Annotated in this window: 51 protein-coding genes (1 of these 51 running past the window's edge); 19 read left to right on the top strand and 32 right to left on the bottom strand. The window is 52.3% G+C overall.

Annotated features, from left to right (window positions below; genetic code table 11):
• Positions 1–868, bottom strand: the 5' portion of a protein-coding gene (gene gatB, locus ACO2Q8_RS27440; RefSeq protein WP_423348099.1) for an Asp-tRNA(Asn)/Glu-tRNA(Gln) amidotransferase subunit GatB. It extends 632 nt beyond the left edge of the window; only the first 868 of its 1,500 coding nucleotides appear in the window; it begins with the start codon at positions 866–868; its stop codon lies beyond the left edge, outside the window.
• Between the two features lie 366 nt (positions 869–1,234).
• On the opposite strand from gatB, the gene ACO2Q8_RS27435 reads away from it, so the two are divergent.
• Together ACO2Q8_RS27435 and ACO2Q8_RS27430 are read left to right on the top strand one after the other, a co-directional pair.
• A complete protein-coding gene (locus ACO2Q8_RS27435; protein ID WP_423348098.1) occupies positions 1,235–1,657 on the top strand; it encodes a hypothetical protein in 423 nt (140 codons plus the stop codon).
• A 119-nt stretch (positions 1,658–1,776) separates the two neighbouring features.
• Positions 1,777–2,304, top strand: coding sequence for a hypothetical protein (locus ACO2Q8_RS27430; protein ID WP_423348097.1), 528 nt, complete (start codon positions 1,777–1,779; stop codon positions 2,302–2,304).
• Positions 2,305–2,307: 3 nt separating this feature from the next.
• Here ACO2Q8_RS27430 and ACO2Q8_RS27425 read toward each other — a convergent pair whose 3' ends face one another.
• From ACO2Q8_RS27425 to ACO2Q8_RS27415, 3 genes are all read right to left on the bottom strand, one after another.
• Positions 2,308–3,144, bottom strand: coding sequence for a phytoene/squalene synthase family protein (locus tag ACO2Q8_RS27425; protein ID WP_423348096.1), 837 nt, complete (start codon positions 3,142–3,144; stop codon positions 2,308–2,310).
• 80 nt (positions 3,145–3,224) lie between these two features.
• On the bottom strand, positions 3,225–4,697 hold the full coding sequence (locus ACO2Q8_RS27420; RefSeq protein WP_423348095.1) for a phytoene desaturase family protein: 1,473 nt from the start codon (positions 4,695–4,697) through the stop codon (positions 3,225–3,227).
• 256 nt (positions 4,698–4,953) lie between these two features.
• Positions 4,954–5,466, bottom strand: coding sequence for an RNA polymerase sigma factor (locus tag ACO2Q8_RS27415; protein WP_379847084.1), 513 nt, complete (start codon positions 5,464–5,466; stop codon positions 4,954–4,956).
• A gap of 449 nt (positions 5,467–5,915) precedes the next feature.
• Between ACO2Q8_RS27415 and ACO2Q8_RS27410 the strand changes: the two genes are divergently transcribed.
• A complete protein-coding gene (locus ACO2Q8_RS27410; RefSeq protein WP_423348094.1) occupies positions 5,916–8,192 on the top strand; it encodes a TonB-dependent receptor in 2,277 nt (758 codons plus the stop codon).
• On the opposite strand, the gene ACO2Q8_RS27405 is transcribed toward ACO2Q8_RS27410, so the two are convergent.
• The gene (locus ACO2Q8_RS27405) at positions 8,189–9,019 is read right to left on the bottom strand and encodes an SDR family oxidoreductase (protein ID WP_423348093.1); all 831 of its coding nucleotides are present in this window, start codon (positions 9,017–9,019) and stop codon (positions 8,189–8,191) included. The genes ACO2Q8_RS27410 and ACO2Q8_RS27405 overlap by 4 nt on opposite strands.
• Complete coding sequence (locus tag ACO2Q8_RS27400; RefSeq protein ID WP_423348092.1) at positions 9,016–10,443, bottom strand: serine hydrolase; 1,428 nt, start codon at positions 10,441–10,443, stop codon at positions 9,016–9,018. Before ACO2Q8_RS27400 ends, ACO2Q8_RS27405 begins: the two co-directional genes overlap by 4 nt.
• A 298-nt stretch (positions 10,444–10,741) precedes the next feature.
• Between ACO2Q8_RS27400 and ACO2Q8_RS27395 the strand changes: the two genes are divergently transcribed.
• The 7 genes from ACO2Q8_RS27395 (at position 10,742) to ACO2Q8_RS27365 (ending at position 15,087) form a co-directional block, all read left to right on the top strand.
• Positions 10,742–11,488 carry a hypothetical protein gene (locus tag ACO2Q8_RS27395; protein ID WP_423348091.1) on the top strand — a complete coding sequence of 249 codons (747 nt, stop codon included), beginning with the start codon at positions 10,742–10,744 and terminating at the stop codon, positions 11,486–11,488.
• A 188-nt stretch (positions 11,489–11,676) separates the two neighbouring features.
• Positions 11,677–12,459: a hypothetical protein gene (locus ACO2Q8_RS27390; protein WP_423348090.1), complete on the top strand. Its 783-nt coding sequence runs from the start codon at positions 11,677–11,679 to the stop codon at positions 12,457–12,459.
• A 148-nt stretch (positions 12,460–12,607) separates the two neighbouring features.
• The gene (locus ACO2Q8_RS27385) at positions 12,608–12,772 is read left to right on the top strand and encodes a hypothetical protein (protein ID WP_423348089.1); all 165 of its coding nucleotides are present in this window, start codon (positions 12,608–12,610) and stop codon (positions 12,770–12,772) included.
• A complete protein-coding gene (locus tag ACO2Q8_RS27380) occupies positions 12,760–13,167 on the top strand; it encodes a LuxR C-terminal-related transcriptional regulator (protein ID WP_423348088.1) in 408 nt (135 codons plus the stop codon). Before ACO2Q8_RS27385 ends, ACO2Q8_RS27380 begins: the two co-directional genes overlap by 13 nt.
• Positions 13,167–13,571: a type II toxin-antitoxin system VapC family toxin gene (vapC, locus tag ACO2Q8_RS27375; RefSeq protein ID WP_423348087.1), complete on the top strand. Its 405-nt coding sequence runs from the start codon at positions 13,167–13,169 to the stop codon at positions 13,569–13,571. Before ACO2Q8_RS27380 ends, vapC begins: the two co-directional genes overlap by 1 nt.
• A 154-nt stretch (positions 13,572–13,725) precedes the next feature.
• Positions 13,726–14,373, top strand: a complete 648-nt coding sequence (locus ACO2Q8_RS27370) for a DinB family protein (protein WP_423348086.1) — start codon at positions 13,726–13,728, stop codon at positions 14,371–14,373.
• Positions 14,374–14,469: 96 nt separating this feature from the next.
• Entirely contained in the window at positions 14,470–15,087 is a 618-nt protein-coding gene (locus ACO2Q8_RS27365) for a DinB family protein (RefSeq protein WP_423348085.1), read from the top strand.
• 62 nt (positions 15,088–15,149) lie between these two features.
• Here the strand turns inward: ACO2Q8_RS27365 and ACO2Q8_RS27360 are convergent, their stop codons facing one another.
• From ACO2Q8_RS27360 to ACO2Q8_RS27310, 11 genes are all read right to left on the bottom strand, one after another.
• Positions 15,150–16,688 (bottom strand): OmpA family protein, encoded by a 1,539-nt coding sequence (locus ACO2Q8_RS27360; protein WP_423348136.1) that lies wholly within the window; start codon positions 16,686–16,688, stop codon positions 15,150–15,152.
• 455 nt (positions 16,689–17,143) lie between these two features.
• Positions 17,144–17,698: a TIGR00730 family Rossman fold protein gene (locus ACO2Q8_RS27355; RefSeq protein WP_423348084.1), complete on the bottom strand. Its 555-nt coding sequence runs from the start codon at positions 17,696–17,698 to the stop codon at positions 17,144–17,146.
• Positions 17,699–17,736: 38 nt separating this feature from the next.
• Positions 17,737–18,513, bottom strand: coding sequence for a hypothetical protein (locus tag ACO2Q8_RS27350; RefSeq protein ID WP_423348083.1), 777 nt, complete (start codon positions 18,511–18,513; stop codon positions 17,737–17,739).
• A gap of 114 nt (positions 18,514–18,627) precedes the next feature.
• The gene (locus ACO2Q8_RS27345; RefSeq protein WP_423348082.1) at positions 18,628–18,969 is read right to left on the bottom strand and encodes a phage holin family protein; all 342 of its coding nucleotides are present in this window, start codon (positions 18,967–18,969) and stop codon (positions 18,628–18,630) included.
• A 97-nt stretch (positions 18,970–19,066) separates the two neighbouring features.
• A complete protein-coding gene (hisIE, locus tag ACO2Q8_RS27340; protein WP_423348081.1) occupies positions 19,067–19,672 on the bottom strand; it encodes a bifunctional phosphoribosyl-AMP cyclohydrolase/phosphoribosyl-ATP diphosphatase HisIE in 606 nt (201 codons plus the stop codon).
• A 2-nt stretch (positions 19,673–19,674) separates the two neighbouring features.
• Positions 19,675–20,436 (bottom strand): imidazole glycerol phosphate synthase subunit HisF, encoded by a 762-nt coding sequence (gene hisF / locus ACO2Q8_RS27335; RefSeq protein WP_423348080.1) that lies wholly within the window; start codon positions 20,434–20,436, stop codon positions 19,675–19,677.
• A gap of 107 nt (positions 20,437–20,543) precedes the next feature.
• Entirely contained in the window at positions 20,544–21,263 is a 720-nt protein-coding gene (gene hisA, locus ACO2Q8_RS27330) for a 1-(5-phosphoribosyl)-5-[(5-phosphoribosylamino)methylideneamino]imidazole-4-carboxamide isomerase (protein ID WP_423348079.1), read from the bottom strand.
• A 78-nt stretch (positions 21,264–21,341) separates the two neighbouring features.
• A complete protein-coding gene (gene hisH, locus ACO2Q8_RS27325) occupies positions 21,342–21,929 on the bottom strand; it encodes an imidazole glycerol phosphate synthase subunit HisH (RefSeq protein ID WP_423348078.1) in 588 nt (195 codons plus the stop codon).
• Between the two features lie 76 nt (positions 21,930–22,005).
• A complete protein-coding gene (locus tag ACO2Q8_RS27320; RefSeq protein ID WP_423348077.1) occupies positions 22,006–22,620 on the bottom strand; it encodes a transposase in 615 nt (204 codons plus the stop codon).
• A 251-nt stretch (positions 22,621–22,871) separates the two neighbouring features.
• Entirely contained in the window at positions 22,872–23,537 is a 666-nt protein-coding gene (locus ACO2Q8_RS27315) for a hypothetical protein (RefSeq protein WP_423348076.1), read from the bottom strand.
• A gap of 127 nt (positions 23,538–23,664) precedes the next feature.
• Positions 23,665–24,591: a DUF72 domain-containing protein gene (locus ACO2Q8_RS27310; protein ID WP_423348075.1), complete on the bottom strand. Its 927-nt coding sequence runs from the start codon at positions 24,589–24,591 to the stop codon at positions 23,665–23,667.
• A gap of 202 nt (positions 24,592–24,793) precedes the next feature.
• On the opposite strand from ACO2Q8_RS27310, the gene ACO2Q8_RS27305 reads away from it, so the two are divergent.
• Positions 24,794–27,490, top strand: a complete 2,697-nt coding sequence (locus tag ACO2Q8_RS27305; RefSeq protein ID WP_423348074.1) for a valine--tRNA ligase — start codon at positions 24,794–24,796, stop codon at positions 27,488–27,490.
• 77 nt (positions 27,491–27,567) lie between these two features.
• On the opposite strand, the gene ACO2Q8_RS27300 is transcribed toward ACO2Q8_RS27305, so the two are convergent.
• Complete coding sequence (locus ACO2Q8_RS27300; protein ID WP_423348073.1) at positions 27,568–29,802, bottom strand: PQQ-binding-like beta-propeller repeat protein; 2,235 nt, start codon at positions 29,800–29,802, stop codon at positions 27,568–27,570.
• Between the two features lie 145 nt (positions 29,803–29,947).
• Positions 29,948–31,021 carry an OmpA family protein gene (locus ACO2Q8_RS27295; RefSeq protein WP_423348072.1) on the bottom strand — a complete coding sequence of 358 codons (1,074 nt, stop codon included), beginning with the start codon at positions 31,019–31,021 and terminating at the stop codon, positions 29,948–29,950.
• A 187-nt stretch (positions 31,022–31,208) separates the two neighbouring features.
• On the opposite strand from ACO2Q8_RS27295, the gene ACO2Q8_RS27290 reads away from it, so the two are divergent.
• Positions 31,209–31,736, top strand: coding sequence for a D-glycero-alpha-D-manno-heptose-1,7-bisphosphate 7-phosphatase (locus tag ACO2Q8_RS27290; RefSeq protein WP_423348071.1), 528 nt, complete (start codon positions 31,209–31,211; stop codon positions 31,734–31,736).
• On the opposite strand, the gene ACO2Q8_RS27285 is transcribed toward ACO2Q8_RS27290, so the two are convergent.
• Together ACO2Q8_RS27285 and ACO2Q8_RS27280 are read right to left on the bottom strand one after the other, a co-directional pair.
• Positions 31,733–31,864 (bottom strand): hypothetical protein, encoded by a 132-nt coding sequence (locus ACO2Q8_RS27285; RefSeq protein ID WP_423348070.1) that lies wholly within the window; start codon positions 31,862–31,864, stop codon positions 31,733–31,735. The genes ACO2Q8_RS27290 and ACO2Q8_RS27285 overlap by 4 nt on opposite strands.
• Positions 31,865–31,929: 65 nt before the next feature.
• Positions 31,930–33,420, bottom strand: a complete 1,491-nt coding sequence (locus tag ACO2Q8_RS27280; RefSeq protein WP_423348069.1) for an arginine decarboxylase — start codon at positions 33,418–33,420, stop codon at positions 31,930–31,932.
• Between the two features lie 331 nt (positions 33,421–33,751).
• On the opposite strand from ACO2Q8_RS27280, the gene ACO2Q8_RS27275 reads away from it, so the two are divergent.
• Complete coding sequence (locus tag ACO2Q8_RS27275; protein WP_423348068.1) at positions 33,752–35,107, top strand: UDP-N-acetylmuramate--L-alanine ligase; 1,356 nt, start codon at positions 33,752–33,754, stop codon at positions 35,105–35,107.
• An 85-nt stretch (positions 35,108–35,192) separates the two neighbouring features.
• Here ACO2Q8_RS27275 and ACO2Q8_RS27270 read toward each other — a convergent pair whose 3' ends face one another.
• On the bottom strand, positions 35,193–38,120 hold the full coding sequence (locus tag ACO2Q8_RS27270) for a PVC-type heme-binding CxxCH protein (protein WP_423348067.1): 2,928 nt from the start codon (positions 38,118–38,120) through the stop codon (positions 35,193–35,195).
• Positions 38,121–38,231: 111 nt separating this feature from the next.
• Complete coding sequence (locus ACO2Q8_RS27265; protein WP_423348066.1) at positions 38,232–39,110, bottom strand: sugar phosphate isomerase/epimerase family protein; 879 nt, start codon at positions 39,108–39,110, stop codon at positions 38,232–38,234.
• Between the two features lie 134 nt (positions 39,111–39,244).
• Here ACO2Q8_RS27265 and ACO2Q8_RS27260 point away from each other — a divergent pair, with 134 nt between their 5' ends.
• The 6 genes from ACO2Q8_RS27260 to ACO2Q8_RS27235 all read left to right on the top strand — a co-directional run bounded on the left by ACO2Q8_RS27260 (position 39,245) and on the right by ACO2Q8_RS27235 (position 45,432).
• A complete protein-coding gene (locus ACO2Q8_RS27260; RefSeq protein ID WP_423348065.1) occupies positions 39,245–39,790 on the top strand; it encodes an RNA polymerase sigma factor in 546 nt (181 codons plus the stop codon).
• Complete coding sequence (locus ACO2Q8_RS27255) at positions 39,787–41,463, top strand: hypothetical protein (RefSeq protein ID WP_423348064.1); 1,677 nt, start codon at positions 39,787–39,789, stop codon at positions 41,461–41,463. Before ACO2Q8_RS27260 ends, ACO2Q8_RS27255 begins: the two co-directional genes overlap by 4 nt.
• Positions 41,464–41,628: 165 nt before the next feature.
• Positions 41,629–42,882, top strand: a complete 1,254-nt coding sequence (locus ACO2Q8_RS27250) for a serpin family protein (RefSeq protein WP_423348063.1) — start codon at positions 41,629–41,631, stop codon at positions 42,880–42,882.
• On the top strand, positions 42,879–43,325 hold the full coding sequence (locus ACO2Q8_RS27245; protein ID WP_423348062.1) for an META domain-containing protein: 447 nt from the start codon (positions 42,879–42,881) through the stop codon (positions 43,323–43,325). Before ACO2Q8_RS27250 ends, ACO2Q8_RS27245 begins: the two co-directional genes overlap by 4 nt.
• A 196-nt stretch (positions 43,326–43,521) precedes the next feature.
• A complete protein-coding gene (locus ACO2Q8_RS27240) occupies positions 43,522–44,826 on the top strand; it encodes an LVIVD repeat-containing protein (RefSeq protein WP_423348061.1) in 1,305 nt (434 codons plus the stop codon).
• A 15-nt stretch (positions 44,827–44,841) separates the two neighbouring features.
• Positions 44,842–45,432 carry a hypothetical protein gene (locus ACO2Q8_RS27235; protein WP_423348060.1) on the top strand — a complete coding sequence of 197 codons (591 nt, stop codon included), beginning with the start codon at positions 44,842–44,844 and terminating at the stop codon, positions 45,430–45,432.
• A 57-nt stretch (positions 45,433–45,489) separates the two neighbouring features.
• On the opposite strand, the gene typA is transcribed toward ACO2Q8_RS27235, so the two are convergent.
• The 9 genes from typA to ACO2Q8_RS27190 all read right to left on the bottom strand — a co-directional run bounded on the left by typA (position 45,490) and on the right by ACO2Q8_RS27190 (position 57,278).
• Positions 45,490–47,304, bottom strand: coding sequence for a translational GTPase TypA (gene typA, locus ACO2Q8_RS27230; protein ID WP_423348059.1), 1,815 nt, complete (start codon positions 47,302–47,304; stop codon positions 45,490–45,492).
• 215 nt (positions 47,305–47,519) lie between these two features.
• Positions 47,520–47,729 carry a hypothetical protein gene (locus ACO2Q8_RS27225; RefSeq protein ID WP_423348058.1) on the bottom strand — a complete coding sequence of 70 codons (210 nt, stop codon included), beginning with the start codon at positions 47,727–47,729 and terminating at the stop codon, positions 47,520–47,522.
• A 124-nt stretch (positions 47,730–47,853) separates the two neighbouring features.
• Positions 47,854–48,159, bottom strand: a complete 306-nt coding sequence (locus tag ACO2Q8_RS27220) for a hypothetical protein (protein WP_423348057.1) — start codon at positions 48,157–48,159, stop codon at positions 47,854–47,856.
• Positions 48,160–48,271: 112 nt separating this feature from the next.
• The gene (locus ACO2Q8_RS27215; protein WP_423348056.1) at positions 48,272–49,120 is read right to left on the bottom strand and encodes a dienelactone hydrolase family protein; all 849 of its coding nucleotides are present in this window, start codon (positions 49,118–49,120) and stop codon (positions 48,272–48,274) included.
• A gap of 124 nt (positions 49,121–49,244) precedes the next feature.
• Positions 49,245–50,522 (bottom strand): metallophosphoesterase, encoded by a 1,278-nt coding sequence (locus ACO2Q8_RS27210; protein WP_423348055.1) that lies wholly within the window; start codon positions 50,520–50,522, stop codon positions 49,245–49,247.
• Positions 50,523–50,590: 68 nt separating this feature from the next.
• The gene (locus ACO2Q8_RS27205; protein WP_423348054.1) at positions 50,591–54,016 is read right to left on the bottom strand and encodes an efflux RND transporter permease subunit; all 3,426 of its coding nucleotides are present in this window, start codon (positions 54,014–54,016) and stop codon (positions 50,591–50,593) included.
• A gap of 75 nt (positions 54,017–54,091) precedes the next feature.
• The gene (locus tag ACO2Q8_RS27200) at positions 54,092–55,225 is read right to left on the bottom strand and encodes an efflux RND transporter periplasmic adaptor subunit (protein WP_423348053.1); all 1,134 of its coding nucleotides are present in this window, start codon (positions 55,223–55,225) and stop codon (positions 54,092–54,094) included.
• 51 nt (positions 55,226–55,276) lie between these two features.
• Positions 55,277–56,671 (bottom strand): TolC family protein, encoded by a 1,395-nt coding sequence (locus tag ACO2Q8_RS27195; protein WP_423348052.1) that lies wholly within the window; start codon positions 56,669–56,671, stop codon positions 55,277–55,279.
• Positions 56,646–57,278: a TetR/AcrR family transcriptional regulator gene (locus ACO2Q8_RS27190; protein ID WP_423348051.1), complete on the bottom strand. Its 633-nt coding sequence runs from the start codon at positions 57,276–57,278 to the stop codon at positions 56,646–56,648. The genes ACO2Q8_RS27195 and ACO2Q8_RS27190 overlap by 26 nt, the downstream gene beginning before the upstream one ends.
• Positions 57,279–57,671 lie beyond the last annotated feature (393 nt).

Below are 57,671 nucleotides of genomic sequence, written 5' to 3'. Positions count from 1 at the left end.
ATCGGTAGTCATTCATGGTTTCCTTCATCCGCATCCCGTGCGTCAGGCCGGTGTTGGCGTCAAACATCCGCGTCTCCTGCACAATCGTGCCGCCTTTTTCAACCAGTTCAACCTGCCGCCGGACTTCGCTTTCGATGGCCCGCTGCACGTTCCGGATGGAGTTCATGTTCTTGATTTCCACCTTTGTACCAAACTCCTTCGCGCCCCATAGCCGCACCGAAATGTTGACATCGCAACGCAGCGAGCCTTCTTCCATGTTGCCGTCGCAGATGTCGAGATACCGCACCAATCGCCGTACTTCGGTCAGGTAGGCCGCGGCTTCTTCGGCGCTCTGAATCACCGGATCGGTCACCATTTCGATCAGGGGTGTCCCGGCGCGGTTGTAGTCAAGCAGCGTGTTCCAGTCGCTGTCGTGAATGGATTTTCCGGCATCTTCCTCTAAATGAATATGATGAAGTTGAACCGACCTTTCGACCACCTGCCCGTTGACATCCTTGAATTTCACCGGCACTTCGCCCCCGACGCAAATCGGCGTTTTGTCCTGCGAAAGCTGATACCCCTTCGGCAGATCGGGGTAGAAGTAGTTTTTACGGGCAAAAACCGTGTATTGCGTGATGGCCGACCGGCACGCCAGCCCCATCCGAACGGCTAGTTCAATGGCCCGGCGGTTGAGCTTTGGCAAGGTACCCGGATGACCGAGCGTAATTACGCCGACATTTGTATTCGGCTCACTACCAAACTGATTGGAGTCAGCCGCAAAGATTTTCGTCGCTGTCAGCAGTTGACAGTGAACTTCCAGCCCAATCACCACCTCGTATTTTGCGAGCACCGCTGCCGGTACCGTTTTGTCAGCCGTTTCCGAAATCATGAATCTGTGTAAATGAAGGTAAAAACGGGAACTCAGTATACGGTTTTCCATTTACGGTTTTCGCGTCAGCCAATGAAAACTGAAAACCGTAAACGGTATACCGAATACCGTAAACCGATAAACCGCAAAGATACGGCTAAAATCTCATTTCACTATTCAGGGGACTACTTGTAAAAAACCGCTTTTTATTGCACAATTCCGGCATAGACGATAATAATAAAAACAACTTTCTGATAGCCGAGTCAATGGTAATCATTTGTATATAAATAGATTATAAATTTAGTAACGAAATAAAATGCTAGCCTAAACAACAGGATGCCAATTATTAAATTGCATTTTGTTGATTTGTTAAAACAAAATACAACCATGAAAAGGAAAATTTACAATTCGGTACATTTGAAAACGGGTCTGGTGACCTTCGGGCTGGCCGGACTCCTGGGAATGAATCCGGCGCAGGCGCAAAAACCGGAAAAACCGGCCGAAGGCGGCAAAGAAGCGCCGGGGCTTCAACTCTCCTTTTATGAAATCGGTAACCTGAAATTCCGGCTGGAAGTGACCAAGCCGTTGCTATCCCTGCAAGATCCCATTGATGTATTCATCGTCAGCGACGACCGCCAAATTCTGTATGCCCGTACGTACTCTCCGCGCGACCTGCGCATCACCACCTTCGACTTATCGACCTTTCAGGACGGCACCTACGGTTTTGAAGTTCGTTCGGGGAATACCCGAATTGCCCAGCGATTTGATATCAGGACTCAATTAAAGCGGGTTATTCTGGACCGGAATTAACGAACAGCCCCTTTGTAAAACGGTCGGATGCAGTGCGTTCGGCCGTTTTTTGTGTTTAGATTTTTTGTAAATTCCGGGGTTGATGCTGAAACGTGTATCTGGCTAACTGTGACTTAACAATGGCAAACGCTGCTCTCGAATTTGAGATTCGGGCCAACAAAGAACACGAAGAATATTACCTCCGAGAGCCTGATGGCACCTTGCTTGGCGTGCTGGATTATAAAAACTGGTATTCTTCGGATGCCCGGTTTGTATTGGGCGACTGGCAACTTCAGGGCAGTTCGGATAATTTCTGGAGCACATCCTATTCCGTAAAAGACCTGGAAACCGGCGAGGTCGTCGCCGGAATTACTTTCAACTGGAAGTGGGAAGCGATTATTACTGTCTCTTTTCCGGGCCAGGACTCGACGGTTTTTATTCTGAAAGCTACCGGTTTCTGGAATTACCGGTTTACGTTGCTGCATCAGGACCAACCAATTTTAACGATTAGTCCCGATTTTCGAATGAGGAAAATGTCGTACGAATACGACGTGCAGGGAAGGCCCTTTTTTGATTCCGACTTATACACGCATCTTCTGACACTCATCAGTGTCTACATCGCCAACCTGCAAATGACCATGATGGCTACCGTGGTAGCAGCCAGTTGACCGTTACACCTCGCTCCAGCGAAACCGCACGTAGGTCTGGGCCAGCAGCGCCATTTTTTTAAAATCCGGAACCCGAATCCGCTCTTCCTGAATCCGTGAAGCCGGTACCTGCTTGATCTTCTCAAATAAGGTCAGGTAATACGTGTACGCCAAATGAACCCCCATTCGTGCCCCACGCGGCAACCGAATGATGCCTTCGTAGGCTGCGTCAAAGTCCCGCTGAATATCCGCTTCAATTAACCGCTTGGCTTCTTTGGTGAACACCCGGAAGTCCACGCCCGGAAAGTACACCCGGCCCCGGTCTACATAATCGCTCTTCAAATCCCGCAGGAAGTTGACCTTTTGAAAAGCCGCCCCCAGCTTGCGGGCGGGTTCCTCCAGCCGTTCAAACATGGCCCGGTCGCCCTCGCAAAAAACCCGCAGGCACATCAGACCCACCACTTCGGCCGAACCATAGATGTACTCTTCATACCCATTCTGGTTGTAGGCCTGCTGGTAGAGATCCATCTCCATGCTGTGCAAAAAGGCGTCGATGAGCCGACGCTCGATGCCGTACTGTTTGACCACGGCCTGAAAGGCGTGCAGAATCGGATTAAGGCTGATGCCGTCGCGCAGGGCTTCGTCGGTATCGTTTTTAAACTTATCGAGCAAATACTTCTGGTCGAAGTCGTAGAAGGTATCAACAATCTCGTCGGCGTAGCGGACAAAACCGTAGATGCTGTAGATGGGGTCGTGAAACCGGCGGTCCAGTGTTTTGATGCCCAGGGTAAACGAAGTGCTGTAGTGCTCAGTGACCAGTTTGCTGCACTCGACGGCGGTACGGTTGAATAACGCGATCATATGGGGTAGTTGATAGACTGGTCCGTCCCTTTCGGGCCGAATCAGCTAAGATGGATGGATGGTTTCACTGTTTGTATTCGTTATGCGAACTCCTTCGCCACTTCATCCGCTACGACCAGTCCTGAGATCAGCGAAGGCGGCACCCCCGGGCCGGGAACTGTCAATTGGCCCGTGTAGAACAAGTTGTTGACCCTTTTGTTCTTTAAACCGGGTTTTAAAATAGCCGTCTGCCGCAGCGTATTGGCCAGACCATAGGCATTGCCCCGAAAGGCGTGGTAATCAGCCACAAAATTGCTGTGGGCGTAACTTTGCTTATAAATAATATGGTCCCGGATGCTTTCGCCCACGTAAGCTTCCAGCCTTTCCATAACGATCTGGAAATACCGTTCGCGGGTTTCTTCCGGGTCGTTCAAATCCGGCGCAACGGGAATAAGAATGAACAGGTTTTCCATGCCTGCCGGGGCCACACTCGGGTCAGTTTTCGACGGAGCCGAGACATAAAACAGCGGACGGCTGGGCCACTGGGGTTCTTCATAAATCTCCCGCGCATGTTGCCGGAAATCTTCGTCGAAAAACAGGTTGTGGTGCTGTAACCGGGGCACGCGTTTGTTGACCCCCAGGTAAAACAGCAGTGACGAAGGCGCCATCACCCGGCTGTTCCAGTAGGCATCGTCATAATTCCGGTATTGGGGAACCAGCAGTTTGCTGTCGACATGCTGGTAATCGGCCCCGGCCACCACGACATCGGCCTCGAAGGTTCCCTGGTAGGTTTCAACCTTGTTGGCACTACCATTTGTTACACCAATTTGTTTAACCGGATGATTCAATAAAATTTTCACGCCTTTCTCTTCAGCCAGCTTCACCATCGCTTTCACGATCTCGTGCATGCCGCCCATGGGGTACCACGTCCCCATCGAAATTTCGGCGTAATTCATCAAACTGTACATCGCCGGGGTATTTTCGGGCGTGGCACCGAGGAACAGAATCGGGAATTCCATTAGTTGCAACAGCCGCTCATTGCTGAAATACTTGCGGACATGGCTGGCAAACGACTGAAACACATCCAGCCGAACCACATCCCGCAGCAGTTTCACGCTCATGAACTCCGACACCCGCCGACTCGGTTTCCAGACAAACTGGTTGATACCGACATTGTACTTGTAAGCCGCCTGCTCCAGGAAATCGAGCAACCGACGGCTGGCGCCGGGCTCCATTTCTTCAAAAACCGCCTGCAAATTCGTCAAACCCGCCGGAAGACTGACCGCATCGTTAGCGCCAAAAATGACCGCATACGAAGGGTCCAGTCGCACAAGGTCATAATAATCAGACGGTTTTTTGCCGAATCGACCAAAATAAGTTTCAAACACATCCGGCATCCAGTACCAGCTTGGCCCCATGTCAAACGTAAAACCGCTCGCTTTAAACACCCGCGCCCGGCCGCCCGGTTGGCTATTTTTCTCTAAAATGGTTACCTGAAATCCTTTATCGGCCAGACTGGTAGCCACCGACAAGCCGGCAAAACCGGCTCCAATAACAATGACATGCTTAGACATAGGAATGACGGTAGTACAGACCGCCTTACTGCGTGATGGGTGTTGTAATAAACACAAAAAAGACGGATTCGAAAATCCGTCTTTTGCTTTAACCAAAAAAGTTAGACGGAAACCGTCTAACTTTTCGGAACCTTCCTCTTTTTTAACCAAAAACTACTCAATCAATGTCTTTTGAGACCATAGAAGCGAGACAAGAGAGTTAAAGACCACTTCGTAATGTTTCTTTATTCTCTTGTCAAACCTCTATTGTCTGTAATTATGCCTGATAAGCATACACTTTCAAGCGATCTTTCAACTCTTTACGGGCGATGTGGATCCGGTTTTTCACCGTACCGATGGGGATATCCAACCGGGCTGCAATTTCGTGGTATTTAAAACCCCGGAAGTGCATCATAAACGGCGTCCGGTACGTATCGTCCAGCGAGTTAACGGCCCGGTTGATATCATCCTGCGCAAACGACGAGTAAGCCAGATTATCGGTGCTGCTCTCCGTCGAGTTAATGTAGTGCAGATTGTCCGTCGTATCGATGAACGTATTTTTCCGCACCATGCGCTGGTAATTGGTAATGAAGGTATTTTTCATGATGGTATACAACCACGCTTTCAGGTTGGTACCATCAGTGTATTTATCGCGATTGGTAAACGCTTTCAACAACGTGTCCTGTAACAAGTCATTTGCGTCTTCAACATCTTTCGTCAACCGCAGGGCAAATGGCTTCAGCGACTTTGAAACTTTGCCGATGTTGTAGGTAAATTCAAGTGCTGTCATGATCTATAAGTCGTTTTTCGTTGAACCTTGTCTGGTTACCTATTAGACAACAATGCAACCAAACCAGAAAAAATTTTAATTAGCTCTTCAAAAAGCCAATTAAACACCTGACAAACAAATACTTGCAATTCGTAGACTGAGCCAACGGGACAACTGTGCCAACGGATGTCAAGGAACAAGTTGTGGTTTTTTTTCTACACTCTGGGGAACCACACACCCACTTTGTTTAACGTTTGTCAAAATTAGTTAAACAAAATTAACTTCCAATAGTCCATAAAACTTAATTTCAATGCTCTTGTTCCATGGGAAGCCATAAAATATCCGGACTTTGAAGTGCAACCACGTTGCATAATAATGTATTTTTGTCTTCCTGTTTATTTTGTAATACCCTGAAAGTGAACATAAGTCGTCTCTTATACGGATTTAGTACATTTTTTTGCCTGTTTGGAATGGGGAACATCTACCCCACTCTGGCCCAGGAACACTGTGATTGCTTCATCAAAGGGGTGGTGCTGGATAAAGACAGCCGCCAACCGATTCCGGGCGCGGCCGTTTTTGTGCGGGAATTGCAGAAAGGAACTACCACCGATGCGCAGGGCCAATACCGCATCGATCAACTCTGCCAGGGCCAATACACCCTGGTGAGCCGTATTCTGGGCTACCGGGAAATTTCGGTGCCGGTAACGCTGGTTCATACCTCCGAACAAAATGTGCTGCTGACCGAAGACGACATTCATTTGCAGGATGTAAATGTGACCGCCCAACGGGCCACCGCCCTGAACAGCCAGACGGTTTCGCAAATCGAAAGCAAGGCCCTCGACCAGACGCGCGGCCAGTCACTGGGCGAAGCACTTCGGACCGTGACGGGCATCACGACGCTCCAAACCGGCTCGTCGATTGCCAAACCGGTTATCCACGGCATGCACAGCAACCGCGTGCTGATCCTGAACAATGGCATCCGGCAGGAAGGCCAGCAATGGGGCTCCGAACACGCGCCCGAAATCGACCCGTTCGTGGCCAATCGCATTACCGTCATTAAAGGCGCTGCGGGCGTACGGTTTGGTTCCGATGCCATCGGCGGAGTCATTCTGGTTGAACCTGCACCCCTGCCGACAAATAAAACATTTGCTGGCGAACTGAACCTGGTCGGTTTCAGCAACGGTCGGCAAGGGGTGGCTTCACTCCTGACGGAAGGCGGTTTTGGCAAAGGCTTCGGCTGGCGGGCACAGGGAACGCTCAAGCGGGGCGGCAACATCCGGACGCCCAATTATTTCCTCGACAATACCGGCATTGCGGAACAAAACTTCTCGACGGCGCTTGGTTACCGCACCAACCGTTTTCGCTCCGAACTCTACTACAGCCGGTTTTCGACCAAACTGGGCATTTTTTCCGGTTCACACATCGGCAACCTGAGCGATTTGCAGGCGGTACTGGAAAACGGTGAGCCCTTTGTCAAATCCGGCTTTTCGTACGCCATCAACCGACCATACCAGCGGGTTACACACGATCTGCTGAAATGGCGGACCGACTGGAAACCGGCGGCCGGGGGTGAGTGGAGCCTGACGCTGGCCCGGCAATTTGACGACCGGATGGAATACGATCTGCACCGCCCGCTCAACGATTCGCTGGCCGCGTTGAACCGCCCCGAACTCCGCTTCCGGCTGACGACTTACACCGGCGATCTGGTGTTTGACCACAAACCCGTTGCCGACAAACTGACCGGCACGCTGGGCATCAGCGGTTTTTACCAGTTTAACATCATGAACGGCCGTCCGCTGATTCCGAACTTCCGGACGTACAACGCCGGTATTTTCTGGCTCGAAAAGCTGAAACTGAGCCGTTGGGAGTACGAATTCGGGCTGCGCTACGATTACCGCCACATGCAGGTGTTCCGCTACGAGCGGCAGGTGCTGGAAAAACCGCTATTTGTGTTTCAGAATTTTTCGGGAACCCTCGGGGCAACGTACTCTTTTGCCGATCAGTGGACCACGCGCATCAACGCCGGAACGTCCTGGCGCGCCCCCAACGTCAGCGAACTGTTCAGCGATGGCGTTCACCACGGGGCTGCGGCTTACGAACGCGGGGACCGGACGCTGCAACCCGAAGTGGCCTATAACCTGAGCCTGAGTTCGGAGTATGCCGGAAAAACCGTGCAGGCCGAAGTCGGTTTTTTCTACAACACCATCCGCGACTACATTTACCTGAAACCGCAGGCCGAACCCATCCTGACCGTCCGGGGCGCTTTTCCCTCGTTTCAATACACTCAAACCAATGCCCGTTACGCCGGTCTCGACGCCAGCATATCGGCTGTTTTGCGGCCTAACCTGAGCGGAACCTCCAAATTATCACTGCTCCACGTACAGGATTTAATTCAAAATCAGCCTATTGTGATGACTCCGCCGAACCGCTGGGAAAACAACCTGCGCTACGAACCCGGCAAGTGGGGCCAGTTGCAGGATGTGTTTGTCGGCCTTGGCAATCTGTGGGTAGCCCGGCAAAACCGGGTGCCGCCCAACAGTGATTTTACACCGCCCCCGCCCGCGTATTCACTCTGGAATCTGACGGCCGGTTTTTCGGTTCCGGTTTCCGACAAACACCGGGTGGATGTGGGCCTGACGGTTTCCAATCTGTTCAACACGGTTTACCGCGATTACCTGAACCGCTTCCGGTATTACGCCGACGACCCGGGCCGGAATGCGTCGGTGCGGCTGAAATGGACGTTTTAGGGCGTGTAATAAAACTCCAAGGGGTCGGAGTACTGGAACGAGAAACCAAGCGTCGCGATCAGTTTTTCCGGACTAATGATCTTGAACGCAGCCGGTTCCGGCGACTCGGCAAAGGTGGGCGTTTCGTAGCCGAAATCATCGCAGTTTTTGCGATAAATCGCTTCCCGCGTAGGATGTTCGGGCGACACGACATTGAACGTCTGGCCCGGCTGCGGATTTTTGAGCAGTGTTTGGATCACCCGAACGGCGTCATCGCGGTGAATGTAGTTGACCGGCACGGCGCCCGTGGTCAGGCCCTGCTTTCCGGCCACGTAGCGCCCCGGAATTCGGTTATACCCCAGCAACCCGCCAAACCGCAGCACCGTTGCGTTGCCCAGTCCCAGGATCATCTGCTCGGCTTCCACAAACGCCGGAGCCGCCGACTGGTCGGGCGTCACGACATCTTCTTCTGCCAAAACCCGGTTTAAATCCGGATAAACGGAGGTCGAGCTGACATAGACCAGATACGGGATTGCCCGACCGGTTTTTCGCAGGGCCTCGCTCAGCGCCCGAATTTGCTCCGGATGAAAGGCATCGCCCTGTTTTCCGGCTTTCGGCGGAATGTCCACGATCAGTGCATCCGTTGTCAGGAAATCCGCCAGCTCATCGCCTTCCGGTTCTGGGTTGAAACGCAGTTCGTAGGGCTTGATGCCGCGTTTCCAGAAAACGGGCAGTTTTTCCGGCGAGGTTGTGCTGCCTTTGACCGTGTAGCCATCGGTCAGCAATTGCTCGGCCAGCGGGTAGCCCAGCCAGCCACATCCTAAAATACTGACGGTTTCGATCGTCATTTCGTCGTTCCTTCGGCAAGGTTTTGAAATCCGGCAATCAGGGTGTCGATGGGCGTCTGGCTATTGGCCAGGATAATGACAGCCGCCTGACGTACCGGGTTAAAGGCCACGTACGTCACAAAGCCGCCCGTTCCGCCCTGGTGGGTAAACCACGGCTGGGCCGAATCGGTTCGCCAGTGCCAGCCCAGGCCCACCGTCGTCTGGCCGTTAACAAAAGTGGGCTGCTGCGTGGTTTTCATCAATTCCAGCATCTTTTTCGGTCCTTTGCCCAGTTCGGCTTTCAGGTACGGCACCAGATCTGTGACCGACGACCGGATGCCCCCCGCGCCCGTCAGCGCCTGAAACTCCCAGGAGGACGTCGGGTTGCCTTGCCCGTTGTGGCCCTGCGCGAACCGGTTGCGATCCTCATCCCTGAGCGTAATGACGGTATGCGCCATACCGAGCGGTTTGGCAATGCGTTCCCGGATCAGGTCTTCGTACGACTTTTTGTTGACGGTTTCCAGAATCGTACCCAGCAATCCGACGGCTAGGTTGGAGTACTCGTATTCTTTGCCCGGCTGGCGCGACAAGATAGCCGTTTTCAGGTACGTATAGAGCAATTTCCGGTCGTAATGTTTGTAGGGATTGGTCATATCCGTAGCGGTCAACAACAGATTGGCCGGTAGCCGGGGCAAACCGGACGTATGGTTAGACAATGTTTTCAGCGTCACCGGAACACCGTCTTTCTGCAACGGCGGAATCGAATCGGGCAGGTATTTACTGACCGGATCGTCGAGCTTGACCAACCCGCGCTGCACGGCGTCGGCCAGCAACGTCGCCGTGAGGGTTTTGCTGATCGAGCCAATTTCAAAAAGCGTATTGGCATCCGGGACATGCCTACTGCCTTTAGCGGTTTCGCCGTAGCCGTAGGTGAACAGGCTGTCGTTGCGCCAGATGCCGATGCTCAGACCAACCGTATTCGCTTTTTTAACGTAGGCCTGTGCCACGGCATCGGCCTTTTTGTCGAAAGCCGTCCGGAGCGGATTGCTCGTCAGAACCGCGCCGGTTTTTTCGGAAATATCGGCTTCGAAAGGCCGGAACAAAAAGGTATGGATTTTGCCTGTCTTATCCTGACTGATAAAAAAATCGAGCGTTCCTTTTTCAAACACGGCTTTGTAGCGGGCCACGCCGTCCCGGAAGCTTCGGCGGTCGGCGGATTGCCAGCGCCCCAGTTGCGTTTGCAACCCCTGCGAAACTTGCGTAAACTGAGTGGCCGAGATCTGTGCGCGGAAGGCCTCGTCCACCAGGGCGTAGAGCGAGTCAGGTTGCTGGTTATTAAAGTAGCGTTTGGCGCGTTCGGTCAGTGAATCTAGCCGGGCCGTTTCCGGATTTTGAGCCAGGGCGGGTGTAACGGCCAGCAGCAGCAGGCAGATGAGGAATTTCATGAGGAAGGATTTGATCCTGTCAAAAATAACCTTTCTGCTTTAGGAATGCCATTTTCCGGCCAGTAGCGTCATTTTTGTGCTATACAAACTTTTTAAAATTTTATTTATACAAAAAACAACCATTCTTTCAACACCAAACAATGTGGCAACATTTCAGAAAAATACCGAACAAAACTCTAGAAAATTGGCTTTAAATTTGCTTTTTATTTCTGAAATTGTAAATTCACAAACTACTAAGAAAACTGAAACCTTAGAGCTGTCTTAGCATATTTATAATTACCGTAACTAGCTGGAAATCATGAGCGAGGAAGTGGAGCCAATACCGAATATCTATAATTATTGCGATTCCTGGTGCGAACGCTGCCCGTTTACGAAACGGTGCCAAAATTTTGCCCTCCAATATCCGAATGGGCTGAAACAGTCGACGATGAGTGCCGAAACGCTCGTCAACCGGTTGCTGGAAACCCTTGAACTGACAAAATCCTACATTGATAAAGCCCGTCAACAACGCCTTTTACCCGAAGCAAAAATGGTGCAACAGGAAGCCCAGGCCGTCGGCATACAACCCGAAACCGCATCGCCCAATCCGCTCGCGGCTCTGTGCGACGAGTACCTGAAGCAAACCGCTACCTGGCTCAAACAGGAGAAAGATTTACTGGAGCAGGCGGGTCACCAGCAGGCCTTTGAAACCAACCTGGGCATCCGAAGCGAGGAAGAAGCCGTTGCCCTGCTCAATAAGCTGAAGGATGCCTGGGAAATCATCAAGTGGTACCGGACACTGATTCCGGTCAAAGTGATTTCGGCCCTGCAAATGAACCGTGGCATGGACCACAACCTGACGTTGCGGACCTATTTCAACGGAAAAGCCAAGCTGGTCTTGGTCAGCATCGACCACTCGCTGCTGGCCTGGCACACGTTGCTGGAAAATTATCCCGAAAAAACCGACGACGTGCTCGACATGCTCGTCCTGCTCGACCGCATTCGGAAGCAAATGGATGCCACCTTCCCGGACGCCCGGCAATTCCGACGACCGGGACTGGACTAAAAAAAAGGGAATTTTAAATGCAAAATGATGAACGCTGAATGTAAAAGTGGCTTGGCGCATTTGGAACACTTTTACATTTAGTATTCATCATTTTATAGTTGAAATTCTTTGTTTAATGTCGCATTTCTACAATCCTGGGGCTGGCCCGTCGCCTACTTTTGCATCGTCAACTATTCACTCCCACGACGATGAAAAAGATTTGTTTCCTATTTTTTGTGATTGCCTTCAGCGCCTTTGTGGCTGAAGAACCGGTGAGTAAACTCAACGGTGCCTACCGCCAGACGCGGTATAAATTCGGGGACATGAAGTCCTGGAAAAACCGGGATTCCGTGACGGTCATCAAGGTGTTCAAAGACGGTTATTGGTTTGCGGGCTGGTATGCCGACAAACGGCGTGGGCGTGCGTTTTTCGACGGCGTGGGCGGAGGCACGTATGAATTGAAAAACGGCAAGTACCTGGAAAAAATAGCGTATTATTCCTGGGATTCGACTGCCGTGGGTAAGACGCTGGCGATGGATTACAAAATCGACCAGAAGGCGTTTCAACAAACCGGTTTTCTGAATTCCGACAAGTACAAAAACTACGAAGTTAGCGAGGTGGATGAGCGGATCGTACCGAAAGAACCGCTCAAAAATCGCGATCTGGAAGGCGTCTGGCTGATGCAGGAAGGCACCTGGGGCAATACCCAGTTGGGAAAAGATGTGTATAAAGACATTAAAGTCGTGAAAATCTTCAGCTATCCGCTGGTGGTGTATGCGTATTACAACCCCAAAACCGGGCAATTCAATGGGGCCGGAGCCGGTCGGTATCAATACGATGGCAAAACCCTGACTGAAACCAACGAATTTTTCTCCTGGGATGTGAAGCAAACCGGCGTGAAAAACAACTTCAAGATCACGAAACAGGGCGACCGCTATACGCAGGAAGGTTGGAAAGGAACGTTGCGGGAGGTATTTGCCAAAGCGGAGTAAGTACCGGTTGCGCAAATACATACACAATGTGTTGGCAGTTCAGATCTTTCCATGCTTTGCAACTGCGAAAAACCCATCCGACGGTCAAAATCCTATTGCTAACGATGGCCGAAGACGCCAAAACGATTCGGGAAGCGGTGCGGGTTATATGCTCAAACGCGCGGGTCGCGATGAACTGGAAAAAGCCGTGACGACGGTGATGAAAGGCCAGCGGTATTTTAGCAGTGAAATACTGGAGCAACTGGCCCAGTTGGAGGAAACTGCTACCGGCAATCAGAATCCGCACTCACGGGCCGCAAAGTGGATGTGCTGAAGCTGATTGCCGACGAAAATCCCACGCACCAGATTGCTGAAAAATTGTTCATTAGCGTCCCGACCGTGGAAACCCACCGCCGACACCTGATGCATAAACTAGGTGTAAAGAGCGTCGTTGGGAAGGTTAAATTCGCGATAAAGCACGGATTGCCTCTTGACCTTGCACAAAAAAATTCGTTTTTTTGTGCAAATTATACCTGTATGGCAACTAATATTGACCTCGATGCCGCTAAGCTATCGCAAATTATGGCGATCAAACCTTTCAAAAGCAAAAAAGAAGCGGTGAATGAAGCCCTGACTAATTATTTAAACTATTTACTGACACAACAGGCCCTGACACTAAAAGGCTCCAAAATCTGGGAAGGCAGCCTGGACCAAATGCGTCGGGATTAATGGAACCGGCTATTTTCGATACCTCTGTTTGGGTCGATTTTATGAATGGCACCGAGAATCGGCAAGTTCAGCTTCTGGAAAACACCATCCGCCAACAGCCGGGCTTTGTCTTGTTAACGCCGACTATTTTGCAGGAAATCTTGCAGGGATTACGCTCTGAAGGAGACTTTAGACGTACGCAGGCTATTCTGAGCGGTTTTCCGCTATTAGCTCCCGATTGGCAAACCCTATCCGTTGAAGCGGCCCGCCTTTATTTTGAGTTGCGTAAAAAGGGTATTACAATTCGTAAGAGTACGGATTGCCTGATCGCGCAGGTTGCCTTACGAGCCGACGTTCTGCTGGTCCACAATGACACAGATTTTGATCAGATTAGTCGTCACACCTCCTTGCGAACCTTGCGCTAAGGTCTCTTCAGAAACACGATTCAACACCCGAATCGGCACGGTAATCCGGTTTTCAACGCCCAGTTTCCCCCGAAAGATGTCGTATTTGTACAATGGCACATGAAAACGGCGGCCTACTTTTGAGGTAACTTTTTCACAGACAACCTGTTACCTCATGAAAACCGCTTTTATGTTTGCTATTTGTTTGCTCTTTCCGATCGCATTGGTTCTGGCCCAGAAACCGGGCGAACGCTGGTCGGAAACGGATAAAAAAGAAATCATGACGATGCTTGAACAGACTCGTCAGGAATTATTGAATACCGTCAAACCGCTGACCGAAAAACAGTTTTTCTACCGGCTGGACGACAAAAGCTGGTCGGCCAACGACATCGTAGAACACCTCGGCCTAATCGAAGAAGGTTACGTCCGGGAATTCTGGTGGGCACTGGCCCAACCGACCATGCCTGCGTCTTACCGCGACTCCACCGCCGGGGCCGACCAGCGAATCCGGGACTATGCGACCTCGCCCACCAAAGGCGAAGCGCGCGGGACCAATCTGCCGTTGCACCGCTACGCTGACAAAGCCACCTGCGTCCGGATTTTCAATACGGCCCGCGACCAGTCAGTGGAGTTTTTTACCAAAAATGCCGGCGTGGACATGCGCGGTTTTTATGTTTTTCGGAAAGGCGGCAGCGGCAAACGCGAAATTCGGGATCTGCACCAGAATGCGTTGATGATGATTGCCCATACGATCCGGCACACCGACCAACTGAAGCGAACGCTGGCCGACGCCCGGTTTCCCAAACCGGACGTTATTAAATAAAAACCGCTTTTCGGCTATTCCACCATGTCGCAAACGTACAATCCCACCGTTTCGACGCACCGTAATTTTGAGACTTCAACTAAAACAATTCACACCATGAAACGTAGTATCATTTTCTTCTTTTTGCTGACCTCAGCCCCGGTTTGGGCGCAGCCGTCAGCCCGGCTCTGGACAGCCGCCGACCAGCAGTATACCGTTGAAAACCTGAAACGGACCCGCGATGAGCTGGTTCGCGAAACCGCCAACCTGACCGACGCCCAGTGGCATTTCCACGAAACGCCCGAACGCTGGTCGATTGCCGAAGTGGTGGAGCACCTGGCACTCTGGGAAATCATCTGGGCGCGCGAAATCAGCATTGGCACCCGGAATAAACCGCAGCCGGAGCTGAATCAGACGAGTCGGCCCGACAGTTATTATGCGAGTTTTATCATGGAAGACACTCCGCACAAATCATCGGAAATGTCGAAACCGCTGGGCTTGCTTCGGGGCAAAGACAATCTGACGTTTTTTCTCTGGCACCGAAATCTGGCGATTGCGTTTGCTGAAACCACAAAAGCCGACATGCGGGCGCAGTTTGAATTCACGGCGGCTGGCGATAACCCGCGCAACATGCACCAGGTCTACATCTACCAATGGGGCCACGTCGATCGGCACCTGCGGCAAATCCGGAAAGTGAAAGCCCATCCGAATTATCCAAAAGAGGGGAAGATGTAAAATTACTGTTACACAGGGTTTATCAGAGAAGTCTCTGATAAACCCTGTGTAACAACTCTCGCTTATTTCTTCTTAATCACAAATTCCACCCGTCGGTTCGTTTGGCGGCCTTCTTCGGTGTCGTTGCTGGCCACGGGCTTGCCTTCGCCGTAGCCTTTGCTGGCCACGCGGTCGGGTTCGATGCCCTTGCCGATAAAGTATTCACGAACGGCGTCGGCGCGGTCCTGCGAGAGCTTCAGGTTCAGTTCGTTGGAACCGGTGTTGTCGGTGTGTCCCCCCACTTCCACGCTCATTTTCGGATTTTCGTTGAAAGTCGTCACCATCCGGTCCAGTTCCGGAAACGATTCGTCGCGCAGGGTAGCTTTCCCGACATCGAAGAAAATGTTGTTCAGCCGTACCGCCCGGCCCACTTCAATCGGAATCAGGTTCAACTCCTTGCCCTTGATTTCCTGAAAACCTTTGGTTTCCCGCAAGTCAATGTTTCCACCTTCGGCAATGAAATTAGGCGCAATGGCGCGCATACTATATTGTTTGCCGTAGGGCAGCACAATTTTGTACTCGCCCGTGATGGGGTCAGAGGTGGCTTCTCCGGCTTCGGCACCGTCGGGTAAGGTCTGGTAAATGACGCGCGCTTCGATGGGTTTGCCAGTTTTTTGGTCGATCACTTTTCCGCTGACCAGCACGACCGGATCAGGGCGGGTTTCGGCCGGAACGGTTTTATCGTCCGGATTCGCATCGTCGAAGAGCTTGATCCGCACAATGTCGCCTTTGCCCAAAGTATTTTTAAAACTTGTCATGTAGGCATACTGCCCCGAAGCGGCCACGGAGTAATAGGCGTCGTAGCCATCGGTGTTGATCGAGGGCCCAAGATTGACCGGTTTTGACCAGTGTTTCCAGGTTTTATCGACCCGTTTGGCGACATAAATGTCGTTGCTGCCTGAGCCGCCTGGCCGATCGCTTGAGAAATAAAGCGTGGCCCCATCGGCAGCCAGAAATGGGGTAGTTTCGGTTCCATCGGTATTGACTTCCGGGCCGAGGTTCATCGGTTTGCTCCAGGTACCATCTTTTTGCCGAAAGCTGACGTAAATATCATCTTCCTTGCTGTTTTTTTTCTCGCTGAACGCCATCACCAGCACTTTGCCGTCGGCCGACAGGTAGCCGCAGTCGTATTGCCCTTTGCTGATGCGTTCGTAGCCGGGGATGTTCAGTTTCTGGGGGGGCGACCAGCCGCCAGCCATCCGTTTGCTGATCGAAAAACCGCGCGTTTCATAGGTACCGTTATTGTAAGCCCCCTTGATCAGCATCGTATTTCCATCGGGTGTAATGCTATATGCGCAGTTATACTCATCTTTGTTGAGCGGTGGCCCCATGCGTCGCGCAGGCCCCCATTTATCACCTGAACCCAATTCTGAATACCAGATGTCCTGACTTCCCTTGTTCCCGTGTGTATTCTGCGGGTGACTAATGCGGGCAAAATACAACGTTTTTCCGTCGGGCGAGATGACAGGATTCACTTCGTTGTATTCCGAATTTACCTGATTGCCCAGACTTTCCGCCTTCGATACCGGACTTTGCTGAGCCAGCGCCAGGGATCCCGTCATCCCTAAAATCACGGTTAAGGCGTATTTCCGAAGTTTCATTGGCTATGGTGTAGAGGTTACCAGGTTAAAAACGACGAAGGGGTTCGGATTCGTCTACCGAACCAGAAACTCAAATCAAATGCCAGATTAGACAAACGGCCCGCTTTTTGCTACCAATATTTTTTAAAGAAAAGGCTTGGACCTTTTTATTTAACAATTTTTTATCAATTTTATACCGTAATTATCGCTACGAAGATGGAACCGATCAGAAGACGGAGAAAAAAGCATACGGTATTTGGTACTGTATACTCCCAGCGCCAGTGGGCCAGTCTGGTTATTAATGTGATTTTGTGTGTGCTGGGTCTGGTTTTTGGCTATATCTACCTCGCTAAAGGCCTGACTATCGGATGGTTATTCATTGCGGCTTTCACGTTTTTTCTGTTCGCACAATTTTCCAGGCCAACCGATTATGATATCTAGAACGTCTGTGCCCAATACCCTTCTATTTTCATCAGCAACTCGTCAATCGAATCCGAAACAATAAGTAATTCCCGATTTTCGGCTTTCAGAAAACCGTCATCCACCATACGATCCAGTTGTTGAAGCATGAGATCGTAAAAACCGTTGACATTTAATACCCCGATCGGCCCGTCGTAGAGCTTCAATTGCCGCCACGCCAGAATTTCGAACAACTCGTCCATCGTTCCGTAGCCGCCGGGCAGCGCGATGACGCCCCTGGCAAACTGCACCATCTTGAACTTCCGTTCGTGCATGGTTTCGACGAAGTGCAGTTCCGTCAGAGTTTGGTGGGCCACTTCCAGAGCCGCCAAAAAGTTCGGAATGACGCCGGTCACCTGTCCCCCGTTTGTCAGAACGGCATCGGCGACGGTTCCCATCAGACCGAGGTTGCCGCCCCCGTAAATCAATCGGATGTTTTTTTTGGCAAATTTTTCGCCCAGCTCCCGGGCCACCTCTTTGTAGATCGGATTAGTCCCCGGACTGGAACCACAGTAAACGACAATACTTTTCATGCCGCAAAAATACGACAGTAAACCGGGATTTTGTGCGTCTATTTCGTCAGCGTGTTGCTGAGCGCCTGCCAGTCAATTTTCTGCACGATTTCATTGGCCACCTCAAACGGCGCTTTGATCGTGACCACCAGATTTTCGATCATCGTACCACCTTTTTTGTAGGAATAATGATACAGTTTATCGCCCCGGCTGGTTTTCTGGAGATTGTTTTTCCAGTTGCCGAGCAACACAACGGTTTCGGGCCGGGATTCAATACCGTTTTCGCCCGGTTTCAGCACGATTTGCAGGGCCAGCGGAGCGCCCTTGACCGAAACGGTTTTGTAGGAAGCCGCAAACCGGTTGCTCATCGGCTCCTCGACCCGGTAATTCCCGGCGTTCATCTCCACGTTAATATCCACGGTTGATTTCGCCAGATCGCTGGCGCGGTTCGGGTCGGCCTCGCGGTACACTGAATCCGTACTCATGACAAACGAGCGCTGCTGCTGCGTGATTGTATCGCCAATGGCTTTGGCGCTGTCGGCCCGGGCTTTCTGCCGACTTGCTGCCTCGGCCCGAATAAACGTCAGGTCGTAACGATCCCCGCAAATCCGGAAAATTTTGCCGTATTCGTCGCTGAGTTCCAGCTTGCCGAGCGAATGCCGTTCGTCGAACACCTGCCAGTCGCCCGAAGGCGGATTGTTTTTAAACTGGTTTTGTAACTCTTTGACCACTTTCTCGTAAGCTGCATTCTGGGCGGGCGTAGGCGGGTTGCATTGACTGTAAGCAGTGGTAATGCCAAGGCAGAGGGTGAGTATTGAAACGATAAAGGCTTTCATGGTGCGAGCGGTTTTGAGAAATAACGCGTTGTTTTGCAAAAGGTTAAAGAATTTTTCCTCGAAAGCAAAAAGTCAGACCTACGGGCCTGACCTTTAAACTATTGCAAGCTATTGTCAATCGACGATGGAGCCGATAATGCTGCTGACCACCGACACAATGATGCTGAATAGCAACGCACCAATGAAGTTATCGACCCGAAAACCGCCCACCAGCGAAGCTGCCAGATAGACCATCAACACGTTGATAACCAGATAAAACAGCCCTAACGTCAGAATCGTAATGGGAATGGTGAGTACAACCAAAATGGGTTTCAGAATGGCGTTCAGCAAACCGAGGACAATGGCAACGATAATGGCCGTACCAAAACCGTCTACATAAACGCCGAATGATTTAAGGACATAACTGGCGATCAGCACCCCAACGGCGCTGATCAGAATGCGTATGATAAGACCCATGTGCGTATAGTGTTTAACGTTTGACGACTCAAGTTGTATGAAAAAACACCCAACTCCAATCTTCAAACCGGAAACTTTTACGCAATGTTTTGCCATCCTATTTGGCGTGTCGCTGCTGCAAAACCGCAATGACTTCGTCCAGATCGATATTTTTCTGTTCGAGCAGGATCAAATAGTGGTACAACAGGTCGGCCGCTTCACCTTTGAACAGGTCGTCATTGCTGTCTTTGGCTTCGATCACGAGTTCGACGGCTTCCTCACCTACTTTCTGTGCAATCTTGTTAACGCCTTTTTTGAACAGCGCGGCCGTATAGGAGCTTTCCGAGGGATTCTGTTTTCGATCCCGAATGACGTTCTGCAAGTAATTCAGAAAAAGGCCTTTACCTCGGTTTACTTCATCAAAGCAAGTGTCGGCGCCCGTGTGGCAGGTCGGTCCAGCGGGTTGGGCTTTGATCAGCAGCGTGTCGCCATCGCAATCCACCAACATCTGTTTGACGTACAGGAAGTTGTTGGACGTTTCGCCTTTCGTCCAGAGCCGTTGTTTGCTCCGGCTGAAAAAGGTGACGACGCCCTCGGCCAGGGTTTTGTCGTAGGCTTCCCGGTTCATGTAGCCCAGCATCAGCACCTTGCCAGTTTCGGCATCTTGAACAACGACAGGCAGCAGGCCGTCGGTATTTTTCGAAAAATCTATTTCCGTATTCATTATCAATCCGTTAAACGAACTTCAATTCCTTTATTCCATAAATATCCTTTCAAAGCCGGGATTTCGATTTCCTTGAAATGAAAAATACTGGCCGCCAGACCAGCATCGGCTTTCCCGTCGGTGAAGACCTCCACAAAATGCTCCATCGACCCGGCTCCGCCCGAGGCAATCACCGGAATGTTGGCTGCGCCCGAAATCCGGGACGTCAGGTCCAACGCAAAACCGGCTTTGGTGCCATCGGTGTCCATCGACGTCAGCAGCAGTTCGCCCGCGCCCCGGTTTTCGACCTCTTTCGCCCAGGCGATCGTCCGGATTTCAGTCGGTTTTCGGCCACCGTGCGTGTGAACGATGTGCTCGCCATCTACAAACCGCGTATCGATGGCAACGACAATGCACTGACTGCCAAATTCCTGCGCCAACTCGTTGACCAAACCGGGGTTCCGAACCGCCGAGGAGTTGATCGACACCTTGTCGGCTCCGGCATTGAGCAGCGCCGACACATCGGCTTTGGACGAAATTCCCCCCCCGACCGTAAACGGAATGTTGACGACGTGCGCCACCCGCCGGACGAGGTCAATCAGCGTCTTGCGTTCGTCGACGGTGGCCGTAATGTCCAGAAAAATCAGCTCGTCGGCGCCCTGTTCTGCATACAAGCGCCCCAGTTCGACGGGATCCCCCGCGTCGCGCAGGTTGACAAAGTTCGTGCCCTTGACTGTCCGGCCGTCCTTGATGTCAAGGCAAGGGATGATGCGTTTGGTCAGCATATTTTATGGGTTGTTACACAGGGTTAATCAGAGGATATCAGAGGTGATCAGGGAAATCTCTGGTTAACTCTGATATCCTCTGATTAACCCTGTGTAACAACTAAGCTTTATCTTAAAAACTTCGTTAACTCCTTCAACGTCACACGGCCTTCGTAGATCGCTTTCCCCACGATGGCCCCAAACAGATTCATGTCGGCCAGCACTTCCAGGTCCTGCATCCCACTGACGCCCCCGCTGGCGACGATGTTCAAATCCGGAAACCGGTCCTGCAAATTCCGGTACAAGTCAAACGACGGTCCTTCCAGCAAACCGTCTTTGGCCACATCGGTGCTGATGACGTACTTAATGCCGGTTTCGACGTATTTTTCCACAAAATCGTAGACCCAAACCTGCGTGTCTTCCTCCCAGCCACTGACGGCAATTTTCTCGTTTTTGGCATCCGCGCCCAGAATAATCGCTTCCGGCCCGTACTGACTCAACCAACGCTCGAACACATCCGGTTCTTTGACGGCAATGCTGCCCCCCGTCACCTGTTTGGCCCCGCATTCGAACACAATCCGCAGGTCGTCGTCGGACTGAACGCCCCCGCCGAAGTCGATGTGCAGCCGGGTTTTCCCCGCAATCAACTCCAGCACTTTCCAGTTCACAACGCGTTTTTCTTTGGCGCCGTCGAGATCGACCAGGTGCAGGCGCGTCAACCCGGCGTCTTCAAATTGTTGGGCCACTTCGAGCGGGCGGGCGTTGTATTCTTTCTTCTGGCGGTAATCGCCCTGCGTCAGCCGGACGGCTTTGCCTTCAATCAGGTCAATAGCGGGTATGATGTGCATACGATGTACGCCGGAGCGCTGCTCCGGCGAGTTTTAAGCTGCAAACAAATATTCACCGGAGCAGCGCTCCGGCGTACATTATAGTTTCAAAAAATTCTCCAAGATCCGCTGCCCGACGTTGCCGCTAATTTCAGCGTGGAACTGGGCCGCGTAAAAATTATCCTTCTGCAACATGGCGCTGAACGGCCGGACGTAATCACAAACCGCCGTGGTTTCGGGGCATACGTCGGCACAATAGCTATGCACGAAATACACATACGCGTTATCCGGTAAGCCGTTGGTCAGCGGACCTTTTAATTCCGTCAGGCTGTTCCAGCCCATGTGCGGGACTTTAAAACCGGGTTGGACTGGAAACCGCCGGACATCGACGTCGAACACGCCTATGCAGGTGGTATCACCTTCTTCGGAATACCGGCAGAGCAGTTGCATGCCGACGCAGGTTCCCAACACCGGCTGTTTCAGCGACCGAATCACTTGATCCAACCCCCGTTCGCGCAAATACGCCATCGCCGTACTGGCTTCCCCAACGCCCGGAAAGATGACTTTGTCGGCCGATCGAATTTCGGCTTCATCATCAGTCAGCAGGTAACTGGCGCCGATGCGCTCCAACGCGTACATGACCGACTGCACATTTCCGGCGTTGTATTTAATAATGACGGTTTTCATATCGTACGCCGGAGCGCTGCTCCGGTGAAGGTTTATTTCTAATTTAAAAACTCACCGGAGCAGCGCTCCGGCGTACTTACCAATACGCTTCGTTGACATAGCTGTGCGGCCAGTCCTGCCAATTGGCAACCAAGCCCGCTTTTACCGGATTATTCAACGTGTATGCAATAATCCGTTTCAACTCGTCGCCATTCCGAACGATGTGGTCGTATGACTCCGGATGCCAGAAAGGCCCCTCCCGTTCTAAATAATCATTTGCCTTTCGCGCCGTATAGCTCTTAAACGCCTGAAGCATGCGGTATAAGAAGAAATCAGCTTTGGTATTCTCATACGTATGAATCACCAGATGGATATGATTCGACATCAGGCAAAAAGCAATCAGGTCGTATTCCTTGCCCGCCCGGTGGTGCAATGCTTCTTTCATAATCTCCGCAATCGCTGGCTCTGAAAGCCAGTAAGGCCCGTTATCCGGGCGGTCGAGGAACGAGTCAAACCGGGCAAAGTATCGTTTTTGCTGTTGATACAAGTCGCTTTCCGTGTCGTCCAAAGTCTGTAGCCGATTCCGGGCTACTTCCTGCTCTTCTTTGAGCAATTCAATTAAATGTTGGGGCATACTTCCATACAGCCGCATCGTGATGAAATAAGCAGCCTCCAGCGGCTGAAAATGCGGCAGTTTACGGTAGTATTCCATCCTGTACGCCGGAGCGCTGCTCCGGTGAGTTTTTAAATTAGAAACAAACATTCACCGGAGCAGCGCTCCGGCGTACAAAAAAGCCCGGCTCTGAAGCAGAACCGGGCTTGGTATCGGGAATTCGTTGTTTCGTTGTTCAACCCCAAAAACGCATCCGTTCTGCCGTGCTAACAGACAGAATGATGGTGATGACGGATAGTTTGAGCAAAAATCATGTCGCAAAGGTAAACGGGCAAACCGTATTTTCAAAATTACCTGCACCGGTCCAGCACCTCAGCGGCAAGCTTTCTGGCTAAGGCTTGATTTATTTTTAAATCAGCATCCACATTGGCCGTTACTTTAAATGTCGTGCGCCCTTTCAACACAACTAACTGATTACTGGTCAGGTCCCAGGCGGCCGCATCGCCGACTCCCGTTATTGGCTCAAACCCTTTTGAACCCATAACGGTCTTTCCCACCTGTTTACTTACCGCCTGTTCACCGCTGCTTACCCCCTTGTCCTTTAGCTTTTTGTCCAGTAGAGCCGCAGCCTGTTGTTTTTCGGCTTTCGTGGCCGTGCGGTAAAAATTGCGGAAATACTTCACCGGGTCCGGGTGGTATTTCGGGTTTATTTCATCAATCCAGGCCAGTCCGATCCGGTTATCGTCCGGAACATTCATTTCCCGCCCGGCGACAGTCATTTTGCGTATGCGGCCACTCTTCCAGCTATATTCATACGTGTCGTATTTGGGGTACTTGGACGATTTTTTGTAGTTCAGCGTGGCTTCTGACCAATCGGCTTTGTAGTGTTTTTGCAGAGTCGTCAGCGGAAGCAGTTCGTCCATCCGGTTCTGGTAACTGAGAAGACAACTTTGGCTGTGGGCATTGAATCGGGACAGACAGCCCATTAAAACCAGGATGGCAAATAGTTTTTTCATAGAGGATGCACAATTAAGAATCCTCTGAAAAATGCTACGATCGGCAATTTGTTAGCGCTCCAAGTTTGTCTGAGCGGTTTTTGGGTCTATCAGATGCGGTTTTGAGTGAATACCCGCCGGAGTTTTTTCAAAACAAACTCCCCTGGACCACTTCCGGGCGAATAGTCGGCTCCTGCAAATTCAACCCGCAGACGGCGTTGAGCCGCCGGACCCAATACCGGATTAGTTCGGGCGCGGTATCGTTTTCTTCCCCGCCATGAATGAACAGATAGGCGGTTTGCAACCCTTTTTCAAACCAGCCTTTGAGCCGCTCCACCCAGGCGTCGGTGCGCTCGTAATCGGTGCGGTGGCCTTCGTTGGCGACAAACCGCAGGACCAGCGTCGGGCTGGTCAGGCTCATGTGTAACACATCACGCCGACCGGCTACGTCGGTCATGACCAGATGGCGGTGGAGGGCGCACAGCCGTTCCAGCGTCTTTTCCCAAACCGCCGGTTTGCTGAACCAGTCGGGATGCCGGAACTCGACGGTCACTTCCAAGTCGTCGGGCAGGTTTTTCAGATAGGCTTCCAAAACCGGCCATTTGTCGGGGCCAAAATTCGGCGGCAGTTGTAAAAACGTTGTGCCCAGAAACTCTTCCAGGCTCAGTACGGCATTGACAAACTCCTCCGTTAAGGATTCGGCGGCTACCAGTGCCCGCTCGTGGCTAATGGCCTGCGGAAATTTCGGGCAATACACAAACCGGGGGCGAACCGGCGAGCCGACGGCTTCGGTTTTCCACTTGTCGATCATTCCCGTCGTCGGAATCTGGTAGTGCGTGCTGTTCAGTTCGATGGTGTTGAACTGACGGGTATAGTAATGCAAAAATTCGCGTTCCTTAGCCTGCGACGGATAAATCCGGCCCACGTACGTTTTGTTGGCCCAAAGCGGACCGCCAATGTACACCTCCGGCGAGGCCGTCGGCTCGACTTTCTCCCAAACCGTCTGGTTGAACGGGTGATCGGGTGGAAGCGTAAAATCGACCGTATCCACGTTGGGTAGTTTTCCAAAATCCATAGCCGTACGAATTGAGCTGTTTCTGTAAAACTACCAAATCCAGTGTTTCGTTTTTGCAGCCGTTCCGAATTGACTAATTTTGTGGAAGAATTTAAACTCTGATCACATCTGATGTTCTCTGATTAACTCTGTGTAACCACTTTAAAAACTATTACACAGGGTTGATCAGAGGAAATCAGGGTTTATCAGAGCAACGCCGTTTATGATTTCGAAGACGTATAATCCGAAAGATATCGAGGAAAAGTGGTACCAGTACTGGCTGGAAAACCGCTTTTTTCATTCCACGCCCGACGAGCGCGAACCATACACCATTGTCATTCCGCCCCCGAACGTCACGGGTGTGTTGCACATGGGCCATATGCTCAACAACACCATTCAGGATGTGCTGATTCGGAAAGCGCGGATGCAGGGTAAAAATGCCTGCTGGGTGCCGGGAACCGACCACGCGTCCATCGCGACGGAAGCGAAAGTGGTGGCGATGTTGAAGGAACAGGGCATTGATAAGCGGGACATTGGCCGGGAGAAATTCATTGAACACGCCTGGGAATGGACCCACAAATACGGCGGCATCATCCTGAAACAACTCCGGAAACTCGGCGCTTCCTGTGATTGGGACCGGACCCGGTTTACGATGGAACCGGTTTTGTACGATGCCGTCATCGACACCTTCGTCGATATGTACAACAAAGGCCAGATTTACCGGGGAGTCCGGATGGTCAACTGGGACCCGCAGGGCCGCACGGCGGTTTCGGACGAGGAAGTGATTACGAAGGAAGTCCAGCAGAAACTGGTCTATATCCGCTACGAAATTGCAGAGGGCATGGGGCATGGGGCAGAAGATAATGATCTCCTAAGCCCTCTGCCCTCTGCCCCAACCTACATCACGATTGCGACGGTTCGGCCGGAGACGATCATGGCGGATGCGGCCATTTGCGTCAATCCGAATGACGAACGGTATACGCATCTGCACGGCAAAAAAGCCCTGATTCCGCTGATTAACCGCGAAATCCCGATCATAACGGATGAGTACGTCACGATGGATTTCGGAACGGGTTGTTTGAAAGTAACGCCCGCCCACGATCCGAACGACTACGAACTGGGTATCAAACACCGCCTGCCGGTGATCGATATTCTGAACGACGACGGTACGCTGAACGACAAAGCGCAGATCTACGTCGGCCAGGATCGGTTTGCCGCCCGCAAAGGAATTATCAAAGAGCTGGAAGAAAAAGGCTATCTGGTCAAGGCCGAAGAGTACAAATCCAACGTCGGTTTTTCGGAACGGACCAACGCGGTGATCGAACCGAAACTGTCGCTGCAATGGTTTCTAAAGATGAAAGACCTTTCGAAACCGGCGCTGGAAAACGTCATGAACGACACGATCCAGTTGCATCCGCCGAAATTCAAGAACATGTACCGGTCCTGGATGGAAAACGTACACGACTGGTGCATCAGCCGCCAGCTCTGGTGGGGCCACCGGATTCCGGCGTTTTACATGAAAGACGGCACCATCATCGTTGCCAAAACGAAGAAAGAGGCACTGCGGATTGCCCGCGACAAATACCAGTTATTTGCGCTGAGCGAAACCGATCTGACGCAGGACGAGGACGTGCTGGACACCTGGTTTTCGTCCTGGCTCTGGCCGATGTCGGTGTTCATTCCATCAAACGATCCGAACGACCCGAAAGCCGCGCCGGGCGATCTGGACTATTATTACCCAACCAACGACCTGGTGACGGCCCCCGAAATTCTGTTTTTCTGGGTGGCCCGGATGATCATTGCCGGGTACGAATACAAAGGCCGCGAACCGTTCCAGAATGTTTATCTGACGGGAATTGTGCGCGACAAATTGGGCCGGAAAATGTCGAAATCGCTAGGCAACTCGCCCGATCCGCTCGACCTGATTGAGCAATTTGGGGCCGACGGCGTCCGGACGGGCATGCTGTTTAGCTCTCCGGCGGGCAACGATTTGCTGTACGACGAGAAGCTGGTGGAGCAAGGCCGTAATTTCTGCAACAAAATCTGGAACGCGTTCCGGCTGGTGAAAGGCTGGAAAGTGAGCGCGGATGTTGCCACGACCGAAAAACCGTTGGCGGTTTTATGGTTTGAGTCAAAGCTAAACCAGACGCTGACCGAGTTGGAAGACCACTTCAGCAAATACCGCATGTCGGACGCCCTGCATACGGTTTACAAGCTGATCTGGGACGACTTCTGTTCGCAATACCTCGAAATGATCAAACCGGGGTACGAACAGCAGGACCAGGTTCGGCCCATCGACAAAGTGACGTACGACGCCACGATTGATTTCTTCGAACGGCTGATGAAGCTGGCGCACCCATTCATGCCGTTCATTACGGAAGAAATCTGGCAGGAAATCAGTGCACGAAAACCGGGTGAAAGCATCTGCGTCTCGGATTATCCCGTCGCCGGAACCGTCGACAAGTCGTTGCTGGCGGATTTCGACACGCTGTTCGACATCATTTCGGCCGTTCGGAACCTCCGCAACAGCAAGCAAATCAGCCCAAAAACCGCCCTGCCGCTGGCGATCAAAACCGAGGACTCCGCCCGCTTCCGGCCGCTGGAACCCCTGATTCAGAAACTGGCCGTCGTTTCCGACGTCAGCTATGTAACTGAAAAAGCCGAGGGCGTTTCTTTTTTGATCAAAAGCACGGAGTTTTTCGTCAACATCGCCGGCGAAATCGACGTGGAGCAGGAACGGGCGAGCATTGAAAAAGAACTGGTTTATACGAAAGGCTTCCTGGAATCGGTGATGAAAAAGCTGTCGAACGAGAAGTTCGTCGCCAACGCCAAACCGGACGTGATCGAACGCGAACGCCAGAAACTGGCCGACGCCGAAGCGAAGATCCGGACGCTGGAAGAGAACCTGACGGCTCTCTAGTACCCACGGACTTTAGTCCGTGAGTTGCTAGTTACTCAACGAGGCAGCTAACACTCACGGACTAAAGTCCGTGGGTACTACAAAGCAAACGCAATATAGTTGCCGCCGATTTTCTGGCCCCGGCCCCCGCCAGCGGCAATGACGATGTATTGCCTGCCGTTCACTTCGTAGGTGATCGGCGTGGCAAAACCGCCCGCCGGAAGCTGGTATTCCCAGACGACTTTACCGGTTTTTTTATCAAACGCCCGGATTTTTTCGTCTTTCGTACCGGCGATGAACACCAGCCCACCCGCCGTTACGAGCGGCCCGCCGTAGCTGTCGGTGCCGGTCGTCGGAATGCCTTTTTTCGCCAGTTCGGGGTATTCGCCCAACGGCACCCGCCAGAGGTAGTCGCCGGTATTGAGGTCGATGGCGTTCAGCGTGCCCCAGGGCGGTTTAATGCCCGGATAGCCGTTCTGATCCGTAAACCGTTGCCACGTCTTCGGTACGTAAGCAGGCGTATACGGAAAACCGCCCTTCGATGCAGGCAACGTTCCCGCCGAAGCATTGGCGACTTTAGCCGAACCCGTCTCTTTGTTCAGCAGAAACCGCACAATGGCGTCGCGGTCTTTTTCCGGCAAATGCCCGAACGACGGCATTCGGCCACTCCCGGTTTTCAAAATCGTCTTGATCTCGTCGGCCGAGCGTTTTTTGCCAATGTCGACCAGAGCCGGTAATTCCGGCCCGCTGCCTTTCCGGTCCTGTCCGTGACAGGCCGCACAGTTGGCGATGTAAAGGGCGTTCCCGGCCGTCAGCGGAGCATCGGTCTTCGTCAGACTAGCCCGCTCCGTCATCACCAGTTCCCAGGGTTCCTCGTTTACGTTCTGGTAAAAAATACCGTCTGGATCGGCAGCATTACCGCCCCATTCGGCACCCCCACTGTAACCGACCAACAGCGTTCCCTGCGTGCTGGGCGGCAGGAATTTATGATTGCTTTGCAGTTTATCGAACCGCGCTTTCACGTACGCATTGGCTTCCGGTGACAAATTCGTCAGATCGGCTTCGGTAATGACCTGCCGGATCAACGGAGCCGGTTTGAGCGGATACTTCTGCGTCGGCCACGGATGCTCGCCCGGCAGCCCGCTGGTGGGCACCTTCCGTTCTTCCACCGGAAATAGCGACTGGCCCGTTTCCCGATCCAGTACATACACCAGGCCGTCTTTTGTGGCCTGTACAACCGCATCGACCGGTTTGCCGTTCCGTTTTAGCGTCATGAGGTTCGGCGGACAGGCTTGGTCGCGGTCCCAGAGGTCGTGGTGGATGGTTTGGTAATACCATTTCAGCTTGCCGGTTTCGGCCTGGAGCGCGATGATGCAATTGGCATACAGGTTTTTCCCCGCCCGATCACCGCCGTAAAAATCGGATGAGGGCGAGCCGGTTCCGAAAAAGACCAGACCCCGGTTTTCATCGACAACCATTCCGCTCCAGTTATTCACCCCGCCGATGCGTAGGTAAGCTTCTTTGGGCCAGGTATCGTAGCCAACTTCGCCGGGCTGCGGAATCGTATGAAACACCCATTTCAGCTTGCCGGTCACGACATCGAACGCCCGGATGTGGCCCGGAGCCGCGTCGCCGGACTCGGACACACTGGAGCCGATGATAAAGGTATTCCGGTACACGATTCCCGGCGACGTTGCCGTCACCGACAGTTTACTGACGTCGTGCTCGAGGTTGGTTTGAAGCCCTTCGTGCAGGTCTGCCCGGCCGTGGTTGCCAAAGGTTGGAATGATTTTCCCGGTTTCGGCATCGACGGCGTACAGGCTGGACCCGACCGTGTATAAAATCCGCCGGTCGTTGCCGGATGCCCAATACACCACGCCCCGGTTCGAGTTCAGCCGGTCGTTTTTAGAGGGTTCAAACCGCCACAACTCCTCGCCGGTCCCGGCTTTTACGGCAAAAAGCTTCAGTTCGGGCGTGGTTCCGTATAAAACGCCGTTGACGACAATGGGCTGACACTGAATCGCCCGGTCGCGACGCCGACCGGGGTTTTCGGGGTCCGGTTTTTCGGAAGCATCGTACATCCAGGCCACCTTTAGTGCCGAGACATTTTGCCGATTAATCTGTGTCAGGGGTGAATAGCGGTTTCCGGCTTTGTTGCCGCCGTAGCTGGGCCAGTCGCGGCCGGTTTCGAGGGGTATTTCCCGCTTTTGCATCCCGACGATGAGGCAACCGCTCACCAACAAACCCGTACGGAGTACATTACGGGCGTTGCATTTCAGGGAAACAGCAAAGTCGCGTGCAGACTGCCGGGTCCGTTGTTTATCAAACATCATAGGAGGTTTAGGAAAGACTCAGCCGACACGTTTACTCAACCGGCTTTTCAGGCGAAAATACTATTCTTTTGGCGAAAACTCATACGTCGCTTTGGGAAAAGCCATCCCTGGAGGCAGCACGAAACAGGCAATTCCTACAGTTATGCTACCGGAGAATGGTTACTTCGACGCGCCGATTAAGCCGCCGGGTTTCTTCCCGAGTATTGTCGGCAATGGGGCGGCTGCCACCGTAGGCTTTCGTCTGAATGCGGTCGGCTGATATACCTTTATTGACCAGGTAATTTTTCACGGCATTGACCCGGTTTTGCGACAAGGCCAGGTTCAGTTTGGCATCGCCAACGTTGTCGGTATGTCCCGAAAGCTCAATCCGAATCGCCGGGTTACGGTCCAGCGTCGCTACGAGCGAATCCAGTTGCGGATACGATTCAGGCTGAATTTCGTACGCCGATTGTTTAAACAGAAGATTATTGAGTCGATAGGTACGACCCGCTTCCAGGCTGGAGCCAAAGTTTTCGATTTTCGGAGCCGGAGCCGGTTTCGGCGTTATAACCGGCGGTTTTTGGGCAACCACGGAATCCGTCGGCGCGGGTTTGGGAGTCGACGGTTTAGTAACGGATGGCGCAGCGGGTTTAGGTTTGGTCGGCGTAGTTTTCCGAACGGGCGGTTTGGCATTCCGCATGTCGTCACGATACGCTAGCACGCGGAGATTGTATACGTTGTAGGGCCACTGAGAACTGACTCCGCCATATGGATTTCGTAAATCCTGCCGCCCTTCAAAATACTCGACGTTTTCTTCAATCAGATCGACTGAACGAACATTTTGGCCCGGGCGCTCGAAATGAGCTTCACACGAGATGGTTCTGACATCCCGCAAAACTACTCCGCGTGGATCATCAAGAATATCGTCGACTAATTCTCCATCGGCCCGGATGTTCTTGATGTATAACAACGCATATTCCCGTCGGGTTTTTGTATCATATAAGCGCCATGAATTAGGATGTCCAGGGCCGTAGATAGTAGCCCGTTGGGCTATGTCCCGGTCTTCGGCCACAAAATGCACGACCATTTTATGATTGGAATATTCCACTTTGACAACTTTTCCACCGCCTTTCACATTGCGCTGTGTGGGCTCGTAATCCCGCTGCGTAATCTTCTGCGCCGAAGCCCCTGTCAACCCGGCGATGGATAACCATAAAATCAAAAACAGACGTTTTACCATGTCGTTCATCCCATCTCTCCCGTTGTAAACGTATGAAGTTGGTTCTATAGACACCTTTTTCTCAACTTTTTGTTAACAAAAAGTAAATATTTACTCTTTTATTGCTAATTCTTGCAAAGAAAATACTATTTACACACTTTAAATCCCACATCTGCACACAAGCCGATCCGTGACGGTTTTCCATACCATGAAAAAGTGCGTTTTTTTAGATCGGGATGGTGTTCTGAATGAAGACCGAACTGATTATGTCTACCGAATCGAAGATTTTATCATTCCGACAGGCGTGGTCGAAGGCCTGCGGTTGCTGAAGAACGCCGGTTATCTGCTCATTGTGGTTACCAACCAGGCCGGAATTGCCCGGGGCCTGTACTCACGCGATGATGTGATGCGGTGCCACCAGTACCTGCAGGAACAGTGCGGTAACCTGCTGGACGATATTTACTATTGTCCTCACCATCCCGACTTCGATACGCAATCACTGCTCCGAAAACCGGATTCCCTGATGCTGGAAAAAGCCATCGCCAAATACAACATCGACGTCAGCCGCTCGTGGCTGATTGGCGATGCTCTGCGCGACATTCAGGCCGGAAAACGTGTAGGGGTCCGAACAGTTCATATCACGCATGACATACCTAAGCCACCCGTTGGTGATCAACAGGCGGCCAATCTACTGGAAGCATCCCGAATGGTGGTTGAACTGGCAACGGCGTCTTAAGCCACCTGCTCAACGGCAGCGGGCTGCTTTGGCTGCAACTGGCTGTCGTAAGCCGGGCACGCCCGACGCGCACAAGAACCCAGAGAGACAAGGGCAATCAGACCCAAAATAACGCTTACCTTTTTCATTTTCGTTGATTTTTCTGCGGACAACAGCCGCTGGCTGCTGTCCACAGGGCAAAAAATATGCTAGTTTAATTTTCCTGTTTCTCTAACTCTTCCACGGGTTCTTCCTCCTTCTCGGCTGCGGCTTCGGCGGCTTCGATTTCGCGCGTGTTCGGAGCCGTTGGGTTCGTGTAGCCCAGAATTTTGAGCATTACTTCGCTGTCCTGCTCCGGGGCAAAAAGCCGGGTTGTCAGATTGCCATCTGCGTCGCGGTCGACGATGACGTGTTGCGGGGCCGGAATCAGGCAATGCTGAATACCGCCGTAGCCGCCCAGCGATTCCTGGTACGCGCCGGTATGGAAAAAGCCAATGTACTGTTCTTCGGTATCCTGCTCAAAAATGGGCAGGTACAAGTCGGCGCTGTGGGCTTCGGTATTGTAAAAATCATGCGAGTCGCAGGTCAAACCGCCCAGGTTCACTTTCTGGTACGGATTGTCCCAATTGTTGACCGACAGCATAATGTACTTTTGCCCCAGGCCCCACGAATCCGGCAACTGCGTAATGAACGATCCGTCGATCATATACCACAGTTCCTTGTCGTTTTGCAATTTCTGGTCGATTACTTTGTATATAACGGCGCCACTCTCTCCTACCGTATAACTGCCAAACTCCGTAAAGATGTGCGGCACCGGAACGTTATTTTTGTTGCAGATCCACTGGATGCTTTCCACGATCTGGTCCACCATCGCCTGGTAGTCGTAGGTGAACTGAAACGAGGTCTGGATCGGCATGCCGCCCCCGATATCGATCGAATCCAGATCCGGGCAGATTTTGCTCAGTTCGCAGTATTTGTACATAAACCGGCTCAACTCGCTCCAGTAATAGGCGCTGTCTTTGATCCCGGTATTGATGAAAAAGTGGAGCATCTTCAGCTTGAACTTCCCGCTGTTCTGGATTTTCGAGCGGTAGAGCTCGTTGATGTCGCTGTAGCGAATGCCCAACCGGGACGTATAAAATGCGAAGTTCGGTTCTTCGTCGGTCGCAATCCGGATACCCAAATTAACCGATTCGGCCGTCACTTGTTCTTCGTAGGCTTCGATCTCTTTCAGGTTATCCAGCACCGGCACCACGTTGAACCCATCGTTCAGCAGTTCACTGATGTATTGGGTATACAGCGGACGTTTGTAACCGTTGCAGATAATAAAGGTATTCTTGTCAACCTTTCCGTCTTTGTATAATTCCCGGATCAGCGGCACATCGAATGCCGACGAGGTTTCCAGGTGAATTTTATTTTTCAGAGCTTCCTCCAGCACAAACCGAAAGTGCGACGACTTCGTGCAGTAACAGTACGTATACGTGCCTTTGTAGTTATACCGCTTCATCGCATTCTTAAACAGCATGCGGGCGTGTTCGATGTGTTCGGTAATCTTGGGCAGATACGTTAGTTTCAATGGGGTCCCGTACTGTCTGATGATGTCCATCAGGGGAACGTTGTTGAACAGCAGGTGATTGTTTTCCACTTTGAATTCGAGTGTCGGGAACTCAAAGGTCTGTTCGATCAGGTCGTTGTAGCTTTTCATCCTTTCGGCAGAAGCATAAAAGAGTGTTCTAGGTTTTTGAAAAAGTCTGCGAAAATGCCATAAAAAGAGCAGCTTTGCAATGGGGCGGAAACCTGTTTACAAAAACAAAATGTAAGCCAGACCGGATGCCTGATTGTCAAGCTGCTGCGTGATTGTCGACTCGCAGTAGAGAAAACGAAAAAAAGCGGTTTTTGATTCGGGAATGTTCGTTAATTTTTAGAATGTCATCGACCGGCGTGGAGACTCAATAATCGGTTTTTCAGAGGCTTCAAACGGCTTTTCGGTTTCCTATCAAAAGAACTTGTATTTTTAACGCCACATCTTTGACCGAATGAAGCCACTATCCATTCATTTTATTTCCATTGGCGGTAGCGTCATGCACAACCTGGCTATTGCGCTCCACCAGCAGGGACACCACATCACCGGTTCCGACGATGAAATTTACGAACCATCCCGGACCCATCTTGAAACATACAATTTATTGCCCGCGCAAACCGGCTGGCATCCGGAAGTGATTCATGCCGGACTCGATGCCGTGATTCTGGGCATGCACGCCCGGGCCGACAACCCGGAATTGCAGAAAGCCCGAGATCTGAATCTGCCGGTTTACTCCTACCCTGAATTTGTCTACGAGCAAAGCCAACACAAACAGCGCGTCGTGGTGGCCGGAAGCCACGGTAAGACGACCATCACGTCGATGATCCTGCACGTGCTCAAACATCATGGCCGGAACTTCGACTACCTCGTCGGCGCTCAGATCGAGGGTTTCGATACGATGGTGAAGCTGACGACCGAGGCTCCCGTGATTGTGATCGAAGGCGATGAATACGGCACGTCGCCCCTCGACCCTCAGCCGAAATTCTTACACTACCACCCACACATCGCCTTAATCAGCGGCATTGCCTGGGACCATGTCAACCTGTATCCCACCTACGAGCAGTATGTTCGTCAGTTTGAGCTTCTGGCCGACGGCATGGGCAAATCCAGCACCCTTATTTTCGATGATACTGATGATATGCTGGATGTCGTCGCGCTGAAAGAACGGGAGGATGTGACCCGGCAACCCTACGATGTCCACTCCTACCGGATTGAAAACGGGAAAACGGTTTTACTCACCAAAGATCAGGGCGAGGTACCGGTTTTGGTGTTCGGTGAACACAACATGAAAAACATCAGCGGAGCGCTGGCCGTCTGCGACCATCTTGGCATCACGGAAGAAATGTTCTACGAAGCGATTCAAAGCTTTAAGGGAGCTAGCAAACGACTGGAGAAAGTAATCGATACCGACTCGAAGATTATCTTCCGGGATTTTGCCCACGCGCCCTCGAAAGTGGAAGCCACCACGGCCGCCGTGAAAGCGCAATACCCCAAGCACCGGCTGGTGGCCTGCGTCGAATTGCATACGTTCAGCAGCCTGAACAAAACGTTTCTGGGCCAATACCGCGATAAGCTGGATCAAGCCGATGTGGCTGCGGTTTTTTACAGCCCGCACACGCTGGAGGTGAAACACCTCGCCCCCATCGCCCCGGCCGAGATCGTCACGGCCTTCGACCGGCCCGATTTACAGGTGTTCACGGAATCAGCCGCCCTCGAACAGTTTTTAAAGAGTCAGCAAAATGGCCAACCCACGGTTTTCCTCCTGATGAGTTCTGGAACGTTTGGCGGCATGAGTACCCACGGACTTTAGTCCGTGTGAGCTGAAATAACCATGAAGTTGATAATAACTCCTGATTAGTTTAAGAATCTCGCACGGACTAAAGTCCGTAGGTACGTTACTTCAGCAAATACGCCACCAGATCGGCGAGTTGTTGCTCCGACAGCCCCAGCGAAGCCGGGTCGGGCATCAGGCTGGTGCTGTATTGTTTGCGGGACGCAACCTGAGCCGCCGGGATCGTGTGCTTCTGTCCGGCGGCATCCTTCATGACGATGGCCTGTTGGCCGTCGCTAATCAGAAACCCGTAATAGGTCTGCCCATTCTTCTTCGTAATCAGCCAGGGCTCGTAACCGAAGGCCAGCCCGGCGCTCGGATTCAGGATGGCATCCAGCAAGCCGTTCCGGTCGAATTTCTGGTGAATCTTTGTGAGTTCGGGGCCAATGTCTTTCCCCAACTCCCCGTGCCGGTGGCAGGTCGCGCAGGTGGTTTTGAAGACCGTCAGCCCGGCGGTTTCGTTCCCACTCAAAGCTGCAATTTTTTTTAGGGACAGAGCGACCGAACTACCCGCCCGCGTGAAGTAATCGCCCGCCATCGTCCGAACGCTCTGGTCGGGATTAGTAAAAATGATTTCGCTGATGGCCGGTTTCAGGTTGTCGGGCAACTTTTTCTCGGCCGCCAGACCGACCAGCAGTTTCCCGCCTTCCGGATTAGCGGCCATTTCCTTCGCCAGCTTCACTTTTTCGTCGGCCGGGGTATATTCCTCCATCAGCTTTTGCCGCATCGCCAGCGCCTTTTGCTCGGCATCCGACAGTTTGGGCGGCATCACCTCATCCCAGTTCAGCAAGGTGGCCCAGTCATTCGACCGGCGAAAATTGGTCCAGTAGTCGGCCTGTTGCGCGACGGTTTTGTCGTTGTGTTTGGTTAGCTCCACCATCGCTTTAGCCGCTGCCGGGTCTTTGATAAAACCGAGGGCGACAATGGCCTGTTTACGGGCATCGGCGTTCAGGGTTGGAGCCAATGCCCGTTGTTTCATCGACTCGACGGCACTGGCCGGATGCAGCCGCCAGAGCAAGTTGGCGGTTTTTTGGTCCCACTGAAGTGGGTTGGCCGGTATAGCCGGTTTTAACGCGGCATACAGGGCTTCTTCTTTTTTATCGGCAGCGATGCCCAGGGCTTCCATGTAAAACCGGTCGGTTCCATCATAGCCATTCGCAAGCTTCACCAGCAGGTCTTTGCATTGCTCGAACGGTACATCTCGCAGGGCAATGGCGACTTCCCGTCGAACCGCCGGAGACGGATCATCGACCACCTGCCGGGCCAGCGCCACCACGTCCGGTTGCACCTGCTTCAAGGCCCGGAACGCCGTGATCCGCAGATCGACCTGATCGGATTTCAACAACTCCTGCACTTTCTGCTGTCCTTTCGGCCCGAGTTGGGCGAGCAGCCAAACCGCCCGTGCCCGGTGATACGGGTTCGGTGCGGTCAACAGCTTAGAAACCGGTTTGACAACCTTATCGCCCTGCGCCCGTAGTTTTTCAAATCCCAGCATCCGGACGTTCACCGCCGGGTTCATCAGCGCCAGAAGCTGGCCTTTGGTTTTGGCGAGGTTCAGCGTGGGCGATTTCAGCTTTTTACCTTTAGGCGTAATCCGGTAAATCCGGCCGTAGCCTTTTGCATCTTTCATCTGGTGCCCGCCCACGACCGGATCGAACCAGTCGGCGATGTACAAAGCGCCGTCTGTACCCACGGCCACGTCGCTCGGCCGGAACCACTTCCGGATGTCGTCCCGGATGTCGTTCCATTTGTATTCTTCGTCGACTTTCGGAAAGGTGCTGATGAAGTCGGTGCGGAGCATTCGGTAACCAGCGCCCTGCGGTTCGGGTTTGTAGCTGAAGATGACATTCCGGCCCGCTTCGCAGCTCAGCAGCAGTCCCCGGTAGTTGGCGCCCAGTTCGTCGCCTTCATACACCACCATGCCGGTCGGCGAACCGGCCCCGCTGATATCACCCGCCGGAACCACTCCGGGGTCTTCCTGGTGCCAGTGGGCCGTCGGCACATCTTGCCCCGGCCGCTGGTCGCCCTGCCAATACCGGGTGCCGTCCTGACTAAAGTAGCCCATGTTGCCGCCTTCCATAAGCCAGCTTGTCCGGCAAGCCACCACCTGATCGTCGTTGTCGTTTTGCCACAGATTACCGTACGAGTCGAGGGCGGTTTCGTAGTTATTCCGGAAGTTGTGCCCCATCACCTTCAGGCCGGTTCCGTCGGGGTTGATCCGCAGGGCCAGACCGCCCACCCAAACCCGACCGTCGTCGCTGACCTGGTTGCCTTTGTTAAGTTTGTTGTAGGGCGTGCCGCCGGTGTAGAGGCTCCCCGACCGGAGCGTCCAGCCCGCCTTGTCCGTAACGATATGCGGCCCGGCATTGCCGGTGTTGAAATACCACTTGCCATCAGGTCCGGCCACCAGCGCGTGCAGCGAGTGGTCGTGGTCAAGTCCGCCGAAACCGGTCAGGAAAATTTCTTTCTTATCGGGTTTATCATCACCGTTTTCGTCGGTATAGATGACGAGATTGGGAGCTGCCGACACGATGGTTTTGTTGCCGATCACGGCAATGCCGAGGGGCGACACCAGGTCTTTGTCTTCCACGTAGACCTTCGCTTGATCGGCCTTGCCATCGCCGTCGGTATCTTCCAGAATCATGACCCGCTCGCCGTTCGGATGGTCGAGCCGGGTGTCGGGTTTGTTGTTAAAGTTGCGATAGTTGACGGCTTCGGTGACCCAGATCCGACCCCGGGCATCGACATCGATGTTGGTGGGGTTGTAGAACATCGGAGCCTCCGCCCAGACCGTCGCTTCCAGGTCGTCGGGCAGGTACAACTGACCGGAGTCAGATGCCATAAACCGCCCTTGTTGAAACGGTTCGGAAGGCCCCGGTGAGGCAGGCAACCACTGGTCCGATTGTTGCAGTTTCAACCCCCAGAGAGCAAGACCTCCCAGCAGGATGGCGGTTGTAAAGAAGGGGTAAGGAGTAGGGATGGCAACCTTCATGAGCTAGTGTTCCACGTGGAATAATTACCTGAAAAACAACATTTAAGCGCTGGTAAACCTATTATAATAAGTGATTATCTCACAAAATCGTGGAACAGTAACAAAACCGCCCTACGACAGAATCTCTCTCACAAACTTATTATTATAAGTGTAACTTTCCAACATGTTTTTCCCCTCAGGCACAGCACCTTCTATGTGGACCCAACCCTGGTACTGAATGTCGTCCATCGCCTTCCGGACCTCGGGGTAATTGACCTTCCCCTGCCCTAGCAGAAAGCTATTTTCCTTAAAGTGGAATTCACAGATCTGTTTTTGCTTCCCCAACCAGCGAATTTCCTTTAAAATATTATATCCCATCACCGTGGAGTTGCATACATCGTAATACACCTTCACAGCCGGCGATCCGACCGCATCGATGATCGCCATGTGCTCTTCAGCACTGAGCCACGACTCGATGGCCAGCACCACCCCGGCCTTCTCGGCTTTGAGGGCCACGGCTTTCAACCGCTCAATAACAACCCGCGTTCCCTCGGGATCGTTTTTTAAATCGCCTTTGTTGAAGAACGCCAGCAGGATGTTTTTGGCCCCCAGCGCCCGGGCTACGTCGACGCTGTCCTGCACCCATTGTTCGGCCCGCGGGTCGGACTTGTACGGGACATTGTTCAGCTCGCCGAGGGCCAGCCCGCCGATCCGGACCCCGGTGCGTTTGGCGGCTTCGCGCCAGGCTTTCTGCTGGTCTTGCCGGCGAAGGTGCATGTCGTTTTTTTCGGAGCCCATATTTACCTGGATACCGTCGAGTCCGATGGTTTTGGCCACGTCGAACGCTTCGAGTTTGCTCGACTGCCCGATCGACCAGTCGCAGGCCCCGATCAGAAACCGCTTGTCCTTTAACGATTGTAAACTACTTTTATAAGTCGATTCGGGGAAAGCTAGCTGGGTACTTACGCCCAGAAAGCCTAAAGTCTGTCGGAGGGCCGTACGTCGGTTCATGGTGTTCAGGAATAGATTTTGTTCAAAAGTACAGGCTAAATATCATTTTCACTCGTTGCCAACGGGTTAGGTTACTTTTTTTTAACCATGTTCCAACCGTTGATGGAACGCGCGGGTCAGTAGGATGAAATTATATGTTGGATGAACGAGCGTTAGTTGACGGCTGTCGACATAAGGACCGAACTGCTCAGCGAAAACTGTACGAGTTATTCGCCAGGAAGCTTTTTGTGGTCAGCCAACGGTATACCAAAAACCGGGACGACGCCGAAGACGTGTTACAGGATGCTTTCGTAAAAGCCTTCCAGCATATTGATACGTTCCGGTTTGAGTGCCCACTGGAAGCCTGGTTAAAGCGCATTGTGATCAATACCGCCCTCAAACACATCCGCAAGCAGAAGCCCTGGCAAAACCAGACTGAGCTGGAGGATGTGGCCCCCGGAGCTCTGCCGCAGACGGAAGACAGCCTATCGGGTCTACACTATCAGCAATTGTTGAAGATGGTGCAGGAGCTCCCGCCGGGATGTCAGGCCGTGTTTAACTTATACGCCATTGAAGGGTACACACACCCCGAGATTGCAGAACTATTAGATATTTCAGAAGGTACATCGAAATCGCAGTTTTCGCGGGCACGCATGTTACTGCAACAGAAGATTCAGAACGAGCGTCCAATTCCAAGATGAGTCACTCGAAAGACGAAAATCAATTTAACGAAGAATGGCGAAGCCTCTTCGAAAATGCTGCCGAAAGCCCATCCGATGAGCTTTGGGACCGCATTGCCCGTCGTCTCGACGAGGAGGAGAGTGAGCCGATTATTCCGCTCTGGACCCGGTTTCGGCCGTGGGCCTACGGAGCGGCCGCGTCCCTGCTTGCCATTTTGCTCGGCTGGTGGACCATCCAGTCGACCCAAAATACCGAACCCAATCGGCCCATTGCCGGTCAAACCAGTACAGCCCCAAACCGGCCTGGCAACCCGACCAATGACCAACTGGCCAAACGCGAAAAACCGTCGGCCGAAACCGCAACGGATCTAAAATCACAAACCGGAAACGCTGGAACGTCTGATGAAAGCATAGCCGCCAACCGTCAGACTCGCGTACCCCAACGTGCCGCCGATGCACCGGAACTGGAACGAACCGCAACCGCCGGAACTATCGACAGCATTATTAAGGATCAGTCGGTTTTAGCCGGACGCCGGAAAACGTCCCCTGCGCCCCCTGCCACGAAGAACCCGGCAGAGGTTCACCCTACGGATGCCGTCCGACTGGCCGATGCCCGGCGGAACCCGCGCACGCGCCGGGCCCAACCCGGCACCGAAGTGAGTAAACCGATGCCCGAAGTGCCGCAGCCGGTTTCTGAATCGACGGAACTCGTGGCCCGGTCGGCGGCACCCGCTGCCCTGGCTCCCGAAGCTGCCGATCAACGGGTGGCGTTTGAGGCTACATACATCAAAAGCAAAGCCATTACCCTGAAAAATCCGCGCCCGATCAGCCGGATTATCTGGTACCGCGCTCCCGAACCAGCCATTGAACCGCAGGAAAAAGGACGCTCGAAAAAAGAATACTGGGCGGCTGTGTCGGCTACACCTGTGTCGTTCAACCCGATGGCATCGGTTTATTCAAATGCCAGTCTCAACCAGCCTTATGTATCATCGAATTCGATTCAATTGAGCAGCCGCCAGCAAAGCTCGGCTTCCCTTCAGAATCAGGCGCAACTTTCAATGGCCTGGCAGGCCAGTTCAGGCGTGCGTTTTAGTAAACACTGGTCAGTTGAAGCCGGTGTTCAGTACCTCAATGGTCGTTCGCAGACCCGCAACAACGCTTCGGTGACGAATGTCTTTACCAACCAGACCGAAAGTCTGCTGGTCAATGCCATTCGGAACAGCAGCCCGACGGTGGCTCAAAACTCGCCAACGGCCCCCGCTGATCCGAGTTTGCTGCCGGGTGCCTCGAACGACAAGTCGAATGTTGTCAGCCCGTCGTATCAGGCCGTTATTCCGGCCGAGCAATTGGTGTCAAATAACTTTCAGTATTTACAAGTACCGGTGCAGTTTGGCTACCATATTCTGCCCGGGCGAAAAATTAACTACTCAATTCTGGGTGGTCTGATGGCGAATGTTTTCCTGAAAAATACCATTGGTACGCTCGAAGTTAACCCAGACGATCAGGTATACCGGCCGATGACCCTGGCGGGTACCGCCGGTTTACGGATTAATTACCATCCGACGCACCATTGGTCTGGTTCGCTGACCGGCTCCTACCAGCAGGCCCTCCAGGATGGGGCACAGACGGAATCGCAGGTTCAGGTCCGTCCGCAGGCTATCGGCGTTGGTTTTGGCCTTAACTACCATTTTTAATTAGGTATTTTAAGAGGTAAAAAGGCATTTTTTAACCCACTCAAGCCGAATTTCTTACTAATTTTTATTTTTTCTAATTATTTTTTAGTCCCCTTCCAACCAATTCATTTCCAATCGGGTCTTTATCCTTGAGCGCTCACGTGATAGAACAAAATCCGATTTGCGATGAGAAGAGTAGCACTTGTTTCCGGTACACTGGCAACGGCTTTTTTACTAACGACAGCCGCTTGCCAGACAAACACCACACCAGATCCCGGTAATTCCGGCGAGGGCGGTTTGCAAGCGACGCCCGAAGCCCGGTTATTTGCCCAAAAAACGAATGACTTCTCCTTCGATTTCCTGAAACAGGTCAACGAAGAGCAGAAGAAGGAGGAGAATATTTTTGTCTCTCCCCTGAGTTTGCATACGGCGCTCGGTCTGCTCCTGAACGGGGCTGCCGGACAGACGGCGGACGAAATGAAGAAAGCGATGCACTTGGAAGGCGTTTCGCTGGCCGATGCCAACCAAACCTATGAGTTTTTACAAAAAGCGCTTCCCACCGCTGATCCGAAAGTAACAACAAAACTGGCTAACTCGATTTGGTACCGCAACGGTTTTCCCGTTGAACCGGCGTACCTCGATGCCACCAAAAAAACGTTCAACGCCCAGGTATCGGGGGAAAATTTCAGTAATCCAACCCCGGTTATCAACAAAATTAACCAATGGGCGAGCGACAACACCAACGGAAAAATCAAAAATGTTATTCAGGAAATTAAGGAAGAACAGGTCCTGTTTCTGCTAAATGCTCTTTACTTCAAAGGCGACTGGAAATACCAGTTTGATCCGAAAAGCACCAGCGATTCACCGTTTAGCCTGGCGTCGGGTTCCGAAAAACCAGTCAAAATGATGACCATGACCGCCGGGCTTCGTCATGCGTTTCGGCCCACCTACGGAGCTTTCGAACTACCATACGGCGATGGAACTTACTCCATGACGGTTTTACTGCCGAACGAAAACTCCTCCGCCGACGCGCTAATCAACAGCCTGAATGCGACCGAATGGGCCGACCTGCAAACCGCCATGAAGGAAAGCAAGCTGATGATTGGCCTGCCGAAGTTCACACTGGAATACGAAGCACAACTGAACAACGTCCTGGCTAAGATGGGCATGTCCACGGCGTTTTCGGATCGGGCAGATTTCTCCGGGATCAGCAAGAGCCAGGGCCTGAAGGTCAGCTACGTCAAACAAAACACGTTTGTGGCTGTCGATGAAAAAGGCACCGAAGCAGCCGCTGTCACCAGCATCGGCGTCGAAGTAACGTCAATGGGGCCCTCGCTTTTCTGTAACCGGCCGTTCGTCTTCCTGATTACCGAAAAAGGAACGGGTTCGGTGCTGTTCATGGGTAAGATTGTCAACCCCGAAACCGCCACGCAGCCATGAAACTGATGCTAACGCTGGTTTCCGCAATCGTGCTGATGGCGGCATCCTGTAACGATACCGTGAACGCGACACTCGAACCGCTGTCGGCAACGAATGTCGCGGGTAGTTACAAACTGGTAGAACCGTCGTCTAAGTATTCAGTGACCCTGATCCTGACACCGGATTCGGCCAGCGTAGAGGTAACCGGCCGGATCGCTTACCGAGTCACGGGTCGGTCGGCGGTCAACCAGTATTTCGGTTCCCTGACCGGTTCGGCAGCCTCCAACGAGATCCAGATCAGTGCACTGGGAAGTACCAAAATGGCCGGGCCGGAAGATGCCATGCAGTTTGAAACCGATTATTTCAACAAACTCCAGGCCGCAAAGCGCTATGAAATTACCGGAAACCGGCTACGCTTGCTGACGGATAGCAACAACGCGCTGGTGTACGAAAAGGAAAAGTAATACAACCTGAAAAAAAACGGAGTGGGGCCGGTAAGAATCCACACCAGCCGGTCTCCTCCTGAAGATTTTGACCTCTGATTCATTGTGCAAACCGGATTGCCCGGCGGCTCTGCCTGCCGGGCAATTTTTTATTCTTTTATTCCAACTATTCCGGTAGTAGCAGGGTCTATAAGTCATACCTAAACAACCTGTTCCTATGCGACTTACGCTCTACCTTTTCCTCGGCATCCTTCTGGCCGGCCTGAACGCCTGCACCGACCAATGCAAAGAAACCCGGACCTTCCGGCAGTTTACGCCCGTGACCCTGACGATTGCCCAGGTTCGCAACGGGATCCAGGCCGAACAGCCCCGCACGCTTGTCAATCCCGGCAAGATTTACACGAAAGACGGTTTTCTGCTCATCAACGAAATCAAGGAAGGCATTCACGTGATCGACAATCGCAATCCGTCGTCACCCAAAATGGTGGCTTTTCTGCGGATTCCGGGCAACGGCGATATGGCCATTCGCAACAACGTGCTCTACGCCGATAGCTACATGGATCTGGTGGCTTTCGATATCAGCGATGTGCAGAATATTCGGGAATTGAACCGTGTAAAAGATGTTTTTCCAAATGGGCAATTCGATGGCGGTTTCTGGAGTATAAACGCTCAACAAGCCATTATCAACGACCAGAAAGTCGAATACGTCACGCAAACCGTCCAGACCAATTGCGAAAACACCCTGACAAACGGCGGGTGCCCGAACTGTATGTTCTGGGATATGCGGGGCGGGGTGGTTCAGAACTTCAATTCGGTCCAGTCCGGCGCCAACGCACCCGCGCCAAGCACCAACGGCACCGGCGGCTCGATGGCCCGGTTTACGTTGTACGACAACTACCTGTATACCGTCAGTCAGTCGGATATGCAACTGTTCGACATCAAAACGCCCTCAGACCCGAAACCAGGCAACAAAATTAACTTGGGCTGGGGCATCGAAACGATTTTTCCGTACAAAGACAAGCTGTTTATTGGGGCGCAATCCGGCATGCACATTTACGACAACAGCAACCCCGAAAAACCGGTCCGGATGTCGACCTTCGAACACGCCCGTGTTTGCGACCCGGTGGTGGTTCATGAGGATAAAGCCTACGTGACGCTGCGGTCGGGCTCGCCCTGCCAGGGCTTTACCAACCAACTGGAAGTCGTCGACGTGTCGAACCTGTACAACCCGCGTTTGCTGAAAACCTACCCGATGAAAAACCCGCACGGCCTGGGCATCGACTTCCCGAACCTGTTCATTTGCGAAGGCGCTTACGGGCTGAAAACGTTCAATGCCGCCGATGCGATGAAGATCGATCAACTGGAACATCTCGACGGTTTCCATGCCTTTGATGTGATTCCGCTCGGCAAATCGCTGCTGCTGATCGGCATGGACGGTTTTTACCAGTACGATTACAGCAATCCGAAAAAACTGCGGTTGCTCAGCAAGATTCCGGTTCAACGCCCTTACCCGGCCAGCTAATCCGTCGCGATCACGATGAAAACGATAGGAAGCAAAACCGTTTGGCTCCTTTGCCTATTTGCCTTGCCGGTGTGCGCACAGAAAGCCCGATTTAAGCCGGTTTTTACGAACATGACCGAATTCGGTATGTCGTTCGGACAAGTGCGTTATAATGTCACAAACTTCACGGAAAACGTCAGCAAACGCCAGACCATCACGGCCCAGACCTTCAACGGGGTACAGCTACGGCCCAAGTTGGCCGTGGGCGGAACGGTGGGCGTCGACTGGTACACCTCGGCCCTGCTGATGCCGGTTTGCGCGGGTGTACGCTATGATCTGGCCCAACCCGGGAAGAAGAACCTACGGGTATTTACAAGTCTTGATACGGGCTACGGTTTTGCCTGGTTGAACGAAGACCCCACGGGCTACGAAACCCGGGGCGGCTGGGTGATTTCGCCCGGCATCGGTTTTCGGATCGGGCGGCCACAGAACGCCAACTTCATTCTGTCGCTGAGTTACAAACGCCAGGAAGCCGAGGCCGACAAACCGCTGGGCTGGAACGAGATTTATAAATTTGAAAGCCGGGTGTATAACCGGGTTGCCCTGCGAATCGGGCTGAGTTTTTAACAAAAAAGTCCCGGCGAAAACCGGGACTTTCTATTTCCATTGGATTATGGATCAGCGTTAAACCATCGCAAATTTGTGCTGATTCCGTTTACGATCGTTCTCGTCGAGGTAAATCTTCCGAATCCGCATCGACTTCGGCGTTACTTCCAGGTATTCGTCTTTCTGAATGTACTCCATCGATTCTTCGAGTGAAAACGAAATTTTCGGCGCAATCTTCACGTTGGCATCCGAACCGGAAGCCCGCATGTTGGTCAATTGCTTGGCGGTTTGTACGTTCACCACGATGTCGTTCTGGCGGTTGTGCTCGCCGATGACCTGGCCGGTGTACACCTCATCGCCCGGTTCGATGAAGAACACACCCCGATCCTGCAATTTGTCGATGGAGTAGGCCGTGGCCGTACCGCTGGTCATCGAGATCAACGACCCGTTAATCCGCTCCGGAATGGCGCCCTTGTACGGTTCGAAACTCTTGAACCGGTGCGTCATCACGGCCTCGCCGAAGGTGGCCGTCAGGACGTTCGACCGCAACCCGATCAGCCCGCGCGACGGAATTTCGAATTCGAGGTGTTGCAAATCACCTTTCGGTTCCATGATCAGCAACTCGCCTTTCCGCTGCGTCGCCAGTTCGATCACTTTTCCGGCGGTTTCTTCCGGTACGTCCACCACCAGCGTTTCGACCGGCTCCAGGCGGTTTCCGTTGTCGTCAAATTTGTACAACACCTGCGGCTGGCCCACCTGCAATTCGTAGCCTTCGCGACGCATGGTCTCGATCAACACCGACAAGTGCAGGATGCCCCGGCCGTAGACCAGGAAGCGGTCTTCGCTGTCGGTATTTTCCACACGCAGCGCCAGATTTTTCTCGGTTTCTTTATACAACCGGTCGCGGAGGTGCCGCGAGGTCACAAATTTACCTTCTTTACCGAAGAACGGCGAGTTGTTGATCGTGAACAACATGCTCATCGTCGGCTCATCGACCGCAATCCGGGATAAGGCTTCCGGTTTCTCGGCATCGGTCAGCGTATCGCCGATCTCGAAATCTTCCAGACCCGTAACGGCGCAAATATCACCGCACTGGACTTCGGCCACTTTTTGTTTTCCCAAGCCTTCAAAGGTTTGCAGTTCTTTGATCCGCACTTTCTTGATCACATCGCCGACTTTCACCAGCGCCATGTTGGCGCCCTCTTTCAGCGTCCCGCGCACCACCCGGCCAATGGCAATCCGGCCCACGAAGGCCGAATAATCCAGCGAGGTAATCTGCATTTGCGGTGTGCCTTCCACCACCGGAGCGGCCGGAATCGTTTCCACAATCGTATCGAGCAGGTAGGTAATGTCGCCCGTCGGTTTTTGCCAGTCCGGGCCCATCCAGCCCTGTTTCGACGAACCGTAGACCGTTGGGAAGTCCAGTTGTTCCTCGGTCGCGCCCAGGTTGAACATCAGGTCGAATACTTCTTCGTGAACTTCCTCCGGCCGGCAGTTTTCCTTGTCCACCTTGTTGATGACCAGAATCGGTTTCAGGCCCAGTTGGAGGGCTTTGCTCAACACAAACCGGGTTTGCGGCATCGCGCCTTCGAAGGCATCGACGAGCAGGCAAACGCCGTCGGCCATTTTCAGCACGCGCTCCACCTCGCCCCCGAAATCGGAGTGGCCCGGAGTGTCGATAATGTTAATTTTAACGTCTTTGTACCGAACCGATACGTTTTTCGAAACGATCGTAATACCCCGCTCCCGCTCCAGATCGTTGTTGTCCAGAATCAGGTCACCGAATTCCTGGTTTTCCCGAAAAATCTTGGAGGCATGAATAATCTTGTCGACCAGCGTCGTCTTACCGTGGTCAACGTGTGCTATGATAGCTATGTTGCGAATAGATTGCATACAAGGTTGAAAAATAGAGCAAAGACATGAGACAAAAGACGGTGCTCGTCAATCTGCGAAATGGCTTGGTCTTAGGCGGTTTTCGGTTGTCTTGTCTATGAAGCCGCAAAGATACGGAATTTTTGGCTGAATAACAGTATTTTACAATTTATTAACCTACAGAAAAACAAAAAGCCGGGTTGCCCCGGCCATAAGTACAATTACGAAGGTACGAATCAGAACTTCGGACAACCGCAGGCGTTTTTCTTCCGGAACAAGCCCCATAGGAAGCCTTTTTTCTTCCGATACCCCCGGTTTTTTTTTCGTTTATAATTCAACGCAGTTTTTAGTTCATGGCTCGCCGATTTGACCTCAGCCGCTTCAACCGGCGCTTCCAGCGGAAGCATCAGACTCACTGTCAAACCCACTAGAAATAGCTTTTTCATAGTTTCTCCGGCTCTTCTATCTCTTAAAACGCTTAGACAGACGAAAGTTACATAAAGATTCTGAAGTTTTTGTTACCACCTCAACGCATAAAAAAATACCGTCGCTCTCACGACGGTATTTTCATTAACGGGGCCCCCGGCTGCGTTGTGAGCGGTATCCATATTGCTGGGGTGCTCCGCGACGATACCCGTTCCGATACTGGGGAGAACGATAATAGCGTCGGGGGTGCGATTTATAATACACTCTCGGCGGTGGAGTCACAATCACCGGTGGCCGACGATAATACCCATAAGGCGCATACGGAGCATATCCGTATCGGGGATACCCATAATCGGCTCTTACACCAACGCCTACAGAAGGTGCGCAACTGGCCAGGACAATCCCCAGCAGTGCAATCACCAGTACTGAACTCAGTTTATGCGTTTTCATGATGCTAACAGTCTACAGTTTCACACCGAAGTGTCTGTTAGACTGATTTGGTGTACTAAGGTTTAACGCAAAAACGGAGAAAGTTGTTCTTTTTTCCGGATGCCAGATCCGGTTACACCTTCAGGCGGTTTTTGAGGTAATTCAGCGTGATGTTGTAGGCATCGGCTGTAGCTTCTTTGTTGTACCCCGGATTGCTCGGGTTGGCGAAGGCATGGGGGGCGTCGTACATTTTGATGGTCACCTGCTTACCGGCTTCCTTCATGTTCTTTTCAAATTCTGAAACCGCTGCGGGCGGAATGCCGGAATCCTGCGCCCCGAAAATACCCAATACGTCGGTATTCAGCGTTTTCAGGCGCTCGACGTTCTTTTCAGGTTGTCCGTAATACACCACGCAGCCGACGGTTTGTTTGCCGCCTAAAATCGCCGATTGCAAGGACATGCCCCCGCCGAAACACCAGCCCACGCTGGCAATCTGCGCCTGCGGGCCGACGTACGCGATGGCGCCCTGCATGATGGCCCCCAGCCGTTCGCGCGGCACCTGAACGAGCTTGGAAGCCTCTTCGCGGGTGGTTGCCACTTTGCCGTCGTACATATCCACCGCCAGCACATTCACGTCTTTCAGGTCGTTGTAGAGCTTTTCAGCTTCCTGTTTGATGTAATCGTTAAGCCCCCACCATTCCTGGTACACAAGCAGCCATTTGTTGGTTTCTTTCGGCGCTTTCAGCAGAAAAGCGTTGGCTTCCTGGCCGTCCGGTGTTTTGAATTTGACCATTTCGCCAGCCACGCTGTGGTACGTAAACGGCAGCGGTTCTTCGTGCAACATCACAAACGATTTGTTACTGGCCAGCAAAGCCATGTCATTCGATACTTCAGCGGCAGGTTGATCGCAGCAGAAATGCGATTGGGCGTAGGACGTCAGCGCGACGAAGAGTCCGCTCGCCAGCAGGAAAAGCTTTTTCATAGTTTGTCTTTGAACTTGGATTACGTAAATTATCTTGAACTTGGATTACGCGGATTCAAGGATTAACTAAGAGGCTTCGCGGTTTTTATATCCCAGTTAATCCTTAAATCCGCGTAATCCGGGTTCAGACTTTTTTCAACTCGAATATCGTCACTTCGGGCAGGATACCGATCCGTCCGGGGTAGCCCAGGTAGCCGTAGCCCCGGTTGACATACAGGTACTGATCTCCTTGCTGATACAACCCTGCCCATTGTTTATAAACATATTGCGACGGACTCCAGCGAATGCTGCCCACTTCGACGCCGAATTGCATCCCGTGGGTGTGCCCCGCAAACTGCACGTCGATATCCGGGAATTGTGGGCGCACCTGCGCGTCCCAATGGCTGGGGTCATGAGAGAGTAATAACTTCACCGGGTAATCTTCCGTCCCTTTTCGCGCCTTCGCCAGATCGCCATACTTGGGCCAGCGGCCCGACCCCCAGTTCTGAATACCTAGTAAAGCGATTTTGTCGCCATTTTGTTCTAAAATGCGGTTTTCGTCCATCAATAAATCCCAGCCGAGCAGTTTGTGGGCCGCCATCAGGTTTTGCAGGTTCTGGCGTTTGGCCTGCTGGTTTGGCCAGTTTACGTAATCGCCGTAGTCGTGGTTGCCCAGGGTCGAGTACACGCCCATCGGCGCTTTGACTTTATTGAAAATGTCGATGTAATTTTCAACTTCATCGGCGGTATTATTAACCAGATCGCCCGTGAAGAACACCACATCCGGTTTTTCGCGCAGCAGCATTTCTACCCCGCCTTTCACAGCGGTTTTATTGAAAAAGCTGCCGGAATGGATGTCGGAGAGCTGCGCGATTTTCAGGCCGTCGAAGCCGGAAGGCAGGTTTTTCAGTGGGAGTTTGATCCGCCGGATGCGGTAATCGTGCGCACCGGAAACGATTCCGTACGTGAAAGCCACCAACGGTACGGCCCCGGCCACCAGGGCGGTTTTCATCAGAAATTCGGAGCGCGGAATTACGTCGGTCGCCGGAATGGTCGATTGCGTGGTGTCGTTCACAGTGGCCCGGATATCGGGCCGGTAGAACAGGGAAGCCACCCAGCGCACAAAACGCCCCAAGTCATCAATAAAAATGAACAGAACGGCAAATACTTTGGAAAAATACGGAATCAAAATCGCCGTCCAGATAAACCCGCGTGTGACCCGGCCAACGGCGTCGGGCGGCAGCAACTGCATCGTCAGGTAAGTGATGAGGGTAATGGCCGTAAAACCCCAGTAAACATACTGAACGGCCCGTTGCGTGGTTTCGGACGCCGAGCGGGTGACGGTTTTGATGGCCTGAAAAACGTACCAGTCGATCAGCACCAACAGGGCCGATACGACAAAAAACAGGACGATGCGGTTCATAGTGTAGAAATAGAAAACCCACAGCGTAAACAGACACTGTGGGTTTTTCGGTTCAATACAGTTAGCTATTATTCATTCACTAATTCCGGCTCTTGCACCGGTTCGGACGTTTCTTTGCGGAAACGCCCTTTGATTCTCTCGCTGACCCAGTACATACACGGCACGATGACCAGTGTCAGGACCGTCGAGAAAGTCAATCCGTAAATAATGGTCCAGGCCAGGATATTCCAGAAAACCGCACTGTCGCCACCAATGATGATATGCGGATCAAAATTCTGGAACAGGCCTACAAAGTCGATCGTCAACCCGAGCGCCAGCGGCACCAGCCCCAGTACAGCCGCCGAAGCCGTCAGCAAAACCGGTGTTAACCGTGTGGCACCGCCTTCAATAATGGCTTCCCGCAACGGCATTCCCCGACCCCGCAACTCTTCGATAAACTCGATGAGCAGAATCCCGTTTTTCACCACAATCCCGGCCAGGGCGATGATCCCAACGCCCGACATGATGACCGAGAACGTTTTCCCGGCAATCATGAAGCCGAGCAGTACCCCGATCAGCGACAGCACGATCGTGAAGAAAATAATCATCGGTTTGACGGCCGAGTTGAACTGCGTCGCCAGAATCAGGTAGATTAGCAACATTGCCATGCCGAAGGCTGAGGTTAGGAACGACATAGACTCTTGCTGATCTTCCTGCTCGCCACCCATCCGGATCACATAGCCGTTCGGGACATCCATCTCCTGAATCAGCGGCTGGATTTGGGCCACGATTTCGTTGGCGTTATAGCCCGGCACCACGTCGGAACCCAGCGTAATCACGCGCTCCTGGTTTTGCCGGTTGATCTGGCTGAACGTGGTCGAGTAGCTGATGTTAGCCACCGACTGGATCGGCACCTGCCGCAACTGACCGCCCAGATTCATGTCCCGGTAAACGATATTCAGACTCAGCAGTCGCTCAATCTGGCTGCGGTCGTCTTCTTTCAACCGCACCATGATCGGGTACTCATCCTTGTCGTCCCGAAATTTCGACACTTCCAGCCCAAACAAAGCCGTCCGAACCGCCATCGCCACCTGCGACGACGAAATGCCTTCGCGCTCGGCTTTCTCGCGGTCGATGTTGATCACAATTTCCGGTTTGTTGGTCACCAGGTCAGATTTCAACTGATCGATGCCTTCGATGCCGGACTGGGCAATTTTCTGGCGCACCTGCTTTTCGAGCCGCTGTAAGGTTTGGAAGTCGTCCCCGGCAATTTCGATGGAGATCGGTTTTCCGGTCGGCGGTCCGTTGTTTTCACGCTCCACCGAAATCTCCGTCCCCGGAATGCCCTGCATGGCCGTCCGCACTTCGTTCAGCAGCATTTCCGACGAAATCCCGCGCCGGAGTTCTTTTTTCTCAAACGCCACCGTTACCTTCGATTTGTGGGGCGTATCGGAGCGGTCGGGATTGAATGGATCACCCGCGTTTTTGCCGACATTGGCAATAACCGAGTTCACGATGTCCGTCGCCTTGTTTTTTTCGAGCACATCGAACACCCGTTTTTCAATGATCTTGGTCACCGAGTCCGTCACGCGGGCGTCTGTCCCGACCGGCATCACGTTGTAGACATAGATGTAATCCGGGTCACCGCTCGGGAAGAAGATCACTTTGGGTTGCACGATCCCCATCAGGAAAAACGTGACAAACAACAACACGACCATGCTGACAATGGCACCGACCGGCCGCCAGCCGACCAGCACCCAGGAAATCAGCTTCCGATACCCGTTTTTGAGCTTGGGCAGCAGCCTTTCCTGGAAGGGAACGATAATTTTGGGGGTGAGGATATAGTGGTTAAAAACGTAGAGAATCATGAAGAAGACCATGAAGTTCCCAATGCCCCGGTCGATCAGATACCCGAGTACCGTCAAAACCGCCATGATAATCAACGGCCTCCGGATAGGCTGGAAACCCTGGTTGTCTTCGTGGTGATCCTCATCGTGGCGCTTCATGAACGTAACAGCAAAAACCGGGTTCATTACGTAAGCCACAAACAGGGACGAAAACAGCGTTAGAATCAGCGTCAGCGGCAAAAACTTCATAAATTCCCCCACGATGCCCGGCCAGAACAGCAGCGGGAAGAACGGCGCAATGGTGGTCAGCGTACCGGACAAAACCGGAATAAACACCTCGCCCGCAGCCGCCTTGACTGATTTTTTGATGTCCCAATCCTTGTTCAGGTTGAACAGCCGGTGGGTGTTTTCGATCACCACAATGGCATCATCGACCACCAGCCCCAGACCGAGCAGGAAGGCAAACAGCACAATGGTGTTCAACGTGAAAGCCGTGCCGACGATCGGCCCCACAATTGGCATACAAACGAAAGCGACCAGTGCCGAGAGCGGTACGGAAAGCCCGACGAAAATGGCATCCCGAACGCCCATGAAGAACATCAGAACCAGGACGACGAAGATAAAACCAAGAATAACCGTGTTGACCAAATCGTGCAAATCAGCCCGGGTCCGCTCCGACTGGTCGGCCGTGACTTTAATATCGAGTCCCTGCGGAAACCGCGTTTCCTTATAATCGTCAATGACTTTTTCAATTTTGTCGGAAGCCGAAATCAGGTTGGCACCCGAACGCTTGATCACGTTTAGCGTCACAACGGATTTGTTGCTCAACCGGGCAAAATCCTGCTGCTCCTCAAAGCTGTCCTGAACCTCAGCCACATCGCCCAGCCGAACCGTTGCGCCCGTCGATGTCCGGATGTGCAGGTTTTGCAATTGCTGAACCGCGTTAAATTCGCCTTTTACCCGCAAGGTCCGGCGGACACCATCGACGTTCAGGTCACCGCCCGAAACGTTGATATTTTCGCCCTGAACCGCCTGCTGAATGTCGAAAAACGACAACCCGGCCGACTGCATACGCGGCAAATCGACGTTGATCTGAATCTCGCGTTCCAAAGCCCCGACGATATCCACCCGGCTTATTTCCGGCATGGCTTCGATGGCATCCTGCAAATCTTCGGCGTATTCCTTCAACTGTTTCAGCGAGAAATTACCGGCCAGGTTGACGTTCATGATCGGAAACTCCGAAAAGTTAACATCCTGCGCTGTCGGACCAGCATCGAGTTTCTGGGGCAAATCCTGCTTGGATTTGTCAATGGCATCCCGCACCCGCTGCAAGGCTTCCGGCACCTGTACATCGGGGTTGAACTCCACCAGAATCACCGAAACGTCCTGCAAGGCGTTCGATTTAATTTTCTTGACGCCCGAAATGGACTTCAACTGCTTCTCGATGGGCTTGTTGATGGTGTTTTCCACATCCGCCGGAGCCGTCCCCAGATAAACCGTATTGATGTAAATCTGTGGCACCTTAATGTCCGGGAATTGCTCTTTCGGCAGGTTATTGTAAACCACCAGCCCACCTAATGTAATGATAATCGTAAAGATGTAAATGGCCGTCCGGTTCTCTACGCACCAGTTGGTGAAACTCAGGGTTTTATACTGCTCGAATTTCATAGCCTTGAAGGTTATATTAGAACACGGATCGACCATTTTCATACGGAAAACCGCCCGGTTCGTGTTCTTATTTTTTTAGTAATTGATCGGTTGTCCGTCTACTAACTCCTGATACCCCTGCGTAACCAGTTGATCACCCGCTTGCAAGCCATCCGTAATTTCGATCTGTCCGCCGTAGCTCAACCCGGTTTTTACTTTCCGAGCTTTCGCCACTTTCTTCCCGTTTTCAGTTACAGCCACATAAACCAACTGGCCGTTTTCCGTGCTCTGTACCAGGTTCTGGTTGATTACCAGCGCATTCGGTTTTGACGTATCATTGATTTTGACCTGCGCCAGCATATTCGGTTTCAGGCTGTTGTCCGACGGCAGCGGAGCCTCAATTGTAAACGTCCGGTTTAATGGATCAACCGTTCTCGAAACGAAACTAATTCGGGTGGTCAGTTCCTTATTGATATCCGGAAAACGAACCACCACCGCATCGCCCTGGCGCACGCTGCCCGAGTAAGTATCGGCCACTTTCGCGACCACCTTCAACTGCGACAGATTGACCACGTTGACAATGCCCATGCCCGGCATAGCGGTTTCACCGGCTTTCACATTCACACGGTCGACCACGCCTGAAATGGGCGACGTGACGCTCGACTGCGACAGTTGGGCGTTCAGGGTAGCCAGTCGTTTTTCGAGTCCTTCCTTGTTATTTTTAGCTTGTAGGTACTGAATTTCCGTACCAATTTGTTGCTTCCAGAGGTTGGCCTGTTTTTCAAAAACCGTATTCGCCAGCGTCAACTGGCTGCGAACCTCCTCAATCGACTCCCGCAGAATCTGATCGTCGATTTTAGCCAAAACCGTACCTGCCTTAACCGCATCGCCTTCCCGGACATAAACCGCCGTGACCGGGCCACCGGATTTAGGACTTACCTGTACGTTATTCTTGGCGTCGATGGTACCCTGCAGTTCTACAAAATGCCTGAACGTGGTCGCGGCCAGCGGAGCCACTGTTACCTCTTTTACCTTGGCCTGTTCGGCCTGCTTCGGATCGAGTTTGGCGACTTCGGCTTCCAGTGTCCGGATTTTGGCGTTTAGTTCGGATTGTTGCGTTTTCAATTCGGCCAGTTCCTGCTTTTTTGAAGCCACATCCGACTTTTTCTCCTCCGACGAGCAGGACACCAGTAAAGCCGTTGCTAATCCCAGTACGTAATATGTTTTCATTTCCTTGATCAGTAGTCTATGTGCTTTGAACAGCGTGAAAGAGTGCAATAATTATTGGCCGGTATACAATTTCCCCAATGCTTTATCCAGATCAACTTTTGTAATCATGTAATCGAGCAAAGCCGCGAAGTAATTGGTTTGCGCTTCCCGAGACGAGGTCTCGGCGTTCAACACTTCGATGTTCGATCCGACGCCTTCTTTGTACTTAATGCGGGTCACCCGCACGACTTCCTGGGCCAAATCCATGTTCCGTTTCTGGTTCTGGAGAGTTTGCAGGTTATTGGCAAGTGTTACTGTTGCCTGCTTAATCTGGAGGTCAATAGATTGCTTCAAGAGTTCTCCGCTCTGCCGGGCCTTATCAACGGCTATTTTTTTCTGTTGAGCCGCGTAGCGCTTCTGAAAACCGTCAAAAACCGGCACATTTAGGTTCAGGGAAATAGCCGCCGAGTTAAACCACTGTGTTGTCCAGAAGTCGCCAAAACTGTTCCGACCGTTATTATGACCGTACGTTGCGGCTGCTGTCAGGGTTGGGAAATACTTCTTCCCGATACTCTGATAATCCAGATCAGCCAGTTGAATCTGCGTTTGCAGGGTCGCAAATTCGATCCGTTGCCCATAATCAAAAGCCGAGTCCAGAACCGCTGCCCGCTCCAGATCCCGCTGGCTGTAGGCTTCAATCTGGTCAGTTAACTGAATTGGCGTATTGATAGGCAACCCCATCTGAAATTTTAGCAGGTTATAGCTCAAATCGACCAGGTTTTTGACGTTCTGCCGTTCGGTTTTCAGATTATTCAACTGGACTTCCAGCCGGTCTACGTCAATTTTTTCCACAAAGCCCTGGCCGTTCATCGCCCGGGTTTCGCGCAGCAGCGTATCCACCCGCGAAATGTTAAGATCCAGCAGTTTCATGCGCTCTTCACTCACCAAAACCCCGTAATAAGCCTTGGCAACCTGCTCCGCCACGCTGATCTTGGAAGCTGCGATGTTTTTCTGCGCCAGTTCTCGATAGGTAGCAGCCGCTTTCAGTCCAATTTTGTAAGAAGCATCGAAAATCAATTGGTTAACACTTGCGGTAACGCTTCCCTGGTATTTGACCCCAAACGGAATAGCGGTTACATCGTCACCCCCGCCACCGTTTCCCGTCGAGTCGGCTGGTGCGCCAAAACCGCCCGATGGAAAAATAAACTTCTGAATGATAGCGTTGTAGGTTACTGTTCCGCCTACATTGACCTGCGGTAAGGCTACCCCCCGAATTTCGCTAATCCGGGCTTCGGCACTGAGTGCGTCCAATTGGGTATTTTTTACGTTAATGTTTTGCTGAGTTGCAAAATTGATCGCATCGTTCAACGAAAAATCACGCGGGCTTTGAGCCACTGCGGCTCCCCACCATCCCGACAACAGCAAAGCGCTCAAAAGCGGTTTACCGGGTAACCGGAGTGAGGTCATTCTGGTAGTCTTGAACATATTGGTTGTAGATAATTGATCCTTTCTCGGTAAGTATGCCCCGCACAAAATGATGCAATAACTCAACTTGAACGTCGGCCATGCTCCCTAACGCGGTCGGGAATACGTTGGGGTTATGAGCCATGCCGATCAACTCCATCCGTAGCCGGGCCATGATCTCAACATTAATCTCTGGCCGGTAAAGCCCCTGCTCAATACCTCTTTTCAAATTCGACCGCATGGATTCCAGCAAAAATTTCTCCTTAAACTCAGTACATATTTCCCAGGCTCTCGGATGATGCCGTTGAATGTCGATAAGCAAAGCCGGGTTCATCTCGGCTAACTGCTGCCGCACGATTCGGGAAGCCAACATTATTTCCTCAATTGGATCGTGTGCATCGGCAACCTGACTGACAACATGCGCCCGGTTTTTTTCCATCCGGTATTGGATGACTTGGTAAACAATATCATCCTTGTCGGTGAAGTGCTGATAAAGCGTTTTTTTGGAAATTCCAAGATCCCGGGCGATATCATCCATGGTGATAGTCCGGGTACCAAACTTCCAGAACAACACCTCAGCTTTGAGTAATATACGCTCTTTGATTTCCAATAAATTATGACTTATCCAAGTAAAGAACTATGGAAACTGAGAATAAGTTCAAAGTTTCCATAGTTTCTTTTGCGATATATCGGGACTTTTTTCTTTGCAAAGGTCTTGGAAAAAAATCGGACCGGCAATCAATCAAGAGTGAAGCGGCTGAATTTCCGGATGAACCACCAGATTTATAAAGATGAAAGGTAAGTGCTTTCAACCAAAAGATTCTCAGCTCAAAATTGGGGTATTACCGCACAAAAGGCTGGGCTTTTTCTTGGATCATAACACAAAAAAAGCCCCTCACGGTAAGGTGAGGGGCTCATAAATCTGTGGTGGCGGCAACCTACTCTCCCGGACATGACTCCAGTACCATCGGCGTAACGGGGCTTAACGGCTCTGTTCGGTATG

Origin of the sequence: Larkinella sp. VNQ87, assembly GCF_049445795.1 — a bacterium.
In the GTDB taxonomy this organism is placed as follows: domain Bacteria; phylum Bacteroidota; class Bacteroidia; order Cytophagales; family Spirosomataceae; genus Larkinella.
Note: the sequence above shows the minus strand (reverse complement) of the source record. Positions and strands in the feature narration are given on the sequence as shown.

Coding starts and splice junctions, on each gene's coding strand:
- ACO2Q8_RS27435 (WP_423348098.1), top strand. CDS start 1,235: ATGAAAAGGAAAATTTACAATTCGGTACATTTGAAAACGGGTCTGGTG.
- ACO2Q8_RS27430 (WP_423348097.1), top strand. CDS start 1,777: ATGGCAAACGCTGCTCTCGAATTTGAGATTCGGGCCAACAAAGAACAC.
- ACO2Q8_RS27425 (WP_423348096.1), bottom strand. CDS start 3,144: ATGATCGCGTTATTCAACCGTACCGCCGTCGAGTGCAGCAAACTGGTC.
- ACO2Q8_RS27420 (WP_423348095.1), bottom strand. CDS start 4,697: ATGTCTAAGCATGTCATTGTTATTGGAGCCGGTTTTGCCGGCTTGTCG.
- ACO2Q8_RS27415 (WP_379847084.1), bottom strand. CDS start 5,466: ATGACAGCACTTGAATTTACCTACAACATCGGCAAAGTTTCAAAGTCG.
- ACO2Q8_RS27410 (WP_423348094.1), top strand. CDS start 5,916: ATGGGGAACATCTACCCCACTCTGGCCCAGGAACACTGTGATTGCTTC.
- ACO2Q8_RS27405 (WP_423348093.1), bottom strand. CDS start 9,019: ATGACGATCGAAACCGTCAGTATTTTAGGATGTGGCTGGCTGGGCTAC.
- ACO2Q8_RS27400 (WP_423348092.1), bottom strand. CDS start 10,443: ATGAAATTCCTCATCTGCCTGCTGCTGCTGGCCGTTACACCCGCCCTG.
- ACO2Q8_RS27395 (WP_423348091.1), top strand. CDS start 10,742: ATGAGCGAGGAAGTGGAGCCAATACCGAATATCTATAATTATTGCGAT.
- ACO2Q8_RS27390 (WP_423348090.1), top strand. CDS start 11,677: ATGAAAAAGATTTGTTTCCTATTTTTTGTGATTGCCTTCAGCGCCTTT.
- ACO2Q8_RS27385 (WP_423348089.1), top strand. CDS start 12,608: ATGCTCAAACGCGCGGGTCGCGATGAACTGGAAAAAGCCGTGACGACG.
- vapC (WP_423348087.1), top strand. CDS start 13,167: ATGGAACCGGCTATTTTCGATACCTCTGTTTGGGTCGATTTTATGAAT.
- ACO2Q8_RS27370 (WP_423348086.1), top strand. CDS start 13,726: ATGAAAACCGCTTTTATGTTTGCTATTTGTTTGCTCTTTCCGATCGCA.
- ACO2Q8_RS27365 (WP_423348085.1), top strand. CDS start 14,470: ATGAAACGTAGTATCATTTTCTTCTTTTTGCTGACCTCAGCCCCGGTT.
- ACO2Q8_RS27360 (WP_423348136.1), bottom strand. CDS start 16,688: ATGACGGGATCCCTGGCGCTGGCTCAGCAAAGTCCGGTATCGAAGGCG.
- ACO2Q8_RS27355 (WP_423348084.1), bottom strand. CDS start 17,698: ATGAAAAGTATTGTCGTTTACTGTGGTTCCAGTCCGGGGACTAATCCG.
- ACO2Q8_RS27350 (WP_423348083.1), bottom strand. CDS start 18,513: ATGAAAGCCTTTATCGTTTCAATACTCACCCTCTGCCTTGGCATTACC.
- ACO2Q8_RS27345 (WP_423348082.1), bottom strand. CDS start 18,969: ATGGGTCTTATCATACGCATTCTGATCAGCGCCGTTGGGGTGCTGATC.
- hisIE (WP_423348081.1), bottom strand. CDS start 19,672: ATGAATACGGAAATAGATTTTTCGAAAAATACCGACGGCCTGCTGCCT.
- hisF (WP_423348080.1), bottom strand. CDS start 20,436: ATGCTGACCAAACGCATCATCCCTTGCCTTGACATCAAGGACGGCCGG.
- hisA (WP_423348079.1), bottom strand. CDS start 21,263: ATGCACATCATACCCGCTATTGACCTGATTGAAGGCAAAGCCGTCCGG.
- hisH (WP_423348078.1), bottom strand. CDS start 21,929: ATGAAAACCGTCATTATTAAATACAACGCCGGAAATGTGCAGTCGGTC.
- ACO2Q8_RS27320 (WP_423348077.1), bottom strand. CDS start 22,620: ATGGAATACTACCGTAAACTGCCGCATTTTCAGCCGCTGGAGGCTGCT.
- ACO2Q8_RS27315 (WP_423348076.1), bottom strand. CDS start 23,537: ATGAAAAAACTATTTGCCATCCTGGTTTTAATGGGCTGTCTGTCCCGA.
- ACO2Q8_RS27310 (WP_423348075.1), bottom strand. CDS start 24,591: ATGGATTTTGGAAAACTACCCAACGTGGATACGGTCGATTTTACGCTT.
- ACO2Q8_RS27305 (WP_423348074.1), top strand. CDS start 24,794: ATGATTTCGAAGACGTATAATCCGAAAGATATCGAGGAAAAGTGGTAC.
- ACO2Q8_RS27300 (WP_423348073.1), bottom strand. CDS start 29,802: ATGATGTTTGATAAACAACGGACCCGGCAGTCTGCACGCGACTTTGCT.
- ACO2Q8_RS27295 (WP_423348072.1), bottom strand. CDS start 31,021: ATGGTAAAACGTCTGTTTTTGATTTTATGGTTATCCATCGCCGGGTTG.
- ACO2Q8_RS27290 (WP_423348071.1), top strand. CDS start 31,209: ATGAAAAAGTGCGTTTTTTTAGATCGGGATGGTGTTCTGAATGAAGAC.
- ACO2Q8_RS27285 (WP_423348070.1), bottom strand. CDS start 31,864: ATGAAAAAGGTAAGCGTTATTTTGGGTCTGATTGCCCTTGTCTCTCTG.
- ACO2Q8_RS27280 (WP_423348069.1), bottom strand. CDS start 33,420: ATGAAAAGCTACAACGACCTGATCGAACAGACCTTTGAGTTCCCGACA.
- ACO2Q8_RS27275 (WP_423348068.1), top strand. CDS start 33,752: ATGAAGCCACTATCCATTCATTTTATTTCCATTGGCGGTAGCGTCATG.
- ACO2Q8_RS27270 (WP_423348067.1), bottom strand. CDS start 38,120: ATGAAGGTTGCCATCCCTACTCCTTACCCCTTCTTTACAACCGCCATC.
- ACO2Q8_RS27265 (WP_423348066.1), bottom strand. CDS start 39,110: ATGAACCGACGTACGGCCCTCCGACAGACTTTAGGCTTTCTGGGCGTA.
- ACO2Q8_RS27260 (WP_423348065.1), top strand. CDS start 39,245: ATGTTGGATGAACGAGCGTTAGTTGACGGCTGTCGACATAAGGACCGA.
- ACO2Q8_RS27255 (WP_423348064.1), top strand. CDS start 39,787: ATGAGTCACTCGAAAGACGAAAATCAATTTAACGAAGAATGGCGAAGC.
- ACO2Q8_RS27250 (WP_423348063.1), top strand. CDS start 41,629: ATGAGAAGAGTAGCACTTGTTTCCGGTACACTGGCAACGGCTTTTTTA.
- ACO2Q8_RS27245 (WP_423348062.1), top strand. CDS start 42,879: ATGAAACTGATGCTAACGCTGGTTTCCGCAATCGTGCTGATGGCGGCA.
- ACO2Q8_RS27240 (WP_423348061.1), top strand. CDS start 43,522: ATGCGACTTACGCTCTACCTTTTCCTCGGCATCCTTCTGGCCGGCCTG.
- ACO2Q8_RS27235 (WP_423348060.1), top strand. CDS start 44,842: ATGAAAACGATAGGAAGCAAAACCGTTTGGCTCCTTTGCCTATTTGCC.
- typA (WP_423348059.1), bottom strand. CDS start 47,304: ATGCAATCTATTCGCAACATAGCTATCATAGCACACGTTGACCACGGT.
- ACO2Q8_RS27225 (WP_423348058.1), bottom strand. CDS start 47,729: ATGAAAAAGCTATTTCTAGTGGGTTTGACAGTGAGTCTGATGCTTCCG.
- ACO2Q8_RS27220 (WP_423348057.1), bottom strand. CDS start 48,159: ATGAAAACGCATAAACTGAGTTCAGTACTGGTGATTGCACTGCTGGGG.
- ACO2Q8_RS27215 (WP_423348056.1), bottom strand. CDS start 49,120: ATGAAAAAGCTTTTCCTGCTGGCGAGCGGACTCTTCGTCGCGCTGACG.
- ACO2Q8_RS27210 (WP_423348055.1), bottom strand. CDS start 50,522: ATGAACCGCATCGTCCTGTTTTTTGTCGTATCGGCCCTGTTGGTGCTG.
- ACO2Q8_RS27205 (WP_423348054.1), bottom strand. CDS start 54,016: ATGAAATTCGAGCAGTATAAAACCCTGAGTTTCACCAACTGGTGCGTA.
- ACO2Q8_RS27200 (WP_423348053.1), bottom strand. CDS start 55,225: ATGAAAACATATTACGTACTGGGATTAGCAACGGCTTTACTGGTGTCC.
- ACO2Q8_RS27195 (WP_423348052.1), bottom strand. CDS start 56,671: ATGACCTCACTCCGGTTACCCGGTAAACCGCTTTTGAGCGCTTTGCTG.